73 protein-coding genes (1 of these 73 running past the window's edge) are annotated in these 52,253 nt (G+C 53.9%); 17 read left to right on the top strand and 56 right to left on the bottom strand.

What is annotated here, in order from left to right:
- The 10 genes from dnaB (JFT66_RS21265) to JFT66_RS21220 all read right to left on the bottom strand — a co-directional run.
- Positions 1 to 1,128, bottom strand: the 5' portion of a protein-coding gene (gene dnaB / locus JFT66_RS21265; protein ID WP_198860082.1) for a replicative DNA helicase. Its footprint begins 270 nt before the window's first position; only the first 1,128 of its 1,398 coding nucleotides appear in the window; the start codon lies at positions 1,126 to 1,128; its stop codon lies beyond the left edge, outside the window.
- 74 nt (positions 1,129 to 1,202) lie between these two features.
- Positions 1,203 to 2,738 (bottom strand): replicative DNA helicase, encoded by a 1,536-nt coding sequence (dnaB, locus tag JFT66_RS21260; RefSeq protein ID WP_198860081.1) that lies wholly within the window; start codon positions 2,736 to 2,738, stop codon positions 1,203 to 1,205.
- A gap of 141 nt (positions 2,739 to 2,879) precedes the next feature.
- Positions 2,880 to 3,251 carry a hypothetical protein gene (locus JFT66_RS21255; protein WP_198860080.1) on the bottom strand — a complete coding sequence of 124 codons (372 nt, stop codon included), beginning with the start codon at positions 3,249 to 3,251 and terminating at the stop codon, positions 2,880 to 2,882.
- Positions 3,252 to 3,276: 25 nt separating this feature from the next.
- Complete coding sequence (locus JFT66_RS21250; RefSeq protein ID WP_198860079.1) at positions 3,277 to 4,254, bottom strand: hypothetical protein; 978 nt, start codon at positions 4,252 to 4,254, stop codon at positions 3,277 to 3,279.
- Between the two features lies 1 nt (position 4,255).
- Positions 4,256 to 5,362: a toxic anion resistance protein gene (locus tag JFT66_RS21245; protein WP_198860078.1), complete on the bottom strand. Its 1,107-nt coding sequence runs from the start codon at positions 5,360 to 5,362 to the stop codon at positions 4,256 to 4,258.
- 10 nt (positions 5,363 to 5,372) lie between these two features.
- Positions 5,373 to 6,200: a toxic anion resistance protein gene (locus JFT66_RS21240; protein WP_198860077.1), complete on the bottom strand. Its 828-nt coding sequence runs from the start codon at positions 6,198 to 6,200 to the stop codon at positions 5,373 to 5,375.
- Positions 6,201 to 6,702: 502 nt separating this feature from the next.
- Positions 6,703 to 6,903 (bottom strand): hypothetical protein, encoded by a 201-nt coding sequence (locus tag JFT66_RS21235; protein ID WP_198860076.1) that lies wholly within the window; start codon positions 6,901 to 6,903, stop codon positions 6,703 to 6,705.
- 105 nt (positions 6,904 to 7,008) lie between these two features.
- Positions 7,009 to 7,290, bottom strand: coding sequence for a hypothetical protein (locus JFT66_RS21230; RefSeq protein ID WP_198860075.1), 282 nt, complete (start codon positions 7,288 to 7,290; stop codon positions 7,009 to 7,011).
- 664 nt (positions 7,291 to 7,954) lie between these two features.
- On the bottom strand, positions 7,955 to 8,515 hold the full coding sequence (locus tag JFT66_RS21225; RefSeq protein ID WP_198860074.1) for a hypothetical protein: 561 nt from the start codon (positions 8,513 to 8,515) through the stop codon (positions 7,955 to 7,957).
- A gap of 117 nt (positions 8,516 to 8,632) precedes the next feature.
- Complete coding sequence (locus tag JFT66_RS21220; RefSeq protein ID WP_198860073.1) at positions 8,633 to 9,262, bottom strand: hypothetical protein; 630 nt, start codon at positions 9,260 to 9,262, stop codon at positions 8,633 to 8,635.
- Between JFT66_RS21220 and JFT66_RS21215 the strand changes: the two genes are divergently transcribed.
- From JFT66_RS21215 to JFT66_RS21205, 3 genes are all read left to right on the top strand, one after another.
- Positions 9,238 to 10,521 (top strand): hypothetical protein, encoded by a 1,284-nt coding sequence (locus JFT66_RS21215; RefSeq protein WP_280089394.1) that lies wholly within the window; start codon positions 9,238 to 9,240, stop codon positions 10,519 to 10,521. The genes JFT66_RS21220 and JFT66_RS21215 overlap by 25 nt on opposite strands.
- Complete coding sequence (locus JFT66_RS21210; RefSeq protein ID WP_046481652.1) at positions 10,500 to 11,276, top strand: hypothetical protein; 777 nt, start codon at positions 10,500 to 10,502, stop codon at positions 11,274 to 11,276. Before JFT66_RS21215 ends, JFT66_RS21210 begins: the two co-directional genes overlap by 22 nt.
- Positions 11,277 to 11,373: 97 nt before the next feature.
- Entirely contained in the window at positions 11,374 to 11,586 is a 213-nt protein-coding gene (locus JFT66_RS21205) for a hypothetical protein (RefSeq protein ID WP_198860072.1), read from the top strand.
- A gap of 120 nt (positions 11,587 to 11,706) precedes the next feature.
- On the opposite strand, the gene JFT66_RS21200 is transcribed toward JFT66_RS21205, so the two are convergent.
- The 16 genes from JFT66_RS21200 to JFT66_RS21125 all read right to left on the bottom strand — a co-directional run bounded on the left by JFT66_RS21200 (position 11,707) and on the right by JFT66_RS21125 (position 21,713).
- A complete protein-coding gene (locus JFT66_RS21200; protein WP_198860071.1) occupies positions 11,707 to 12,054 on the bottom strand; it encodes a hypothetical protein in 348 nt (115 codons plus the stop codon).
- Positions 12,051 to 12,233 carry a hypothetical protein gene (locus tag JFT66_RS21195; RefSeq protein ID WP_198860070.1) on the bottom strand — a complete coding sequence of 61 codons (183 nt, stop codon included), beginning with the start codon at positions 12,231 to 12,233 and terminating at the stop codon, positions 12,051 to 12,053. The genes JFT66_RS21200 and JFT66_RS21195 overlap by 4 nt, the downstream gene beginning before the upstream one ends.
- A 186-nt stretch (positions 12,234 to 12,419) precedes the next feature.
- The gene (locus JFT66_RS21190) at positions 12,420 to 12,917 is read right to left on the bottom strand and encodes a hypothetical protein (protein WP_198860069.1); all 498 of its coding nucleotides are present in this window, start codon (positions 12,915 to 12,917) and stop codon (positions 12,420 to 12,422) included.
- 13 nt (positions 12,918 to 12,930) lie between these two features.
- On the bottom strand, positions 12,931 to 13,479 hold the full coding sequence (locus tag JFT66_RS21185) for a hypothetical protein (RefSeq protein ID WP_198860068.1): 549 nt from the start codon (positions 13,477 to 13,479) through the stop codon (positions 12,931 to 12,933).
- A 192-nt stretch (positions 13,480 to 13,671) separates the two neighbouring features.
- Positions 13,672 to 13,914, bottom strand: a complete 243-nt coding sequence (locus JFT66_RS21180) for a hypothetical protein (protein ID WP_198860067.1) — start codon at positions 13,912 to 13,914, stop codon at positions 13,672 to 13,674.
- A gap of 365 nt (positions 13,915 to 14,279) precedes the next feature.
- Positions 14,280 to 14,651 (bottom strand): hypothetical protein, encoded by a 372-nt coding sequence (locus JFT66_RS21175; protein WP_233097164.1) that lies wholly within the window; start codon positions 14,649 to 14,651, stop codon positions 14,280 to 14,282.
- 384 nt (positions 14,652 to 15,035) lie between these two features.
- Complete coding sequence (locus tag JFT66_RS21170) at positions 15,036 to 15,836, bottom strand: phosphoadenosine phosphosulfate reductase domain-containing protein (RefSeq protein ID WP_198860066.1); 801 nt, start codon at positions 15,834 to 15,836, stop codon at positions 15,036 to 15,038.
- A 21-nt stretch (positions 15,837 to 15,857) separates the two neighbouring features.
- Positions 15,858 to 16,145 carry a hypothetical protein gene (locus JFT66_RS21165; protein WP_233097163.1) on the bottom strand — a complete coding sequence of 96 codons (288 nt, stop codon included), beginning with the start codon at positions 16,143 to 16,145 and terminating at the stop codon, positions 15,858 to 15,860.
- A 178-nt stretch (positions 16,146 to 16,323) separates the two neighbouring features.
- Positions 16,324 to 16,812: a hypothetical protein gene (locus tag JFT66_RS21160; protein ID WP_198860065.1), complete on the bottom strand. Its 489-nt coding sequence runs from the start codon at positions 16,810 to 16,812 to the stop codon at positions 16,324 to 16,326.
- A gap of 26 nt (positions 16,813 to 16,838) precedes the next feature.
- Entirely contained in the window at positions 16,839 to 17,393 is a 555-nt protein-coding gene (locus JFT66_RS21155; RefSeq protein ID WP_198860064.1) for a hypothetical protein, read from the bottom strand.
- 176 nt (positions 17,394 to 17,569) lie between these two features.
- On the bottom strand, positions 17,570 to 17,845 hold the full coding sequence (locus JFT66_RS21150; RefSeq protein WP_198860063.1) for an antirestriction protein ArdR: 276 nt from the start codon (positions 17,843 to 17,845) through the stop codon (positions 17,570 to 17,572).
- Positions 17,846 to 17,898: 53 nt separating this feature from the next.
- A complete protein-coding gene (locus JFT66_RS21145) occupies positions 17,899 to 18,363 on the bottom strand; it encodes a hypothetical protein (protein WP_198860062.1) in 465 nt (154 codons plus the stop codon).
- Between the two features lie 241 nt (positions 18,364 to 18,604).
- Complete coding sequence (locus JFT66_RS21140) at positions 18,605 to 19,147, bottom strand: hypothetical protein (RefSeq protein ID WP_198860061.1); 543 nt, start codon at positions 19,145 to 19,147, stop codon at positions 18,605 to 18,607.
- A 102-nt stretch (positions 19,148 to 19,249) separates the two neighbouring features.
- Positions 19,250 to 19,741: a hypothetical protein gene (locus tag JFT66_RS21135; protein WP_198860060.1), complete on the bottom strand. Its 492-nt coding sequence runs from the start codon at positions 19,739 to 19,741 to the stop codon at positions 19,250 to 19,252.
- A gap of 87 nt (positions 19,742 to 19,828) precedes the next feature.
- Positions 19,829 to 20,065, bottom strand: coding sequence for a hypothetical protein (locus tag JFT66_RS21130; protein ID WP_198860059.1), 237 nt, complete (start codon positions 20,063 to 20,065; stop codon positions 19,829 to 19,831).
- A 22-nt stretch (positions 20,066 to 20,087) separates the two neighbouring features.
- Complete coding sequence (locus JFT66_RS21125) at positions 20,088 to 21,713, bottom strand: DNA sulfur modification protein DndB (RefSeq protein WP_198860058.1); 1,626 nt, start codon at positions 21,711 to 21,713, stop codon at positions 20,088 to 20,090.
- Positions 21,714 to 21,920: 207 nt separating this feature from the next.
- Between JFT66_RS21125 and JFT66_RS21120 the strand changes: the two genes are divergently transcribed.
- Positions 21,921 to 22,301, top strand: a complete 381-nt coding sequence (locus JFT66_RS21120; RefSeq protein WP_198860057.1) for a hypothetical protein — start codon at positions 21,921 to 21,923, stop codon at positions 22,299 to 22,301.
- Positions 22,298 to 22,552, top strand: a complete 255-nt coding sequence (locus JFT66_RS21115; RefSeq protein WP_198860056.1) for a hypothetical protein — start codon at positions 22,298 to 22,300, stop codon at positions 22,550 to 22,552. Before JFT66_RS21120 ends, JFT66_RS21115 begins: the two co-directional genes overlap by 4 nt.
- 407 nt (positions 22,553 to 22,959) lie before the next feature.
- On the opposite strand, the gene JFT66_RS21110 is transcribed toward JFT66_RS21115, so the two are convergent.
- From JFT66_RS21110 to JFT66_RS21075, 8 genes are all read right to left on the bottom strand, one after another.
- Entirely contained in the window at positions 22,960 to 23,241 is a 282-nt protein-coding gene (locus JFT66_RS21110; protein ID WP_198860055.1) for a hypothetical protein, read from the bottom strand.
- 10 nt (positions 23,242 to 23,251) lie between these two features.
- Complete coding sequence (locus JFT66_RS21105; protein ID WP_198860054.1) at positions 23,252 to 23,395, bottom strand: hypothetical protein; 144 nt, start codon at positions 23,393 to 23,395, stop codon at positions 23,252 to 23,254.
- 9 nt (positions 23,396 to 23,404) lie between these two features.
- Positions 23,405 to 23,569, bottom strand: coding sequence for a hypothetical protein (locus JFT66_RS21100; protein ID WP_198860053.1), 165 nt, complete (start codon positions 23,567 to 23,569; stop codon positions 23,405 to 23,407).
- Between the two features lie 14 nt (positions 23,570 to 23,583).
- The gene (locus JFT66_RS21095) at positions 23,584 to 23,730 is read right to left on the bottom strand and encodes a hypothetical protein (protein ID WP_198860052.1); all 147 of its coding nucleotides are present in this window, start codon (positions 23,728 to 23,730) and stop codon (positions 23,584 to 23,586) included.
- 44 nt (positions 23,731 to 23,774) lie between these two features.
- Entirely contained in the window at positions 23,775 to 24,161 is a 387-nt protein-coding gene (locus JFT66_RS21090) for a hypothetical protein (RefSeq protein WP_198860051.1), read from the bottom strand.
- 231 nt (positions 24,162 to 24,392) lie between these two features.
- Positions 24,393 to 24,818, bottom strand: coding sequence for a hypothetical protein (locus JFT66_RS21085; RefSeq protein WP_198860050.1), 426 nt, complete (start codon positions 24,816 to 24,818; stop codon positions 24,393 to 24,395).
- Positions 24,819 to 24,981: 163 nt separating this feature from the next.
- Positions 24,982 to 25,176, bottom strand: coding sequence for a hypothetical protein (locus JFT66_RS21080; RefSeq protein ID WP_198860049.1), 195 nt, complete (start codon positions 25,174 to 25,176; stop codon positions 24,982 to 24,984).
- 9 nt (positions 25,177 to 25,185) lie between these two features.
- Positions 25,186 to 25,581, bottom strand: coding sequence for a hypothetical protein (locus JFT66_RS21075; protein WP_198860048.1), 396 nt, complete (start codon positions 25,579 to 25,581; stop codon positions 25,186 to 25,188).
- A gap of 285 nt (positions 25,582 to 25,866) precedes the next feature.
- Here JFT66_RS21075 and JFT66_RS21070 point away from each other — a divergent pair, with 285 nt between their 5' ends.
- From JFT66_RS21070 to JFT66_RS21055, 4 genes are all read left to right on the top strand, one after another.
- Complete coding sequence (locus JFT66_RS21070) at positions 25,867 to 26,250, top strand: glyoxalase superfamily protein (protein WP_198860047.1); 384 nt, start codon at positions 25,867 to 25,869, stop codon at positions 26,248 to 26,250.
- Positions 26,251 to 26,554: 304 nt separating this feature from the next.
- A complete protein-coding gene (locus tag JFT66_RS21065) occupies positions 26,555 to 26,740 on the top strand; it encodes a hypothetical protein (protein WP_198860046.1) in 186 nt (61 codons plus the stop codon).
- An 83-nt stretch (positions 26,741 to 26,823) separates the two neighbouring features.
- On the top strand, positions 26,824 to 27,048 hold the full coding sequence (locus JFT66_RS21060; RefSeq protein WP_198860156.1) for a DUF7706 family protein: 225 nt from the start codon (positions 26,824 to 26,826) through the stop codon (positions 27,046 to 27,048).
- Positions 27,049 to 27,068: 20 nt separating this feature from the next.
- Positions 27,069 to 27,248: a hypothetical protein gene (locus JFT66_RS21055; RefSeq protein ID WP_198860045.1), complete on the top strand. Its 180-nt coding sequence runs from the start codon at positions 27,069 to 27,071 to the stop codon at positions 27,246 to 27,248.
- 614 nt (positions 27,249 to 27,862) lie between these two features.
- Here JFT66_RS21055 and JFT66_RS21050 read toward each other — a convergent pair.
- From JFT66_RS21050 to JFT66_RS21005, 10 genes are all read right to left on the bottom strand, one after another.
- A complete protein-coding gene (locus JFT66_RS21050) occupies positions 27,863 to 28,111 on the bottom strand; it encodes a hypothetical protein (protein ID WP_198860044.1) in 249 nt (82 codons plus the stop codon).
- 534 nt (positions 28,112 to 28,645) lie between these two features.
- The gene (locus JFT66_RS21045) at positions 28,646 to 29,020 is read right to left on the bottom strand and encodes an ASCH domain-containing protein (protein ID WP_198860043.1); all 375 of its coding nucleotides are present in this window, start codon (positions 29,018 to 29,020) and stop codon (positions 28,646 to 28,648) included.
- Positions 29,017 to 29,388, bottom strand: a complete 372-nt coding sequence (locus JFT66_RS21040) for an HNH endonuclease (RefSeq protein ID WP_198860042.1) — start codon at positions 29,386 to 29,388, stop codon at positions 29,017 to 29,019. Before JFT66_RS21040 ends, JFT66_RS21045 begins: the two co-directional genes overlap by 4 nt.
- Positions 29,379 to 30,623 carry a hypothetical protein gene (locus tag JFT66_RS21035; RefSeq protein WP_198860041.1) on the bottom strand — a complete coding sequence of 415 codons (1,245 nt, stop codon included), beginning with the start codon at positions 30,621 to 30,623 and terminating at the stop codon, positions 29,379 to 29,381. Before JFT66_RS21035 ends, JFT66_RS21040 begins: the two co-directional genes overlap by 10 nt.
- Positions 30,620 to 31,939 carry a hypothetical protein gene (locus JFT66_RS21030; protein ID WP_198860040.1) on the bottom strand — a complete coding sequence of 440 codons (1,320 nt, stop codon included), beginning with the start codon at positions 31,937 to 31,939 and terminating at the stop codon, positions 30,620 to 30,622. The genes JFT66_RS21035 and JFT66_RS21030 overlap by 4 nt, the downstream gene beginning before the upstream one ends.
- Positions 31,936 to 32,904: a hypothetical protein gene (locus JFT66_RS21025; protein ID WP_198860039.1), complete on the bottom strand. Its 969-nt coding sequence runs from the start codon at positions 32,902 to 32,904 to the stop codon at positions 31,936 to 31,938. Before JFT66_RS21025 ends, JFT66_RS21030 begins: the two co-directional genes overlap by 4 nt.
- Entirely contained in the window at positions 32,901 to 33,899 is a 999-nt protein-coding gene (locus tag JFT66_RS21020; protein WP_198860038.1) for a hypothetical protein, read from the bottom strand. The genes JFT66_RS21025 and JFT66_RS21020 overlap by 4 nt, the downstream gene beginning before the upstream one ends.
- Positions 33,896 to 34,105 carry a hypothetical protein gene (locus tag JFT66_RS21015; protein ID WP_198860037.1) on the bottom strand — a complete coding sequence of 70 codons (210 nt, stop codon included), beginning with the start codon at positions 34,103 to 34,105 and terminating at the stop codon, positions 33,896 to 33,898. The genes JFT66_RS21020 and JFT66_RS21015 overlap by 4 nt, the downstream gene beginning before the upstream one ends.
- Positions 34,102 to 34,518, bottom strand: coding sequence for a GntR family transcriptional regulator (locus JFT66_RS21010; RefSeq protein WP_198860036.1), 417 nt, complete (start codon positions 34,516 to 34,518; stop codon positions 34,102 to 34,104). Before JFT66_RS21010 ends, JFT66_RS21015 begins: the two co-directional genes overlap by 4 nt.
- A complete protein-coding gene (locus tag JFT66_RS21005; protein WP_198860035.1) occupies positions 34,511 to 34,888 on the bottom strand; it encodes a hypothetical protein in 378 nt (125 codons plus the stop codon). Before JFT66_RS21005 ends, JFT66_RS21010 begins: the two co-directional genes overlap by 8 nt.
- 226 nt (positions 34,889 to 35,114) lie before the next feature.
- Between JFT66_RS21005 and JFT66_RS30040 the strand changes: the two genes are divergently transcribed.
- On the top strand, positions 35,115 to 35,249 hold the full coding sequence (locus JFT66_RS30040; protein WP_269836394.1) for a hypothetical protein: 135 nt from the start codon (positions 35,115 to 35,117) through the stop codon (positions 35,247 to 35,249).
- A gap of 103 nt (positions 35,250 to 35,352) precedes the next feature.
- Here JFT66_RS30040 and JFT66_RS21000 read toward each other — a convergent pair whose 3' ends face one another.
- From JFT66_RS21000 to JFT66_RS20950, 11 genes are all read right to left on the bottom strand, one after another.
- The gene (locus JFT66_RS21000; protein ID WP_198860034.1) at positions 35,353 to 35,664 is read right to left on the bottom strand and encodes a hypothetical protein; all 312 of its coding nucleotides are present in this window, start codon (positions 35,662 to 35,664) and stop codon (positions 35,353 to 35,355) included.
- 127 nt (positions 35,665 to 35,791) lie between these two features.
- Positions 35,792 to 36,115: a hypothetical protein gene (locus JFT66_RS20995; protein WP_046481602.1), complete on the bottom strand. Its 324-nt coding sequence runs from the start codon at positions 36,113 to 36,115 to the stop codon at positions 35,792 to 35,794.
- A gap of 105 nt (positions 36,116 to 36,220) precedes the next feature.
- The gene (locus JFT66_RS20990; RefSeq protein WP_198860033.1) at positions 36,221 to 36,508 is read right to left on the bottom strand and encodes a hypothetical protein; all 288 of its coding nucleotides are present in this window, start codon (positions 36,506 to 36,508) and stop codon (positions 36,221 to 36,223) included.
- Between the two features lie 316 nt (positions 36,509 to 36,824).
- Positions 36,825 to 37,310: a hypothetical protein gene (locus JFT66_RS20985; protein WP_198860032.1), complete on the bottom strand. Its 486-nt coding sequence runs from the start codon at positions 37,308 to 37,310 to the stop codon at positions 36,825 to 36,827.
- A gap of 141 nt (positions 37,311 to 37,451) precedes the next feature.
- Positions 37,452 to 38,324, bottom strand: a complete 873-nt coding sequence (locus JFT66_RS20980; RefSeq protein ID WP_198860031.1) for a hypothetical protein — start codon at positions 38,322 to 38,324, stop codon at positions 37,452 to 37,454.
- A 97-nt stretch (positions 38,325 to 38,421) separates the two neighbouring features.
- Positions 38,422 to 38,907, bottom strand: coding sequence for a DUF2726 domain-containing protein (locus tag JFT66_RS20975; RefSeq protein WP_046481594.1), 486 nt, complete (start codon positions 38,905 to 38,907; stop codon positions 38,422 to 38,424).
- Positions 38,908 to 39,045: 138 nt separating this feature from the next.
- The gene (locus JFT66_RS20970) at positions 39,046 to 39,726 is read right to left on the bottom strand and encodes a hypothetical protein (protein ID WP_198860030.1); all 681 of its coding nucleotides are present in this window, start codon (positions 39,724 to 39,726) and stop codon (positions 39,046 to 39,048) included.
- On the bottom strand, positions 39,719 to 40,120 hold the full coding sequence (locus JFT66_RS20965) for a hypothetical protein (protein ID WP_198860029.1): 402 nt from the start codon (positions 40,118 to 40,120) through the stop codon (positions 39,719 to 39,721). Before JFT66_RS20965 ends, JFT66_RS20970 begins: the two co-directional genes overlap by 8 nt.
- A gap of 35 nt (positions 40,121 to 40,155) precedes the next feature.
- Positions 40,156 to 42,027, bottom strand: a complete 1,872-nt coding sequence (locus JFT66_RS20960; protein WP_198860028.1) for a UvrD-helicase domain-containing protein — start codon at positions 42,025 to 42,027, stop codon at positions 40,156 to 40,158.
- A gap of 25 nt (positions 42,028 to 42,052) precedes the next feature.
- Entirely contained in the window at positions 42,053 to 42,343 is a 291-nt protein-coding gene (locus tag JFT66_RS20955; RefSeq protein WP_198860027.1) for a hypothetical protein, read from the bottom strand.
- 1,651 nt (positions 42,344 to 43,994) lie between these two features.
- Positions 43,995 to 44,453 carry a hypothetical protein gene (locus tag JFT66_RS20950; RefSeq protein ID WP_198860026.1) on the bottom strand — a complete coding sequence of 153 codons (459 nt, stop codon included), beginning with the start codon at positions 44,451 to 44,453 and terminating at the stop codon, positions 43,995 to 43,997.
- 292 nt (positions 44,454 to 44,745) lie between these two features.
- On the opposite strand from JFT66_RS20950, the gene JFT66_RS20945 reads away from it, so the two are divergent.
- The 5 genes from JFT66_RS20945 (at position 44,746) to JFT66_RS20925 (ending at position 49,475) form a co-directional block, all read left to right on the top strand.
- Positions 44,746 to 45,777: a ParM/StbA family protein gene (locus tag JFT66_RS20945; RefSeq protein WP_198860025.1), complete on the top strand. Its 1,032-nt coding sequence runs from the start codon at positions 44,746 to 44,748 to the stop codon at positions 45,775 to 45,777.
- Entirely contained in the window at positions 45,770 to 46,390 is a 621-nt protein-coding gene (locus JFT66_RS20940; protein ID WP_198860024.1) for a hypothetical protein, read from the top strand. Before JFT66_RS20945 ends, JFT66_RS20940 begins: the two co-directional genes overlap by 8 nt.
- Before the next feature lie 45 nt (positions 46,391 to 46,435).
- Positions 46,436 to 46,963, top strand: a complete 528-nt coding sequence (locus JFT66_RS20935; protein ID WP_198860023.1) for an RDD family protein — start codon at positions 46,436 to 46,438, stop codon at positions 46,961 to 46,963.
- A gap of 915 nt (positions 46,964 to 47,878) precedes the next feature.
- Positions 47,879 to 48,706, top strand: a complete 828-nt coding sequence (locus JFT66_RS20930; protein WP_198860022.1) for a hypothetical protein — start codon at positions 47,879 to 47,881, stop codon at positions 48,704 to 48,706.
- 121 nt (positions 48,707 to 48,827) lie between these two features.
- A complete protein-coding gene (locus JFT66_RS20925; RefSeq protein ID WP_198860021.1) occupies positions 48,828 to 49,475 on the top strand; it encodes a hypothetical protein in 648 nt (215 codons plus the stop codon).
- Between the two features lie 44 nt (positions 49,476 to 49,519).
- On the opposite strand, the gene JFT66_RS20920 is transcribed toward JFT66_RS20925, so the two are convergent.
- Positions 49,520 to 49,969 carry a hypothetical protein gene (locus JFT66_RS20920; protein WP_198860020.1) on the bottom strand — a complete coding sequence of 150 codons (450 nt, stop codon included), beginning with the start codon at positions 49,967 to 49,969 and terminating at the stop codon, positions 49,520 to 49,522.
- Positions 49,970 to 50,118: 149 nt separating this feature from the next.
- Here JFT66_RS20920 and JFT66_RS20915 point away from each other — a divergent pair, with 149 nt between their 5' ends.
- Together JFT66_RS20915 and JFT66_RS20910 are read left to right on the top strand one after the other, a co-directional pair.
- Positions 50,119 to 51,138: a lambda-exonuclease family protein gene (locus JFT66_RS20915; protein ID WP_198860019.1), complete on the top strand. Its 1,020-nt coding sequence runs from the start codon at positions 50,119 to 50,121 to the stop codon at positions 51,136 to 51,138.
- Positions 51,139 to 51,262: 124 nt separating this feature from the next.
- Positions 51,263 to 51,820 carry a hypothetical protein gene (locus tag JFT66_RS20910; RefSeq protein WP_198860018.1) on the top strand — a complete coding sequence of 186 codons (558 nt, stop codon included), beginning with the start codon at positions 51,263 to 51,265 and terminating at the stop codon, positions 51,818 to 51,820.
- Positions 51,821 to 52,253 lie beyond the last annotated feature (433 nt).

Here is a 52,253-nt window from a genome sequence, read left to right as displayed (position 1 = left end):
CAGCTGCGACAGCGCCACCACCGGGCAGTTAAATTCCTTGGCTAAAGCTTTCAGGGATCGCGAGATCTCGGAAATTTCGTTCGTCCGGCTGTCGCCGCTGGAACCAGGGATCTGCATCAATTGCAGGTAGTCGATCATGATCAGGCCGATATCGCCGTGCTCTCGCACCAGACGCCGGGTACGCGCACGCATTTCCGACGGGCTAATGCCAGCAGTATCGTCGATGAACAGTTTGCGATTGTTGAGCAGGTTCACCGCCGAAGTAAGCCGCGGCCAGTCATCGTCTTCCAGCTGGCCGGAACGCACTTTGGTCTGATCGATACGGCCGAGGGACGAGAGCATACGCATGATCAGCGACTCTCCTGGCATCTCGAGGGAGTACACAAGCACAGCTTTCTCGCTACGCAATACGGCGTTTTCCACCAGATTCATTGCGAAGGTGGTTTTACCCATGGACGGCCGCCCGGCGACGATGATCAGGTCGGAGGGTTGTAGTCCGCTGGTCTTCTCATCAAGGTCCGTATAACCGGTGGACAGACCGGTTATGGCGTTGTCGGTGTTAAATAACGTATCGATACGGTCGATTGCCTTGGTCAGCAAATCGTTCACACCTACCGGGCCACCTGTCTTCGGACGCGCTTCGGCGATCTGGAAGATCTGCCGTTCGGCTTCATCGAGGATTTCTTCGGCAGTGCGGCCTTCCGGATTGAAGGCGCTGTCGGCGATTTCGGTGCTGATGCCGATCAATTGACGCAAAGTAGCCCGTTCGCGAACGATCTGCGCATAGGCCTTAATGTTGGCGACCGACGGGGTATTCTTCGCCAGCTCGCCCAAGTAACCGAGGCCACCGACCTGGGAAGTCTGCCCTTCCTTGTCCAGTTGCTCGGCGAGGGTCACGACGTCAATCGGTGAGTTCTGGTCAGCCAGTTTGGCGATCGCACGAAAGATTAGCCGATGGTCATGCCGGTAGAAATCGCCGTCGGATACTTGATCGAGCACTCGCTCCCAAGCGTTGTTGTCCAGCATCAGGCCGCCAAGCACAGCCTGTTCAGCTTCGATGGAGTGCGGGGGCACTTTCAACGCAGCGGTTTGAAGATCGTATTGCTCAGGGTGTGAGATGTCATTCATTAGAAAAACCATCTTGTTGTTCCGACAAAAGCCGGGGGCGCAGGGGATGGGGAACGTGGGACAGCGTGACTGCGCTAGGGAGGACGGCGGGGGCCGCGCCTGCCTGCGGGCTGGCGAGCGACTTCCTTTTTCGTCTTGACGGCTGTAGCGAGCTGCTGAGCGCCAATCCTGCCCAGACGGGGGTTGGGATCAATCCGCTCGACACCCATTTCTTCATCCGTAAAATCATGAGTTCCGGGTTCAAGATTTTCGAAGCGCGTAAAACGGCCAACGAAACCAAGGCGCACAAACCCAACCGGACCTTCGCGCTGTTTGCCAATGATGATTTCGGCTGTGCCCTGAAACTTCGAAGCAGGGTTGTATACCTCGTCCCGATAGGCGAACAGGATAACGTCAGCATCCTGCTCAATCGCTCCGGACTCCCGCAAGTCGGAATTGACGGGCCTTTTATTGGCCCGCTGCTCGACACTTCGGTTCAACTGAGATAATGCAACCACAGGGCAGTCGAACTCTTTGGCGAGCGCCTTCAGTGAGCGCGAAATCTCGGAGATTTCGTTGGTACGGTTCATACCCGACGATCCTGGGATCTGCATCAGTTGCAGATAGTCGACCATAATCAGCCCAATCGCCCCATGAGCGCGTTGCACACGCCGGGTTCGAAAACGCATCTCCGATGGACTCAACCCAGCGGCGTCGTCGATGAAGAACCTGCCCTCTCCGCGTTTGTTGATCAAGTTGGCAGCACGGGTCAGTTTGGACCAGTCGTCGTCAAGAAGTTGCCCTGACCGAACCCGGGTGTGGTCAATGCTACCGATCGAGGACAACATGCGACTGGTCAAGGCTTCGCCCGGCATCTCGAGGGAGTAAACCAGAACAACCTTGTCCGAATGTAAAACGGCACTCTCAACCAGGTTCATGGCAAAGGTCGTTTTGCCCATGGAGGGTCGGCCGGCGACGATGATCAAATCTGCCGGCCGAAGGAAATTGAGCTTTTTATCCAGATCATGAAAGCTGGTGGACAACCCCCCTGCCTCACCACCAGTTTCCTGCAAGCGTTCGATCTTGCTGACCGCTTGGCTCAAAAGCTGATTCAACTCAACCGGGCCACCGGTCTTTGGCCGGTTGCTGGCCACGGACAAGATCAGCTGCTCAGCCTCGTGCACCAGTTCATCTGCTGCTTTACCGTTCGGTTGAAGAGCCTTCTTCCGAATGGTATCGCTGATTCCAACGATGTGACGTAGGCTCGCCCGCTCACTGACAATTCGCGCATACGTGGAAATGTTGGCTACAGAAGGAGTGTTCTGAAAAAGCTCGGAAAGGTATGCGTGACCGCCGGCGCCTTCGAGGTCACCTTCAGTAGACAGCAAATCATTGAGAGTTACGACATCAAAGGCGCGACCATTGTCAGCCAGCTTGCTGATGGCCTTGAAGATCAATCGGTGCTCATCGCGGTAAAAGTCATTTTCCCTTACCAGATCCGAAACCCTACTCCACGCGCTGTTGTCCAGGATCAGCCCACCAATTACTGCCTGTTCAGCTTCGACTGAGCAAGGCAATTCCCGTTCAGAGAGAATTGGCGTATCGGCTGAAACGTGTAGTTGATCGTTCAAGCGCTTGGCCTTACGAGATAGAGGATGCTAATGGGATGGTTAAAAGCAAATGCCCTGCCCGCCAGAATCCTAGCAGGGCGAAAGATTACCATCCAATAGGGTACAAGGCTCACTGATCCTAGGCCGCGGTAACGGGTTCTGCTACTGCCGCTCTGCGTCGAACTTAACGACCAAACGCTTTAACCATTTCGGTCCCTTTGCCGCCGCATCGCGAATTTCAGCTTCTGTCGCGGCAAAAGGTGGGGTTCCCAGGTGCAACGCAATATTTGCCAAACCTATGAAGGCGCCACCAATTACTAATGCTGCAATGGTGACAATACCGGCAAGCCGTGGCCCTCCAATGAACCATGCCGCAGCAATGGCAGCAATACAAAGCCCAATCATGAGCATGTTGAACCTACGAATATATTGCTGATGCGCAATCCAAGCATCCATGATTTCTTCAATCCTTATAGAACATTGGATAAATGTGTGGTTGAGCGTCGAAAGCATCAAAGATAATTTGCTCAGCATCCATCTTTGCTTGGATCAGCGATCATCAGCCAAGTAACACAATACCTAACCGGCCGATACGACGGATGCGGCGCTGTATGGAGAGATGCAACAGCAGCACCGCAATTCCCGGCAACCCGAGAATTAACGTAGCTACGCCGACCCAATGGGAAAGGGAAGTGAACAAATCAGACTTCGCGATCGCAGGATCAACATAGGTTTTTGCGGCGGCGGAGAGTTGCGTGCTACCAGCGGAATGCTCGATGGCGTAGGCAACCTGGTTGTTGGGTGCGAATCCCAAATTGCCCAAAACAATGGCTTTAGCGGCCTCACCAATGACAGGTGATGTCTGCTTTTCATTCTTGATGGCTATCTGTGCTTTCAGATAGGTTGCAGCTTGAGAACTTTCGGTCAGCATCGCCAGCAACGTTGCAGTGTCCTGGTCACTAATGGCTTTTTTGAAGCGTTCCTGGGGACTTTCACCATGATCATTTATCTCAGTCTGGGCCTGATCAGTTTCAAAAGTGCCACCGCCCATGAACGAACCTAGTAGCGTCGTAGATCCCGCTAAAAACACAACCGCAATCACGGGTACAAACGTCTGCTGTACGACAGCGGTTGCTATGGCTATGACGGTGGCCGCGAGCAAAATGAATTTCATAGCAGGACCGTTAAATAATTGATCAACCGCTGTGCTTACATTCGCAATTCCCTCATTCCCGTGTGTAGTTGAAACGACACCTGTTTGGCTGGCGCTGGAAAAGGTGTCAATGAGGAGGCGAGGGACATCAAACTCAGCGATGCCTGCTGAAGGGGCAAAATAATGGGCGATGCCAGAGAGGATGAGGGCAACTATCGAGGAGATGCCCATTGCCGCAATTCCAATTTTACTCAGCCTGCTGAATTTAGCGCTGCGCTCCACCATTCCTGTGAGATCTTTGGCCGTCTGAACCGGCAAATGGTCTTTTACGGCAAGAATGCTTTGGGCAAGGTCGTCGACGAGAGGCATTTTTTTGATATCCATATCAGTGCAAAGCCTCCTGCTGGGTGCTTTTCGTTAGGCTCCGATCCAGGTTGCCCTGCAAGGAAAGAATTCTCTTCTCGGCGTCCTTCCGGATCTGAATACCTTCGCGATGGATCTGAGAGGTATCTTCGAGCGTCTTGATCAGAGTCCCCTGCACTTCTTCAAGCGTGCTCACGTCAATGACGGCTCGTTGGTTCGCCCGGGCGGTATCGACAGAGTTCTGATACAAGAGTTTGGCATTCGACTTGAGGAGGGTATTGGTAGTGTCATCAATATTTCGTGCGAGCTCTACTGCATTGCGCTGTTCATTTAGCGCAAGCGACAACATGAAAGATCTCTTCCAGGCAGGAATTGTCACAGAACGAATTGAGTGAAATTTGTCTATCAGTGCCAAATTGTTTGCTTGCACCATCCTGATAGCTGGCAGCGTTTGATAGGCGTTCTGTTGCGACGCCAAGAGATCACCAACCCGCTTATCGAGGGTGGCAATGAGCGTGGTCAGATCTGACAGTTCCTGAGCTTTTGCCGGCCCTCCGTCGAACCCGTTGCGAAGAGTTTCCGCTTCGGCACGCAACTCGATAAGGCGGAGCTTGCCGGCAGCGATATGCATACCCAACGCACGATGCTCGCTGCGCACTGATACGAAAGTTTCTTCGAGGTTTTTATTCCGCTCAACCATCCCTTCCTGGGTGGTGCTCACTTCCGACACGAGTTTTTCAATGGTTTCACGGGTAGTGTCGAACTGACCCATCACCTTTTTAGAACGGAGGGTGACTTTGTCGATCAATGGGCCGATCAGAGGTAGCTTCGATCGGCGATCCGTGAGTGCATTCATGTTGACCGAGCGAGCCACCGCCAATACTTCGACGAGTTTTTCTCCTGCATTGTCGAGATCTTTATTTCGTACCTGGTTCAGAAGTTCGTCGGCAAAATCACCAGATTGAAGATCAGCATCCCGGCCAAATTCGGCGACGGTCATTGGATCGTCCGACTTGATAGTCAGCGCGAGCGATTGAATCTCGGCGATATCGCCCTCAACCAACCCAAAATCGGAGAGATTTATAGCGACGCCAGTGCTGGCGGCTACAGCATTATTTTCCAGTGTCATTTCTAAATTCCTAGTGTTGGGTGGCGCTAAGGCTTTCAGCGAAGCTATGCATCAACTTGCGGTGGGCCTCGGCGGCGGCATTAACCATCGCAGGGCTCATATGTTTGGTTTGAATCAGGGCAAGGGTGTTCTGACGCCATACCGGAACCAGCACAGTGTCTGTCTCTCCGAAGCGATCAAGCATGCCCAAAGCTTGGGCCCTGCTCAGTTTCATTTGCGTAACACTCAACTGGTGCGAGGTCAGGAGTGTCTCGAGGTTGGCGAGCTTCCGAGCAAAGCGTTCCCGCGGCTTATCGAATGACAAGTCGTCACTCGACACCACACCGGCATCGGGCTGCTCATCAAGATATTCCCTGCCCGCTTGGATGAAGATTCTGAGCTCTTCGACTTCCTGCTCATTACCCGCAATCAATTTATTGATCGACGAGAGTGTGTCTCGAACGCCCTGGGCGTGGCCCTTTGCCTCTTCAATAAGCTGTTCGAGGCCTTTTCGGGCCACTTGGTACTTCACTTGTTTTTCGACCTGGGCACCTGTCAGGCGCTGAAACCAGTTCGGAGCTTTCGCGATTTGCTCCGGCGAAGCGTCCCCCAAGGCGGTGATGATTTCGGCAATCTTTGACGACAAGGCACTCACTGATCCGCTTTCCATCAGATCTGAAAGCTCGTCCATCTTGTCGACGAACTGACGCGTGCTCCCGTATTCGCCGATTTGGGACGTGTTTGCGAACAGATCAGGAAGAACCGTCGCCTTCAGGGAATCGACTGTTACAGCAGCAACCGAGCCCTCAGGCGCTACGCGCTCCACTGGGCGATTTTTAATCAACTCTTCTGAGGCCATTGAACAATCCTGTAGTCATCTGGTTGTCGATTGACGCGTTCCCTGCACCGATCGAAATGAAAGGTTTCGGGTTTTCACAAAATCATAACACGTACGCATATTTTGTGAAGGCCGAGTAATGGCATTTTTTGACTCTCGTAGTATCACGCGAAAATTGGCAGCAGTATTCAACGAACAGGAGGGCGGACTGGTTTTGAGGGTTAGCAGATGGCCGGGTGGGCGGGCAGCGTAACGATCGGGCGATCGGCCAGCGGTCGTTAGTGCTTCTTGGGGTAGGAAACTGTGTCGAGAACGCACGCGACGATGCGAATAGTCCGGCTACTGCTCAGGAGTAGGTCGACTCTTTTTCAAGCTGTAGCCGACCATCTTCAAAACATCACTCGGATCTTGCCATTCTTCGACCATCCGGAATGCGGCGTCCACTAGACCTTCCACGGACTTTGGGACAGTTGCATATGTGGGCAGCGTGCTTGGGTCTTCTTCTTTATGGGACATTAGTGCCTCACTTCAATGAAACTTCGATAGTTTCAGCCCGGCCGCTCAACGTTTGGAAATCACAAAGGCCGATCTGCACCACGCCCGGCCGCTGATGTGCAACGGCCACCGCCACCTGTTCTGTAAAGGCTGAAAGTTCTCTGGGCAACACGTCCCTTCCGGTGGCAGCCCTGATCTTGTCTCTGAAATGCGACAATGCGTTTTCCATGGATGCCTTCTTGTCCGGGACATATCGCCAGGTGGAAGTGGAGGTAGGGCACTTGAAGAGTGCTTGTAGTCTTGCCTGTAGAAGTTGTCGTTCGGCCTCCCCCGCTCAGCTGCGCGATGTCAGAACTGACACAGGGAAGAGCTTGCCAAAAGCCTTCAGAACAAAGATGTTTGCCGCAATACCAACCACCAACCCAAGCACCATGCGAATGAGCATTGTCATATCATACGGACCGTTCAGCTTGTCGCCGGCGGATAGAACATGCGAAATCCCCAGCAACCCGTTGAGCTCGGATGGGTACCCAAACACACAGATTAAAAAAATGCCCCAGAATGCGAGGAGGCCGAGCCATTTTCTTGCTTTTGACATGAACAGAGGAAAAGTCACTTTGTTTCTCCAATGAGGACGAATTGCTTTCGACGACCCGGATGATTGCTGATCAACCGTCAATCGGATTGAAGCTCTACCTGCCACCGGTAATTGTGAGCGCTCCCTGGGTAACGCCAGCCCGAACCTACGATCAACGTGACGCCTTCGCTTGTGTCCTCGTACACACGACACGACAGTTCCGCTACGTCACCACCTGGTTGAGAGATCGCAGTTCCTTTAAAGAGCGACCCCTGCAAGCGTTTGAGAGAAACCGTGTAGCTACAGCCATCTGAGTGCGAGAGGTCGAAAGCAATTTCGCTGCCGTCATTGCGCAAGACGGCAGACGTAATGCTTTCACCGTCATCCAGATCGTAAAACTGCCCTGTTAAAGTCGACTGGTGCCTTTAACGCACCTATGATCTTGAGTTAGTCAGCATAATGACCATTCTGAAATCACATTGCTGTGAGCAGTATGCAGTGTGTAATTTTCATCCTCTGATGCGCTTGGCTCTTCATCGCGTTAAACTTTTCGAACGATGGCCTCCACTCAGCTTACAATGGGGTGAACCACACCCTGTTACGTTTTCATGCGTTTAAAAAAGCTGCATTGGAAAGCGTTCATGCCCATGCACTATGTCAGGGGACAGTCTTGAACGCTTTACCGATGCAGCTTTGATCAACTCTAACGCTCTTGGCAAACGCGCCGATCAGGCGTGAGTTCACCCGCAGTCTTTTTCATGGCGCAGAGCGCAACTTCCACACCGTACTGAAGCGGTAAGCGGACAACCTCCCCATAAGCCAGCTCGTAGTGCTTAGAGATTACCTGGTTAGCTTGCAGTGCCTGCACATCTGAAGGCACCTCTTGCTTGAACCTCTGGCCATTGGCGTCGAAAGAATAGCTTCGACCCACCTGATACTTGAGGTTGATCGTCACAGTTGCATTAGTTGCATTGGTCGAGACGACCTCGGCAAAGCCATCGATCACCCCATACCCAAGTGCACACGCAGTGTTGGAAGCGTTACATGCACGCAGATCCATCGGGGGGAAGGCTAGTGGTGTCCTGCTATCGGTATCTCGAACATCGTAACTCGCGCCGACACCGTGTTTATGCAGGCCGAAATTATCAGGCCCATACGCCGAAACACTGACCACCACCGAATCTCTCGGGGTTGTATTTTCATTTGCACAACCAGCTACTGCGACGAACACCATGGCAGCGGCGAAACGTAAAGCCATTTGCATACTTGCGAATTCCTGATTGATTGGTCGCGCCCACCGGAAGTGCATGCGCTCCAAACAACGACATAGACCCGCTTTCCTGATTGCATCCGAACTGTGTGTATTTTCGTGCCTGGCCAGTCACGTCATGACAATCGCTTGATAGGCGGTATACAAGCCTCCGATCATGATTACCAGGTAAAAAAATAGGTCGATAGTCGCATGGTCTGATTTCAATTCCTGGGAGTAAATGAATGTTGGCATCTTCCTGAATAACGCAGCGAAGACAAGGAACGAGCACTGGAGCGCTAGAAGCTTAAACGCATCCAGAATCCCCCCTTGTGTCGCCATCACCAACCCGGGTATCAAAAGCATCCCGAACGCAACGGCACACAGGGCTTCCCCGAAGTTTGCGGGTACTTTTATCACCTTGAAAGCAAACCACTCTTCTCCCTCGACGTAGATTTTTTTCCGTTGAAATGGATAGAGTACTGCCCAAAGAATCGCGCAAACGGCGAATAGCAGCCCAATGGTTTTGAACGCTAGATGCTCACTGTAAATAGTGGTCAATCCCTTGGAAAGCTCACTGGGTAGCACCACTATGCCGATTGTTAGGGCTAAACCTAGACAGGAGAAAAAATAGATGTTGTCCCGCTGATCCTTGGTCACCAACTTTAATAATTCCCATGCATTGCAGGATTGTTCCCTCAGTGAAAATCCGCCCTTAGACCAATCCTCACGTAGACGTGCAACAAAACCTTTCTTTTTCATGCCTTCCCTCCCTTAGAAAAAATAATCACGGCAAGGCACCAACGACATATCGCCATCCGTTTTTTCCGATTTCGCATTCCGATGATGCGCAAGCTGATCCTGCATCGCAGTGCTCGGCGGCCGGTGCCGGCCAGCAGGCACGACCTTTATGTGTTAACCACATTTTTGACTTGTTAACCATCGTGGTTTACAGTGTAAAAAACAGGTTAACAGAGTGCCGTGATATGCCGGTTTTACGAAACGACATCAGGCTTTACCTCGAGACGACATTGGGTGTAGAGGTACTTCTAAAGCCAGCACCCGATCTGAAGGTCCCCCACTACATCAAGGATACCTACAAACTCGTCAACATGGTTCTTTTGGTGGGTAGCGAAGCCCGGCAATCAAAGTTTTCGCTGGTGCTGCTGCTGCCACTTGATGACGAATACCCGGGCGCAGTGACCCTTGGCAAGCATATTTCTCAGATACAAAAAAGCACGGACAAGGTGGTTGTGTATGCGTGCCCGGCGCTGTCGGCACCAGAGCGGCGCAGCCTGATCAACAGCCACATCAACTTCATCCAGCCTGGCTATCAGCTGTTCATCCCTGAGTTGGCCATGGATCTGCGGGAGAGCGTCCGAACTCGACGCAATGAAGGGGACGTATCCGCCCTTCTCCCCGCGGCACAAGCGATGCTATTGGCACGACTTTATGAGGGATGGGACAGCAACACTGTATTTCCGTCCAACGGGCTTTTGGGAGAATTCAAATACAGCCGCGTGACCTTGGCCAAGGTGATTGATCAGCTGCTCAAGCTGGGCATCGTCCACCCTGCGCAAAGCCTCGGATTCAAAAATTACTATTCGTTCGATGGGCCACCAGCCGATCTTTTCAAAAAAGCCCGTCACTACATGCGCTCTCCCGTGAAACGGAAGGTTGCGATCGATCGGGTGCTTCATGCAGGCAATGGAGTCTTTCTCGCTGGCGAGACTGCGCTAGCCAAATGCACGATGCTTGCTGACCCTTCTCAGCCAGTATTCGGCATGACAAAAAAGCAATTCGATACCATGGTTGAAGAGAAGAAATTCAAGGTGGCCGACTCCGTTGATGAGGCCCGAGCATGGGTGGAGATCTGGGCTTATCGCTGCCTGAAGGAAAGGAAAAACATCGCAGATGAAGCATCACTTCTGCTGAGTTTGGAAGACAACCCGGACGAGCGTGTCCAGCAGGCTTTAGACGATCTTAAGGAGAGTGTTTCATGGCTGAAATCAGAGGCTTAGACGTATTCGGTGCCGCGTTTAGTGCATATCGAGAACAATTCGTTTTAATCGGCGGCGTAGCTTCGTGGTTGACGATGGACGAAGCTGGCCAGCCGTTCAGGGCCACCAAGGATCTCGATATCGTACTGGTCATCGAGGCCCTTAATTCGGAATTTGTAAGTGCCTTCTGGGGGTTCGTACGAGATGGCGGGTACAAACTCCGGCAGATTGGTGACATTGACGGAAAACGGCCGGTGTTCTACCGATTCCAGAATCCGGAAAATGAGGCCTACCCTGCCCAACTTGAGCTGTTCTCGCGTTCGCCCGACGGTATAGACCATCCAGAGGATGCCACGCTTACCCCCATCCCGACTGATGAATCAGTTTCCAGCTTGTCGGCCATTTTGCTTGACGACCCCTACTACTACTTCCTCCTCGGTGGACGTCAAAGCAACGAGCAACTGACCTTCATCGGCGCCGACCGGCTGATTCCGCTCAAAGCCCACGCATGGCTCGACTTATCGGCCCGAAAGGCCGCCGGTGAGCAGGTCGATAGCAGGAACATCAAAAAACACCGTAACGACGCGCTTGTGCTGAGTGGCCAACTGACTGATGACCCTATCGAGTTGCCTGAAAGTATTCAGAACGACATGAGAGCGTTTTTGCAGCGCCTGGCGCAGGAAGAGATCGATCTCAAGTCAATCGGGCTTAAAGGAACTCTTGGGAGCTACATCGAGCGCTTGGAGTTGAACTTCGGCTTGCAACCAACTCAATAGACCCTCTCATTGAGAGATCACACGCCCTGTCAGATGCTCGACAGGGACAATCAAACCAGGATCCCTATGGCTCCTGATTACTGAAGAAGGAAAAAGCATGACCAGCAAAACTGAACTCAGCAATCGCGACCACGACAACATGGACGCTTTCCTTGGGCACGTGCTCGAAGCTTTCAAGACAGGTGAAATCACCAAGGAACGCGCTGTCGGGAGCTTGGCACATGTCATGACGGCTCTCGAAAAAGGCAATTACGATGAGGCCCGGTCGTGGTTTCAACAAGGCCGTAAGCATCTGGCTGATGCTCACTAAAAGCTCCTCTTTCGGCCTCCAGCCCGCGATCCGCGGGCTTTTCCGTTATATACCCCGCAGAAAAAACCCCAGACCTGAGTCTGGGGTTGATATTGCGTTTACAAATTGAGCGAAGCGCTGTTATTCATGCCCGATGCAGTAGCCATGGTCCAGCGTAGGCCAGCCCCTTTTGGTGAAAATGCCGCATACATCAATGTAACCTCCTGCACTGTTTTGCCATCGAACAGAGTAAATCCGCTCACTGGCTGGCAGATCGGCATCCATCGTGTAGACGGTGAGTTTCCATCCATCTACCGCTTTGGCGAAACCGGCGTCATCGAGTCGTTGAAGTGCATAACGAGCCAAGCGAAAGGCCAAGCCCTGAGTGATGATCTTGTCCGTGATATTCAGGTGATCAGGAAGCTTTTGCCCGACCATATTGAAGCGGGAACTACCTCGCTGGTAGACCTCAGTGGCATCAATATTCATACACCCTCCCGGACGGCTGCGTGTTCCGATTCCATCATGCGTTTGAAGTCTGTTGCTTTTTTCTTCGACGGGAAATGATAGATAACCGGATCTTCGGCTGGATCGGCATGGGTGTCTTCGATAAGCCAAGGTTTTGTAGAGCTTGGACTTGGCCGAAGCTGAAAGCGTTCTTTTTGCATGGTCGCATCTCCTCGAGAGTTAACTTCGTAAGAGAGAGATGCGCCACACAGGCGCGGAAGCCCTAACCAAACCGTAAAGCTCCAAACATTAAAAGTGCGCTCCTATTTTCGCACACGTTGGAGTGCTTGCGCCGCCTGGTCATTGATCAATGGGAATGGAAGACATCGGAGGTTCGCCGATAAAGCTCAGCTTGAACGTGTTGGGACTAATTCAGCGCACCAGGTGCAAATTTGCTGACCATCTTTTACTTCGAACCGATGGGCATCATCTCTGAACCCAATAGAGTGGTTTTCGTCGATAGCGCATCTACCTACGGTCTTGTACCGGTCCCAAAAACCCGCGATTTCGACCAGCGAGGGCGACAAACCGGCAAGGCACACCCGGGTCGCGCTGGTACCGTTACAGAGCACCGCCATCAGCAGCACGCCAGAAAAGTCAGTGTCGCCGGCGGAGACGGGGTAAGGCTGACCGAGGAACAGTGTTCCAGCACCATAGATTCTGGCCAACTTACCGCCGGCCTCCAAGCGGTAAACGCTGTCGCCTTCTCGGCCGTGGCTCCGCATCCAGCGATGCAGGTTGGCGGAAAGAGCCGGTGAGCGCCTTGGGGATATGGCGCTCAAAAGTTCGGCAATACCGGCGGGAACTGAGATTTTGCAGCCGTTGCGATTTTTCGTTGAGGCCATGATTGATCCCCTGTTACCAGAATGGTGTCATTGGTACGGACTCCCGCAAGTCCAGCTCAGCCTCATGTTCGGAGTGAAACTTTCGGTACGAATCGATGTTCACTTCGCAAAAGAGCTCCAACGCTTCAGGAGACAAGCGAGGACTGTAGATTTGTGATGGCTCTTGGTCATCGTCGATGAACTGCTGGGTTCCATCTTCGAACACGTGTAACCAGGCTACAGTCAGGAGTGCTTCCACCTCGGTGGTATACGGCCAGTCCCGGCTACCGCTCGGGTCAAAGGTGAGAGTTTGAAACAACTCTGCCCCCCTCCTGCGTTGCACCACAGGATTTCCAACTCCCGGAACTGATACCGCCACTGTTTTGCCGTCCGGGAACACTTCAAAATCAGCACCACAACCACCACAGGACTCAGGCCTCAATGGCATGTTGTCTTCCCGCACCACAGCGATTTGGGTGGTAACGGTGCCAGCACAGTTCGGACATTCGACATCCATAGTCGGTCCAGCCGGCCATGTAATCTCAGGACTGGAAACCTTCGACATTTCGGAAATACTGTTCATGGCGGCCTCGTGGATTTCGCGGGAACGGAAATCGTCACCCTCTACGCCCTCGGCCCAGCTATGGCTGGGCTTGAGAGGTCTTCACGAGCAGTTCTCCGGGCGGCGAAAAAGATTCACAACGCGTACACATACTAGCCATAGAAATAAATTTGATCCAGAACGGTAAAATTCGGCCTAGGCTGTCGCGGCTGCTTAACCCTCCTGACTCTCTACATCAGCTGCAAACCCGATAGAACTGATGAGCAGGCTAAGAACAGCAATGAACATCGCTGCTTTACTGGATGTGCCAAGCCAGGGTGATTGACCCCAGTCGCAGAATTCATCCACTAAGCTGCCAACACCCCCCAGAAGAAACATCAGCACAGCAGCGGAGCCGACGATCATAAAACTCGTCATAGGGTCGTACTTATTTTTCTTTCGTGTTGCTCGCTTCATTAATCACCCGCAAATAATGATTGGATTTACTAATACTGAGCTTTAATTCAACTGTTTTACATAACGGCTGGCCGGTTCATCGGCTAATTCACTGCTGGATGTTAATGGTCCATAACGCCAGCCATTTGGATCAGTGTTGCCAGACGATGCATTTCGTCGGCAAGGTTCAGTGCTGCTGCGACACGCTCATCCCAAAGTGCGTCTGTACCTTGACCATCAGGGACTAGACGCCAAGCGCAGTTCGCGTTTTGGCTACGTACAAGTGCTTCCTGAGCACGCGCATCAAGTACAAGGGAGTCCAAAGGTATTTCTGTACTTCGCATAGATCATTTCCTTGGTTTTTTTCAATCCCACTGAACACTACGTTAGTGACCGTGTGCCCCGTAATAACGGAGAAAATCATAAATTTCTGGCGAGTAGTTCACTCCAAAAAACCGTGCCACCGTCTGGTAACCTTCACTGTCTGAAATCCCGGAGTTTGGATACTCAGATTCAATCCTGGAGAGCGCTGGAAAAATCTTTTCACCAATTTGCCCCCAGGTTGTGAGGGCGCCACCCTTCGCAAATTCGAGAGCGGCCACCAGTACAGCGTTCAACCTGTTAACCAGGAGCTCTTTCGTCGCACTGTCGTCTATCAGCAATTGCCAGTCATCAGCGGTCGGCAGAGCTAGTGTATCCCTCAACGCAGCCTGTTTCTCACTCAGCGTCATGATGATTTGGATCGCGTTGCTGCTCATGTGAAACTCCAAGGTTGTACGGCCAGTAGGCCTTGCAGAACGTCAAAAACCGGCGCTGGCCAGTTTTAGCTATTTGGCTCAATGGGAGGCTGAGCCGTAGTCGACGGCGCCGCTGGGCGCAGAACATCCAAAAACCCATTGATGAAATACCATGAAGCGCCTGTGGCACTTATCCAGCCGAGCAACCTTACTCATTCGGTACTGCTTGCACAGGCGAGGCCAAGACCGGACACCATAAGAACAAACCGCCATGCAATTTCTTTATTACTCATACCCATAATCCCTTCTACCTTCTTGAACGCAATAACGGTGCAAATTTCTGTAAATCCTACTGAAAGCTGTTGCTGTCGTACTACAGCATCCAGATATGCAGTTGGGGACTAGTTATGCAACCAACTCAATGAGCGGGATCCGGTTCATGTGCATGGTGTAGCCCGTACGTTGTTCCAGGTCGACGTACTGCTCAAAAAGCTCCGGACGCTCAACACGTCCATTTCTGAGGTCGCCCTTGGAAGCCATGATACAGAACACGCAACTTAAACGATCGTTGCCCAAAGCATAGGCGTAGTGAGGTTTCTGACCGGCCAGTGCAATGGAGTCGAACACTTCAGTCGAGCTCATGTCATGAACCGGCAGCCATTCGAACCAGGTGTGAACCGAGTTGCTGATTGCCATGCGGCTGAATACGCTGCGCTTGGCCCGGCCCGGTGACTCCTGGGCACGTAACCCCAAGCAATTTACGATGGTCTTGAAGCCGTTGGCCTTGGCGTAGCGCCGAACTTCGCGCTGGATCGGACCGCGCTTTAGGTCACTCGTGCATTGGCGGGTTGAGGCGGATGGCCAACTAGGAACTTCAGGACGTGTCTGAAACCGCCGCTCCACCATTTCCAGCAGAGTCTTTGCGGCGGTGGCCACGATGAACGGAAGGCCTGCCTCGGCCGCCTGATCGCGAGCCAACTCCATAGCGCCAGGCCATTCCATCGCCCCAAGCGAGGCATGAACAACAACCAGTTGGGAAGCTGGGACACGATCCAGCAGGCGGATCAGCTGAACCTGGCTATCTTTCCCGCCTGAATGATTTGCTACAAACAGGGCACCGTCGGCGATTAACCGGTCGATATCACCTTGCCACGAGGGGCGGTTTGCTGCTTCATTGCCGAACAACATCGAAAGCTGTGCACTCATGACCTTTTCCCAAGCGTGTGATTACGCGGGTACTATAGGTGCGTTTAACGCACCTGTCAAAGCCAACTTTGCACCGCTCCGCTTGATAACTGGGCCCCAGTTTTCAAGCTTGTAAATAGGGCCTGTTTTGCTGATCTGTACCCCTGCCTGCTCGCCAGCCTGGATAATCAGATTGGAGACTGTCTTCTTATCGAGTCCGGTTTTGGCCACGAGTTTTACCAGCGTCGCCTCGGGCATGGATTCGAGTGCAGCCAGGACAGAGAGCATGCGCCGCAGGTCGCCTTTTGGATAACTCACAACATCGGTCATTAAATTTCTCGTTGGTGCCATTAATGCACCTATTTTAAACAGGGGCCGTGAACCCTCGTCACGCTACACAGCGATCACAGGGCTCGCAAAAAGAACATGGTCGGAACAATGCATTGTCCCCGGGTACCGCGGCCTGTACTCCAGCCACGATCAAACGCCGGCTCAAGGGTGAAGCGCGTCACATAAACAATGGCTGGAACGGTATCCAATCTCTCACGTTCACACCCGCCATGAGTTCTAGAACCGATTCGGATACCGGTTCGAATTGATAGCGTTCCTTTGTAAGGTATTCAAACCTTCCGGCCGGGATAAATACACCGTGCTGCGCCTCAGGCCCCATCCACATTCGAGCCCTGAAGTCCACGACGAAGCTGAAGCCCAACTCAATCCAGCAGTGAGTCACCGCAACGTTTTCCTCATAGCTCACGGAGGGATCAGTCATGCGCTTAGAATCCGCCAGCACTCCTACGGCAACAACATGTTCAATCCCATTCTTGCGCAGCAAATGGGCAACCACGCGGGTCATACCGTCGCACTCGACTTTTGCAACGTCGGCGAGGGGTTCAAGCCATTCTTGAAGCTGAACAACATCAAATGGGAGGCTTTCGTCGTCCAACACTTGATCCCTTTTTCCAGTTGTATGAGTGCGAAAGGTCACGGTGGCCATTTCGGGCGGCATTGCAGACCGAAAGCCTATTTGAACTCATCGTCAAAAAGCAGAAACTCGCGACCGCCTTCAGTATGTAGTTGAGCAGCAGCATCATTCGGATTCATTGCAGCTCGAATGCTGGTGAGCACTGAGCGACCAATCATTTCGAGCGCAGCCTTATCTTGTTCTCCGGGATCCTGCATCTGGCACTCAGAAACGTGATAGGCAAATTCACCTGTTGCTGCGCCCTCAGCTGACAACTCAACAAGGGTTGGCCACTCTTTACATAGAGGGTTGCCACAGCTAACGCATTCCTCTGGGCCACCTCGGCCAGTCGAAATCAGGTACAGACCGGTGTCGCCCTCCTGGTCAACGCGCACGACCTCGTCCTCTCTCCGACGCTTGCACGACAAGGAGTGCAACATCCTTTCGGAAACATCGGCGACCAGTTTCGAGACCTCATCGGGCAACATGCTGACCAACGCATACTGAAGTGCCAATTCCAAAAGTGACTTCGGATTGAAAATCTTAGTGTCCGATGAGAAAGCGCCCTCGGCGATCACCCGACCTTCGAACTTTGTGAAAATTTGATTATTCATCTGCCGGGTTCCCGATGAAGTCGTGAGCCGTTAAAGGTTTTTGGTCTTGATCCGTGAGGTGACTTCCTAAACCAGACACATTGTAGGTGCGTTAAAAGCACCATGTCAAAGCCATTTTGGCACCACGCGTACTCCTCGGATGGTAGTGATTCGCGACCATTTTCCTCAGATGGCCGTTATCGGGCCTCCTCGGGGTTGACGTCGGAATTGGCAGGATCAGTTGCAACCCAGCATTTGGCACCATTGTCATCATCGCCACCTTCGGCAATGTAAATGTGACCGTCCTCGTCTATTGCATAGACACCAGGGCGCTCATGGCATGCGTCACGCAACGAATTCTTCCAGCCGTAAACCGAGCCGTCCCAGATGAGGACGACGCCGCCACTGTGTTCCTGGTTGCAAGTTCGCCACCGGGCAGCAGTTGCACGAAGTGTGTCGGTACGATGGCTCATCTGTTGGGTATCCTTTCTGGTCTGTGCCTGCGCTGCGCTGGTCGTGGAAGCTCTCACTTTTGAGATTTGCTGTGCACCAATTGAAAACGCGATCGTTTTTCTCCCGCGAAATCTTCGTTCAAAAGATCGGTGCTCGCGTTCTCCAAAACCCAGCAGACCTGACCATCATAGAGCAGCCCCACAGTGCGCTCGGACGCTAACTCGACTGCCCACGTATCGACGTAGTCGTGAATCTCTTGCCGACGCTGTTGGTAGAGGTCGCGACGCCGATCCTCCAGGTGATTGAATGGATCTGCTGCCCAAACGACCGTGAGCATTCCATCATCACGAATAGCCTGATCGTTCATTTGAATCAGCGAGGCCCAGAGATTGCCTACTGGAACCCTACAAAAAGTGATGACACCATTCCAAACAATGTCCTCGTAAGCCGGATTGCAACCAATCAGATTCAAAAAAGCTTTCTCGTAGTCATCATCGGAAATCGGCTCCGGAGTGATGACGAGCAGATATATCGACATATGCCTGTACCTAAAATTTGAGCTGAAACAAAAGTGTAATTGTGTTGCGGCCAAGTCAGACGATAGTGGGTGAGAACAAGTTTATGTTGGCTGTGAGCCACTCACGCAGGCCACACGGCGCCGACCTGGCAATCGCGCAGTACTCCCAGTGATCCCTCCAACAACAAACCCTCCCATGGATCGAGGCCATGGGCGGCGACCATGGCACGCAGACCTATCAGCGTCTCGGCGATCAAACAATTCAACCAGTAAAACAGAACAGGATACGCACCTGATCCGGGCTACCCAGTCGGGTCAATAGATCGAGGTTCCCAAAGTACCGATCGCCCAGGGCGTCCCTGAGCGTTTCTGTCTTTTGGGGATTCTCCATCGATGTGATTCGCGCATCGTAATCGACTGCCAATAACTCGCCGGCGGTGAGCCACGAAAAGCCGTATGCCTCGTCACAATTTCGATTGGCGACCTTTTGAGCAACTGTTTTGAACTCGTCCTCTGCCCTGCCTGGGTAGAGCCAACCGTGAGCCCCCCACCCCCCGAGGATCTCCTCCAATGCAGCATCGGACGCATTCTCGGGCAAACCACGATTTGGTGCGATCGGCACGACGCCGTGATCTTGAGTGCGGACATCCGCGAACAGCGAGAACATGATGTACTGCTGCCAGTTGAATGCCTTCTGCGTGAGTTTGGGGGATTCATCCTGATCATTGGGGAATACTTCTTGCTCGCTTTCTCGCCAACCATCGGGGCCAAGTATCTCGACAACTGTTGAAATGTAAGTGCCCATTTGGCCCTCTTGATCTGATCGAGCGCGAAAACCGCGCCACTCTACTGCCGCTGCCCAGCTTGGCTGGGCGTTAATGTACCGCTGAGGTTATCCTCGAGTATCTCAGTCGAGACCGCGCAGAGGTAGACCAAAATCATCGCGTAGAACCCGTAACTGCTCTTTGTCCATTTCGTCCAAGTCTGAGCAGTCGGCTTCGGCTAAGCCTTGGCGGCGAAGAAGTGCCGCGGCATCTTCAACCTGAACGATGAACCGGGCCAGGTCGGCAGCGGCGTACAAAATGCCTTGCTGTAGTTGGGTCGGTTTACGGGGGCGCCGGGGCCTCAAAACGGTAGCAGTTTTCGGCGATGCTTTCGTCTTTGCTGGATCTGCGGAACCTACTCTCGTCCAGACCAACTTTTCTCCCGTAATTCGAGCGGCACCCATGCGTGCGCCGCGCTCGGTACGGTAGTAACGTGGAAGCTCGTCGTAGTCACGCCCCCCCATCGAATGGAAGTTACATTCTAGGCAAAAGAGTGGGGGATCCCCATTGTCGTCCCGGTTGATCCAGAGCTCCTTTCCTCTGGTGTCTTTCGTTTCGAGTACAACAGTTTCCATCGATGCTTCCTCTCACTCGATCGGCTATGTAGCCCCGGGCTGTCCGCAGCAGTGATTGCAGCTTGCTGTCTTGCGATATGGCAGGGGTCATTCAACAAATTCAATGTCGCCGGCATTGACGGCGCTGATGATCGGCTTCATACCACAGCAGCTACAGGCATCGACCATCAGAGACGACCCCTTTGGACTTTGAAGCTGAATCACAGCCAGAGAACCAGCCGGAATGATACCCCAGCCGTTGATCAAATCTCGCAGGGTGCGAACGCGCTTCCCTGCGTAGTCCCGCTTCAGTTTGGGGTGTGGAATTACTTTGAGATCTGCCATGTTGATTGTCCGCTATTCGTGGTTACTGAGCGCTAGCAGCTAAGCTTTCGACGCGTGCGTTCACTTCTGCCAGATCGGCAGGGAGGGGAACACCGGTCACCTGGAGAAGTTTCGCCGCGGTCGATTTAGTGCCATCCGTCGTTTTCTGCATCTTGCCCAGCACGACGCAGCGGTTCTCCCACATGCGTTCGCCCTTCCCGGTCTGGATCTCTTTCAAACGCGCCATAACCTCCCAATTGGCAAAGCCCGGATCGTAGACCTTGGCATTTCGGTCGAACGTCAGTAAGCGATTACCGGTGAATAACGCTTCTCGGCCGAACATCCCCAGCGCCTCTAAAAATACGGCGTGACCGATGATCATCATTTCCCGCACGTCGAACGCCGGAATACTTCCGCTGACCATATGCGCCCACTGCGGCAAGTGCTGGGCGCACTCCTCAAAGAAGCGCTTAACCATTTCCACAACACTGGCCAATCGCGCCGGCTCCTGCTGGCCGATAGTCTTCTCGCTGACACCAGTGAGCAGAGTCACGAATTTTTTGAACGCGACCAAGCTCCAGAGCTTGTACGAGCGTTGACCAGGTGTAGCATTCTCAAAATCGATCCGCTTCTTGATATCAGGCATGGCCTTGAGGATTTCTTGAATCCAAGCGTTGTACGGGTTCCGATGGTCGTAAAGTGCATTCAGCGCTGACGATGGCTTGACGGCTTTGCTATTGATGTCTGCAAAAATTTGCTGAGATCGACGAAGCCCTTGGTCAAAATGGATTTGAACCGGGGCTGTCTCGTTTTGTAGAGATGGGTCTGATTTGAGCGCCAGCTCGATAGCGAAACGCCGGTGCTGGCCATCGTTAATGAGCATCATGGCGCTCATGGGGATGTGCAAGGTCCCAAGCTGTTTTCCCCCATCCATAGGTTCGAAAGCCATGGCCGTATCAACGCTTGCGGTCAGGGACGGCAAAACGTAGTCGTGACGATTGGCGAGGATGTAGTCGCTGATATCCTCCGCCCTTTTCTTGTTCAGATTGCGCTGAGCCCGCAACTCAGCCGGTACCGACTCCTCGTCAAAAACAAAAAGCTTGGCCAGGATCGGATAGGGAACTTGAGCGAGGTAATACTCCTCCCCCGATTGAATGCCTCGAACAGCCGGAACGGCGAAGCAAGGTTCACTTCGGATCTCGTCGACTGTCTTCTGCGCAACATAAGCGCGGGCATTTTTTTGAGCTTGGGCTTGCCGGGACGCTATAGCGTCCTGATGGTTCTTTCGAACGATTGGTTCGTATTGGGCGCGAAGCTCCTCGATACTCAGGCCGAGATCTTGCAGGTAATAGCCTGCGTCATCGGCCATTCGTGCAGGAATACCAGTCAGTTCGAGAGCAAGAATTGCTTCCATGAGACGCATGCAAAGGTTTTCACGCTGATCGGCCTCATGCTTCTCAACAAGACCTACCGCAATATCACCCTTTCGGTACGGTGTATCGGATTCAACCGAAACAAACTGACCCTTGCCGGATGACAGTCTGCGGATGTTGAGCTTTGCAGCCTTTTCCTTTGCTGTGTGGGAGGCGGTGTGAGTGGAGACGATCTCGCCCCGCTCAACCGCTTTGTCCAAGAAGCAAGATTCGGAAGCAACGACGTAATAATTCATGAGCAATCCCACCAAGTGATTTATGGGTGCATCATAGGTGCGTTTAACGCACCTGTCAAAGACGAAGTTGGCGCTTCTCAATTGGCATCACACGTCCGGCCGGCTAACGCTTCATTCCAGGACAAATCCCTCCAATGGGGGCTGACACACAGTCCTTATTGCCGCCTGAGTTGCATATCAGAGAACCACGCAAACAGAGGCATCACCATGCAAATGACAGAGCAATACACTGCGTTGAAAAGGCAACTTGCGGCTTTACTCGCCAACGCCGGCTGTAAAACCCCATGCGAGTTTGATATCGCGTACACGATCGCTGTTTCGTCGAAGGACTACGACACAGAGGTGGGTGTCAAAACCGCCCAGATCTCTCTAATTCCAACGTCTGAGGGCGATTTCAAAGCAGTGGGCAATTACCAGAGCGAAGGAGGCAATGTACTGAGTACCACCTGGCTCACGATCGGCAAATCCTGGACACCTGAACAAGTGGAAAAAGGAGCGGTGGATTTTGCCGCTCGCGTCGATCGGGAGGTGGACATGTCGTATGCCCGCAAACTCTTCCTTGGGCGAAAAACGGAGACAGCATCATGAGCCTTGTAGCCAACGCAAAAAATGTCGAAGGACTTGAGTTTGTCCTGGTCACGTCTGATCATGGCTTTCAAGACTACGACATCAAAGGGCACAGTGTGCTGCGCAGAGCATGCATACCGCATGACATCAAAAAAGGTGAGAACTTCAATCTGTACCATGGCGAGAGCAGCAAATCAGGAGTGAAGTGGACAGGCGACTTGGCAGATTCTCTTCACAAATGGTTCTCCTCAGAAAACACACAGCAGCCTTGAGCGTTGTGAACTTCGAAAAACGTTTGATCGAGGCCGCCCACCTGGGCGGCCTTTTTTATCAGGGATTCGCGCCTCCCGCATTTTTGGTGTTCCGGGTGCACCGCCCACTCAGGGCAGAGGAGCTTTGGATTTGTGAAGACCTGAGGGCCTGTCGAAACCGATCCGCTTGGACGATCAACGCAACTGTGCGCGAGCGATCATTTTCGAACCCCGCCACATTGGTCGGCATCTTTATGGCCAAAGTGTCGACGACAGATCCTCTGCGGGCGCCCACAGGATGCTCCGGGCACTTCCACGGTTGCCGCCACGGTGTTGCGATGCAGGTCGCGCAATGCGTGTCAGTGGCCGTTAAGTCGCGATCCTTTGAGCGGCCCACCAGTACACACTTGAGACCATTGACAAGACCGTCATAGCTCGCTGGCAGGTACATGGCGCCGTAGGTGCTGGCTGCTGTGATTTTGCGCAAGCTCATCAGACCGTTCTCTTCTTGCTCGCTTTAAATCCGGGCTGATAGCCATCCCATAGGACGCTAACACAACCCAAGGCATCAGCAGCAGTCCTGTGGTCGTAACCCAATCCTGATAACAAATGCCGTACCAGGCCAACCCCACTGAACAGAGAATGGCAATAAAGAAGGCAGTGACCATCGCGCCTTCAGGTTTTTTAATCTGAACGCAAAAGACTTCCATGTAATCTTTCTTAACCTTTGAAGTCAGGGTCGATGACCCAAGTTTTACCTTTACTGGCCACGGCAACAGGTCGATCGCGAAGCGCATAAACCGCGTGCTCAGTCGTGATTTTTCCTGTCAGGTAGTGGCGAGCAACGCTGAGCATGTAACGCATGGGTTATTCCTAAGCGTCGGGCTGATCCGATTTGCGGCGATTCGCTACGTCACGATCCACGAAATACTCAGCGCTGTCGCGATGAGTGAAAGTCGCAACCTCAACGCCCTCCCAACTGACAACAATGGCGCCTGGAGTCCCTTCGGGTTTTTTCTGTTCGATGGCATACGTCATGAGTATTTCCGTGATCAGTTGGCTTTCCAGCCGAATTCGGTTTGACGCCAGGTATAGCCGAGCTTCCGGCCAAGGCGCAGGTAATGCGCAGCGCCCTCACGAGTAAGCCAAGCTGCGTGGCCATCTGCATCAATCAAGCGAGAATTGTTTCGTGTGTTCATCGCATTTTTCCTTGCCACCCGGGCGAAACGGGGGGAGGTTAAATTTAGGCGCTTTTGGCAACTCGCCGGGTTGGTCTTTGCGCGTCCCAGTAACCAGCGTCAAAAGACGCCTGAAGCTCCGAGTCGCGGTGGTTTTTGCCGTGAGTAGGAGCATACACAGCTGCGCCATTACCGCAAACCTGGCGATTTTCTGGCTCGTCGCGATAAGCGCAGTAGCCGTCGACCCACGCTTTTGCATCCTTGCGACGGGCCATGTCAACCGTACCGCTGCGTGTATTGTTTCCCGCCGTGTAGCCACCTGTGACCTGTTTGCCTTCGGCATCGAACACATACCAGCAAGCCACGTTATTGTGCCCAGCGTGAGAACCCCAGCAGTAAATACGCCAGATGTAAGCAGGGGTATTAACGATGCGAAAGCCTTTGTAGGTCATAGCTTTGTTCCGTGTCAGTTGGAGTCAGGCACAAAGCCGTCGCCGTTGCAGGTTATGCAAGCCGGTTCGCGGCGCCAAGGTGCGCGACCGTCGCAGGTCGGGCAACTATGAAACGGCGAGCCGTCTACCCATGTGCGCAGTACCTGGGCGAGCTTATGTTGGTCGCTTGCTTCGGCCTGCACATAAAGCCGCTTCCGTGGATTCAGTAGCGTTTGCCGAAGCCGGTCCGATTTACGCCGGGCGGCTGCATCCTGTTTTATCCAGCAGCGTCGGCACGTCTGCGATGTAGCAGTCCGGTTCGGACTCTTGCATCCCTAAACGAATCGCGAACGCCCTTGACTCATCGTTGACCGATTCGATTTCAATGTACTCATGCCCGAGCCGTGGAGCGCTTCGCGCAAGATGCGCGACTAGGGCTGTACCATGCCCTGCTCGCCGCTCGCTGAATGAAACCCTTGCAATGACCAATTTCACGCACCCACCAGGCGCATTTTGAATTCGGATATACAGATCAGTCCATGACGACTTGACTCTAACAGTCACGTAATTTTGTTTGATTTTCAGATTCTGAGCTGCATCCCCAAATCGTGTGAAGTAGAAGCTCTTCACTTCCTCAGCCAAGAACAAAACGGCTCTTCGCCTATACACGCTGTCCATAAACTCACCTGTGATTGGTAGGGCTTAAACGCGCTGCTGTGCGGGCTTTCTGTTCCAGCTCCATGCAGCGCCTAACTTCACGACGAGTAGCGGTGCGTTGAGCCCATTTTGATTGCAGGCGTTTCAGCGTGCTTTGCTCTTTTGCGGTCATGGCTTTACCTCTTTATTTCAGAACTTCGCCGGTCAGGTCAAAATACTTGCTCGACAAGACCGACAATTCAGCTCGCAGCCCAGCAACATCGTCGTCGCTGAACTTATTGCCGTAGCCTGCTGCCACAACCCGGTCACTCAAGGTTGCATGCTCGCCTGCGAGCCGATCCGCTTCGGCCATCTGTTCCTGGTTCAGAACGCGGGTCATGGCAATTACCTAGGCCGCCGCAGCGGCTCGACCTTCTGGGTGCGTCCATTCGCGGACATGGCCATACAGCGCCGGTTCATCAATATCAACACCAGTCGGGTTCAGTTGTATGTCTTGTTGCTCGGCATGTTCCAGCAGCTCTGCGAGCAGTTGCGCACGACGAGCATTATCTTGCTCAAGGGTATGCATCTGCATGGTCTGGTTTTCGACCAACGAGGCTTGCTCTACCAGCGTTCGAACTACAGCCGGGATTTCCGCAACGTCCTCGCCTGCGCCCATATCAGTCAGATTGCGTACGTTGTTCAATACCTCTGCTGCCAGATTGACGGCGGCGCGGTAATCATCACCGAGCACCGAACTATCACCCAACGCGTGCAGCTTCCAAAGTGCGCTCTGAATGTCCATCTCGCTTTCCCACTTAAGTTTGTTCAGCAAAGTCTAGGTGCGTTTAAGGCACCTGTCAAAGACATTGTTTCACTCTCTTATGGTGACTTCCTGCGTATTTTCCGTGATCTTTTGACTTGATAATCACAGGTGGCTGAAATAGCCTTGGAGCAAGGCCACTTGCTGCCTGCCCCCTCCGCCGAATTGGCATGGTGAAAGTAAGGTTCAATCCTAATGGTGATTCTCACCGGCAGGTCGCAACGGAGGGACGACACGCAATGCGAGCCGGTATTTAGAGAACACATCATGACTACGATTGAAACGCTCAAATCGCAAGCCAAGCGCCTGCGCACTCACCTTTCGGCAAACAACATCCCCCTGAGTCATAGCCAAACCCTTGAAGCTGTAGCGGTGATGCACGGTCATCGGGATTGGAATACGGTATCAGCTGCTATGAGCAAGGTGCCCGCCCTTCAGCAAGAACGTGAACCGCTGATGGTGTACGTCACGCCAGACACATCGGCTGCCAAGCTGAGAGGCGATGTTGAAAATCTTCTGCGCAGGGCGCCCATGGTGCTTCGTTTCCGGTTGGACACAGGGATCGCTTTTGAGCAAGCCCGCTTTGCTCGATCCGTTGCAACCGAAGTTGAGCATGCGGGTGTCAAGGTCGAGTTCGATTCTCCCCTGTAACGTCTCCCTTTAAATTTCCGTGAACACTAGGTAGGGCCTGCTGATACCCTTGTCAGGAAGCCCCCGGCCGGATTCTCTCCAGATCCAGTACGATTACCGTGCAATCCTGACAGAGAGCCCGGTATGAACACTCCCCTCGTTACCTTCGCTTCGCCCTTGACAACGCCAACACTTACTCAGAGTTGCATCCGTCACCCTCAAAAACTGGGGACCAATACCCAAGAGGGCAGGCGCAAAAATGCTTTTGACAGGTGCGTTTGACGCACCTATCATTGACCCATAGAAAACAATATGGGGAACCGCTATGAATCATTACCAGCAGTTGATCGCAGACGAAATTCTCTCTGTACAAGGCCAGAAAGAATACTGCCTGAGGGTCATGTTTGTCGGTGGCTTGGAAAGCTGGCAATCCAAGGAGTACAGCGGACTGATCGAACAGTACGACCAGAAGCTGATCGAGCTGAACAACCGCCTGCCACTCGCGGGTTAAAGGAATACGCGGCGGATCTGTCGCCTAGGTACACCACAAGCACAGTCCTAAAGAAGCACAGCAACTGCAAAGGAGTTTCGAACATGAGCCAATCCAAAGTCGTCACCATCACCGTTGAGAACGACGGCCAACAAGCCGACGCCCAACTGAGCCATGAGGAAGCAATGGCCCTGGCCCAGTTGGTAAAGCGCCTGACGTGGAGCGATATGCGTGGCTGCGCTGTAGATGATGCCGAGACTTACGCCATCCGCGATGCAGTTGGCAAGTTGCAGGATGCCTTGGGACGTGCGGGTTACGCCCCTCGCTGATTCATACGGGAAAACGGACCATGGCAGCTAAAACCAAAATCATTCAACCGGGCGGACTCAACAAGCGGTTGATCGGCACGATAAAGGCCGCAGTGAAAAGTTCGGCGATGGCCCACACCTGCGAATGGCTAGTCATCGAGGGATACGCATCCGATGCTGCGCAAGCTCGCGAGCTGGTCAGCTCCGCTCTCAACGCCTAGGAGATCACTCAGTTGCGCCCTAAGCCCCGCCATTGCGGGGCTGTGTCAGTAGAGGCACGCGGGATCGGCCTTAGTGCATGGGGAGTAAAACCAGTATGGGAAGTAATGAAAACTTGGAATCTCGCGAGAGCCGTATCGAGAAGCTTGAAAGTGTGCACCGAATTTCGCTACTCGGAATTGTGGTTTTTGTGGCTCTTACAGTGGTCGGCATTGTATTTGCCGGTGATCTTTCAGTCAGTCGAATAGCCGTTGGAATCATCGGGGTCACGTTTGTAATGGCATTCGCAGTTCAACGGCAGAGAGTTGGATCGCTATTAAAGGCGGTACACCATGAGCCATCTGAGCGCAGATAGACCGGAAAAGAGCATGAAAATTTTCGGCGTACAGCTTCACACACCGGGTTTAGCAGACCTTCACATGACGGTCATTATCCTTTTGTCCGCAGTCGTTTGTAGTGGTCTCGCCATGCGCTTCTTGGGTTGGGATATTGCCCAGGTAAGCGCGATTCTTTTCGGCAGCACGGCGGCTGCTATCGCAACCGCTTGTGGTGTGGATGAGGGTGTAGGCGTTGTCCCAGGAGATGGGTCACACCGACCATTACGAGGTGGGTCTCGTTATTCAGACCCATGCAGATAGCAGGGTTCTGTAGCCGCAGCGAGATGAGCACGCAGAGTCCCGGCCGGCGTGCCGTCCTCCTCGAGCATTTCGGTGTCGAGCAAAATATCGCTCGTCAACTCGATATCCTCGATACCTACCTCATCGGTTAATCCGCAAAAGCGACGCAGGAAGTCGAGTGCTTTTTCCGGACTGTAGTGGGCAACAATATCGTCGCCCAACTGGTAGGCCTTCAGTTCTTGGTGCATGTTTAGGTTCCTCGATTGAATTACTGATCAGTCGCCGCCAGGTTCACGAAGGGCGAAGTGTCCGCGGATGACTCTGCCTGACGCCAATGCGTCGACTTGAGTCGCCCGTGAAACGCACCGCACAGGCACCTCTTACCGTTCGGTAGAGACCATACATACGCTTTCACGACCTCGAAGCAGAATGGGCACTCCAACCCGATGCTGGTTCGGCCATTCTCCGGGGTTCGCCAAACCTCCGCCCACTGCCGAGACTCAACCTGGCGTGCGTTCTTGTCCACTGAGGCGACGCGAACATCTGCGGTGGTCGGTCCCGGTTCGGGCATACGGGGTTGAGGCCGTAAGCCGCGGCTTTCCCCCATAGCACCCTCGGCCTCTGTTGCCGCATGAACAAATGAAACCCTGGCAGGAGTCTCCGCCGGCGCCTGCTGAGCACAATCCCAATGGGCTTGGCGAATGCCGTGGAAGGCCTGCCCCTCAATCATTGGATCATCACAGATGGAGCAGAGGCGACGCTCCTCCTGCAATTCGTCTATCTCAGTCATGAGCGGTTGGTACCTCGAAGAATCCGAGTCGACCTTTAAGCGGCACAAATGGAAGGGGTTGCGGATCGCGTAGCAAAAAAGCCTTTGGCCCCATGAACCAGGGTGAGTCGCTGTGATCGAGGACGTCTACCAATTCAACCGAACCAATCACACCGCCCCGGTCCAGTTCACCAAACGCAGGGATCTCAATCGCTCCGCAAGCACAAGACCACGCCTTGGCCTCTTCGTATTCGCGACGGGTCATTCCTTTTGCCGCATGCACCAGAAAGCGGCCGCGGTAGTGAGACCTCCAACTGCGGTTTTCGACGTTCTTCCCAGCGTGCACAATGAGCCAAGCCCAAGGCTGCCGAATAGTCAGGGCTTTCATTCTCGCCCGGCCTGGCATTTCTCAAAGTAAAAGACGACCGGAGCCGCCGTCTCCACGACCAACCCAAAGGCTTTTGCCATTCGATATATGCCGTGATACTCATTGAGGCTATTCACGTGCCCTGCAAGCCAATTGCGCCAGCCTTCAAGCTCCTGCCGCCCTTTACTTCGATTACACGGGGCGCAGGCGGGCATCATGTTGTCGAGGCGATGGTTTTCTGGCCTCTCGGTGGGCTTATCGACTTGTCGGATGATCGGCTCAAGGTGATCCTCGTGCCATCTGTTACCCACAAGCACAACGCCACAATAGGCGCAGTGGCCACCATATTTCAGCCGTAGTTGCTCGCGTTCCGTTTTCTTCAGGCGCATGGTTCAACACCTTCAGTTCCATGCTCGGTGCGCTCATACAGTGAAAGAACTCGGCGCAGAGCGCGGATACATGTCTCCTCGGCCGTATGACACACCGCGCAATGCGGGCAGTGCGTTTGACCACTCGTATTGGTAAGTACTGCCGCCGTTCCGGGTACTGCTTTGGGTAACAGGTACCGGGCGTAATACAGACGGTGAAAAATGGCGCAGATTGGGTCCGAATGCTCATCGCCACCCTGTTCATCAACTCCGTCAATACTGCCGGAGTGCATGCTGGCAAGACGGTAGCAGCCCTCTACGACAGCGATATATTTGGCCAACGCAGTACTGCGCGTCTCTGTCAGTGTTGAAAGTGCTGCCCGGAATTGTTCGATGTAATCCGCTTCGGAGGATCCCCAGCAATTCACCAGACAAACGTCATCAGGCTCGCAACCTTCGTCCTCGGGTTCGTCGCTCGGCTCGCCGGGGACCATGAAAAACTCACGCTCGATCGCATGCAGGAGGTTGGCGAACCGGATGATGTTGGTGAAGTTCACCAGCAGCACAGATACCGGCTGGCTGTAGGAAAGGCCGATCAAGTCGTACACCTTGCGAAGTGAAGCTGTATCTTCGTGGCACACCGGCGGTTTGCGGTACAGCGGACCTTGATCTGTAATTGCACGAACAACATCTGCCGCCGACCAATTCAGGTTCAGCATGCTCTGTAGAGAGAGATCCACCGGTGACCCTTGGTGTTGGATTAAGTCCGGTGCAGCGCCTACCGGCGGGTCCCACACCTCGCCCCCCTTGTAGGTGTAGCCGGCGGCTTCCAATGTTTTAATCGCCGCCAAGGCCGAAGCTCGGGATTCGAGTGTATAAACCGGCGTTTTGGCGCACATGCGGTCGGTATTGTGTGCAGCCTGCTCGGAAGTGAAAACGCTCCGGCCGCCGCCGCATGCGGCATAGTCCGCGATCCAGGCGAATGGTTCGATCCCAGCAGCGTCACCCGTGGCTGGGGTATGGAAGGCATCACTGGCTGCACCGTTGATTGCCTCAACCACCGCCAGGCCTGCATCAGTGAATTCGTAACGTTTGAACCCAATAGACCGGATTAGCCCGACACGCGCCAGCGACTTCATCCGATCAGCAGGGACGTCGTAGCCCTGATCATCCTCGGTGGTTTCGTGGAACCGCAATACGTCCCTGCGCTGTTGCTCGGTCAGCACCAGCGGTACTTCAATCATTTGTTCAGTCATACCGCGCTCCCTTCAGTGTCAGTCTCTGCAACTCGCTCAAAATCGTGGCCGTACTGGTGGCAGTTGCAATCAACCACGTTCGTTTCGCCAACCGATTCACATTGGCATAGCTGCGCAACAAGCTTTTCGTACAAAGTGGCTTCCATACCTTCGGCGACTTCGGCACGTGACAGACTGACGCTGCGCCGCTCGGTAGTGGATGGGTGTTTGTATGTGAAGGTCAGCGCCTCCCCTCGCAGGCGATCAAGCTTTGCAAAACGTGCGGCTTGGAGTTCGGCGCTACCTGGGCTCAGAGACAGCCCCCCTACCGCCTTGCTGTAAATGAACTTGATCTGATCCCACGAAATCGTGTGACTCTGGCTGTACTGGCCTTCACCGCCGCAAATCTCGCAGTGTTCGTTCTGGTCATCAAGCTCGGCACATTCGTGGCATTCTTTGGTTACCGTCACCTTGAATTCCCCAAGTAGTAGCGCTTTCGCTCCATTCTCGGCGGTCAGACTTCTCGGCATGATGCAGTAGCCATCAGGGAGCGCCGCCTGAACGTGCAGAATCGGGAGCCATCCAACCGGGACGCCTTTGCCCTCCACAAAATGGTCATGCGACCAGCACCAGCCAGCGAACTGCCAACGATCTTCCCCGTCATTGTCAAAGTTGTTCGCGCCGATGGTAGGGGCTTGATCCGCATCCTCTGTCGAGTGTTCTTCGAACTCAACCAGCAAGCGCACCATGGTTCCGTCACGCGGCGCAGAGGTCATGTCGCGCCACTCATCAACCGGATGCCCGCGTCCATGTTCCAGCTCTTCGATGCGTGCCTGTAGCTGATTGATGGTTGATTGCTGACTGTGCGCGTTGACTTGCAGCAGCGAGCGCATGGCGTCCATCACCCATTTATGCGGGAACCAGTTGTGAGGGTCGCTACTGGCAGCCGCCATGTACGCATGCTGCTCATCGCACCGCTGCGCAGCGCCACGGCAAATGGCGAGTAACTGAGTCTGGCCGGTGTCACTGAGCGGCGAGGCTAGCTCTTGCGACTCCATTGGTGCATCAAGTAGAGCGCGCAGCTTTTCCCATGCCTCTTTCGATGCGTCGGTACTGCATCCGTAAGTCAGGACAAGCTCAAGATCTTCCCGCAACACGTCGGAAATCGTTGGGTGATTGGTCATGGCTCGGTATTCGTTGAAACGCCGTTGCGCTTCGTCGTCGCCACTCAAGCACCCGCAACGATGTGGGTGTGCCGTGTAATCGATATGGCACAGACGGTCAGGATAGGGCTTTGGCTCGCCGCTGGTTTTCACTGTCGCCGGGGCTGCTTTCATAGGTGTGTCTCCGCTTCCAGAGTGGATGGAAGCGATTTCAGCCAACCACGCAGCTGCTGGTACTCCCCGTTTCGATAGCTGCCGAATGCTTGGATGAATGGCTTCGTGTGGTTGTGGCCATCGATGGCCAGAAAGGCGATACAGCCTTGCTCTGTAAAACAGGCAGTTACGAACACATCGACATCCTTCATCGCGTAGCGCTCCCAGCCCTTCACATCTCGTCCGCCGGCGTGGATCGCCTCCAAGCGTCGAGCGGTACGGTCGTCAGCAGTGGTGCCGCTGTCGGGGTCGTACCACTCAATGCGGTCGTGGTCGTGTGTATCGAGGGTGACCATTGCTCGCTTTTCCATCACAGCGAAAAGCGGTTGATCCCATTGCCGGTTATCTTGGGAGTTGATCAGTAGGCCAATCTCGACAGGCATTGCCAGCTGGGCGCGCAAGGCGTCAAGCTCATCTCGATAGCGCAAGCCTTCCTGATGCTTCGCCTGGGCAGACTCCGCATTGATGTTCATGTAACGCTTGGTGCGTTCCAGCTCAGTGGTGGCCGCATCAATAAACGCGATGACGTCACCGTCTCCAGCAGTTAGGTGCGTGAACTGGCTCTGCTCGTAGTGAGCCCAGTCGGTCGAATTATCCTCTCGTGTGGCGCCCTTACAGGCATAGACGGTTGCTTCACCACCACCGGACTGGGCTACATGCAAAACTCCACCGCATACGCGACACGGAGGAACAGGTGTTGGGGTATACCGCTGCCGAAGGCTGGCTACAAACTCCGGCGCCAGCTCAGCTACTGGATCACTTCCCAGCCCTTCCTGGCCCTTCAGCAGAGCGCGGATCTCGTCAGCCGCGATCATGTGGCGCTGGATAGCAGCACCATTTGCCAGAGTTTCCAGATCAGTTGTGATGGCGCGTAAAGCGGTGGTTAGGGTTTCTCGCGACAGGTATCCGCTAACGGGGTTATTCATGGCGTTCCCTTGCTGAGCTGAATAGGTGCATTGCATGGGCAGCGCATTTCTTCCTGCACGATCGACATGCAGAAGCCAGCGCCGTGACACTCGTTGCAGGGGCTGGTGGTGGACTGGGGATTGTTCAGCGCCTCAATGACTGCCTGCACAACCCCTACACCGTTGTCGCCGGTTGAGTCCGCGGAGAATCCGGCCAATGCGTAATGAACACCGGGCTTGTTTGCGATGCGCTGGAAGTCTTCCCACTTAAACCCGCTGGAGGTATTCGACAGGGCGTCCGCCATGGCAGCAGCTGCGAACTCTGCAATGGGGAGTGTCACCGGCACATTTCGGGCGGCGATTGTTTCCATGTCGGCTAGCAGTCGGTAATGACGGGCTTGAAGATCAGCCAGCGCGGTTTCGACCTCACTCACGACAGGCGCCACCGTCTGATCGCCAACCTGCGCCAGAGAGTCGATGGCCTGACGCCAGGTGCCGAATGCCTGCCCGTCGAGCTGATCATCGTCCGCCGGCGGGATAAACCACTTGGCCACGTTGTCGTCAAAGTACGGCACCAGCGCGAACTCTTGCATGTGAAGGCGCTCGTACAGATCCACCCGGGCGGTATCGATCAAGCCAATTGCCTTGATGTCCACGCCAGCGGCGTCCGGGTTGTTGATGTAAAGGCTGGCCAGCAGATGCCAGTCGGACGTTTTAGCGTCCTGGCCATCCATCAGGCGCCACGCATCACGAATCAGCTCGTCAGCCAGATGCAGACGGCCCAGCAACTCATCGTTGTAGCGGGAGACTTCAGTGGTGTTTTTGTAAACCTGCTCGGCAAGTTGGGCATTCAGGCTTTCGAGGTACTGTGCCAGCGTGCAGGCGAAGTCACCGGCGAGCCGATCTTTGATGTACTGGCGGAAGTCGTGCCGCTTTAGCACGGTCCTGAACAGGCTGTCGATATAACCGCGTCCGCCATCGGGCGTGTTCAGGTTGAATTCGGGCGTCTGGCTCATAGGTGCAATCTCTGCTTGATGTCCGTGTACTGGTCGGCGCTGAGCTTGTAGTGGTGCATAGCGTCACGCAGCAGGGTTTGTGCAGCGTCGACATGCGCGGCGGTCTTGCCTTTTGAAAGGCTTTCTACTGTCTGCTCAAGATGGACACGACTGGTGAAGGTGATTCCGTGCGCCTTCCACGGGAATTTCTGTTGACCGGTGCTCATTGGTCACCACCTTGGCCTGCCTGATAGGCGGCGAGGAAGTCGGCGACAACTGGCGCCAACGCATCATTCGGGCGGTCAAGGCGAGGCAGGCACTTTTCCAGCAGACGCAATGCTTTGCCCAGTTCAGCCTGAGTCTTGGTCTGACCTGAATCATCGTTGAGTGAGCTGGCCACCACTTGAGGCGTGTGGTGTGGCTTGCCGTCGATCAGCCCGCGAGCCTGGACGCAGCGTAGTGCTTCACGCACCGGCATGCGGCTGACGTTGTAATGGTCGGCGATAGCCTGCTGACTCAGCTTGGTACCGACTGGCAGCGTCCCGTCGCTGATGACTTGGGCCAGCTGCGCAGCAATAAATAAACCATCGACTGGGCGATCCGGACGCGGCCCCAGCGCTTTCAGCAAGAGTTCACACATAGGTCCCTTCCTTCGATCCGTTGTGCAAGCAGCCCACCTGCCCGTAATGCCCCTCAGAACCGCCCTCGATGGAGTGGGCCTCGCCTGCAATTTCAAATTGGGACTTGGCACCCGAGCAGGACTCGACCTGAGTAGATCTGGACAGAGCTGCGGTATGGCGGACAAGGTCGAGCCACGGGTGATCACTGACCGTGCTTTTTGCTACGCAATCAGATGCGTGGACGAACTTCTCCGCGCCCTTGCTGGCCAGCTGGCCGGACTTGCAGTGACGGCAACGATAGAGATCGCCATCGATCTCCCAGGTACGGTGATGCAGCTCAAGGTATCTATCCATACTGCGTAACGCGCATTGGGCCGTGTCGTTGCTCATGGCTTCCCCTTCTAGGTGTCGAGTTCTGCCACTTGCTGTAGGGCTGACCCGCCGTTTGATTGATTGCGTTCTGCTTACCGGCTTTGCCACGCTTTTCGTCACAGTGCAGTGAGCGTGATGGCGTGCAATCGCAGGAAGCATGCAGCCTGTCGGTATTCGAATAATACATAACACGTAGCTATACGGAAATACCCGTTTCAATAACACCTGACGAAGGATAAGTCCGATGAAACAGCTGAAGATTTCACTGGTCGATCTATGTGCCGATTTCGGCCAGTCGCCGAGTTGTGCCATCGTTAGTCGAGTACTTTCCACTTTCTCAAAGCAAAAAAAAACCGGCCATCAAGGCCGGGGGTTGTGAAGCGTTGATTAGGGTGCTTGATGTCAAAAGCGTTCTTAGAAAGGGTGGTACTCCGAGACACCGGGGTCGTAAGCCGAGGCTTGGTATCGACTTCTTCTGATTGTCAGATGGGGTGCCCGCGGTGCATGAAAACCTTGGCAAGCAGCGGGTGTTGTTGTTCCAACTTTTGAACAACCAGCCGAGCTTTGCGGAACGCCTCATGCAACTTATTCATTTTCTCTAGCCAATCCGGCTTAGGACGTTGCCAGAACCGCCACCCGCGTGGATCATCAAACGTGAAGAGTTCGTCAGCAGCAGCCTTGGCGGCCAAGCGTGCCTCCTGATACACAGAATAAAACTGCCGGCGCTGATCTTCTGGGTAAAGCTCGCGACACAGTTCCAGGTTCGCCATTGCGGCCGTCGCTTCTTCTTTCATACTCACACCTGTATTCGTTGTTACCGTCCCGGGAGCCACTACAGAAAGTGGCACGGAGAGGAAAGTGTTGTTGGAGCCGGCTTGAGAATTCAGCGCTCAGTTACGCCAGCAAATTTTGCGCGGTCGGTCACTCGATGCGATCCAGCCACTCCTGCACTACCGCTGGCACATTTGGATCCTCGTCCGCCATGAGCGCCGCAGCGAGACTGCCGGCGTCAATCTTCTCCAACAGTTCAAGCCAGACACATCCGTCCCAGTCATCCCCTTCCGCCTTGTGCTGCAAAGCGACCGCTTGCGCGGCTTCTCCAGCCATTTCCAAAAGGTTTGCGTAACCCGCGGCGACCACTGACTGGTCACGCTCCTCCTCATTGGCTTCGATATAGCGAATGAGCGCGTGAAACAGCACACCAACATCTTCCAAATCTTGTTGACGGTCATTGTTGTCGATCATGGAGGCATTCCCAGTAAGCGTTGATGCGGGAATTATAGGTGCGTTTAACGCACCTGTTCAAGCCTTATTATCGACAAATTTCATTCAGCAACTCAAGGACCTGCCTTACTCCCAAAACGATTCAATGGGAGGTGTCTCGTCTTCCTGAATGGCTGCTTTATGCTTCTGGTGGTGAGCGCGATACCGCTCAATGTGCTGCTTGCAGAAAACTTCCAGCGCGGCCTCATCGAGCCGAGGCGAATACACCGCCACTGGTTCGCAATCCTGGTCGGCAAACTGGAGGGTTCCATCGGGATGCATCGCCCGACTGATGCCCCCGAGCAAGAGCTCGACCTCGGTGGTGAATGGTAGATCGTCGGCCTGGTCCGGGCGGAAATGGTTTGGCTCATTCATGGGTGTGGCTCCAGTTATGCTGGTGGCTTGACGATCACCACAGATCGTTCATTGATAGATTGGTGAAACATTAGGTATCGCCGGGAAGCCGGCGCTTGAGCGTCTACCAAATGTGCCATCGTTAGTGACAGCACTTTGATATCCCGGAAAGCCTTGGATACAGGGCAGTTGCCTAAATCGAGATGTGCCATCGTTAGTGGTTGATGGTTTGGATGGCACAATTGGTCAAGTTGACGATCAACACTTCAGTCGATTGACTCGCCCTGCTCCCGCCGATCCTTGTGAGGACAGGCTAAGAGTGGGAGCCGGGTACCGGTTACGAACGGTTCAGTCGCAACAGTTGCGCAAGTTTGGAGCGCATCCCGAAACGGGAACGTGGCCACACGTACAATTGCGCCACAAAAAACAGCAGCACCATGAAGTAGAAATTGCCCATGAATGCGGCACCGCCAATGGCCTCGATCAACGAGCCCTCACGGCTAACGAAATGGTCACATTGATCTTTGCGAACAGGTGCAATCGGTTTGTCTGAAAGCTCCGCGTCGACGCAATCAGTCCAACGGTAGGTGCCAGCAACAGTTCCCGCCTGCAAGCTCTGAATTCTTTCGTGACTGGTGACCATGACACTTTCAATGACTTTGGTCGGCGAGTAGTCATTTGCCATTAGCAAGCCGGTGAGCAGTACCCCTGCGGGAACTGCGATCAGTCCTAACCATAACCGATTGAATATCACCGTAATGGCAACGAAACCGTCCAGAAGCCGCCCACTGAAGGACTCGTGCTTAGTGGTAGTTGCAGTCATGCTTTTCCCCTTCTAACGATTAAACACGACGTGCAACCCACGCCGTGGTGCAGCGGTGCCCCGATGATCGGTGCGGTGGTTTAAATCACGGATCCCGACCCGTCCTGATTCCCGAATCAGCGATCTGAACCCAACACTGAATTACAGAAACACTGAAGGTTCGGACTGTTGCGAATTCTCTGCGGCCCGAGTTGGTTTTCGGGCGGGCTTCTTGTCACGTCCCGGATGGCGAAGATCAACGCCATACAACTCACACAAGCTCGCCAACCTTTCACCGTTAAGTAGGCGGTGGGTCTGGCTCAAGCGCAGCAAGATGGCCTTGACCGAACGACGATGAGACTTGGCCAGGGCTGCGACGTCGGCGCAATCCTGATACGCAGACACGAGCCGTTCATCCTCATCTGCCGTCCACTTACTCCCTTGTGCGGTCGCCTCTTGCGCCGGCGGTTCCACCGTTACCGATGCTGGTGCTGGTGCTGGTGCTGGTGCTGGTGGGGGTATCACGGCATCTGGCATCGTTTGCAACTCGGCATCGATGACGGTCGAGAGCATGTGCAGCCAGCGGGTGCGTTCGGTATCACGAGCATGGTGAAAATTCACGCTGCCGATGATCGCCATCGGGCTCACGTTCAAAGCGGTGGCGATCTGCCAGGCGTGGTAGTTGTCGAGCAAGTCTTTGCCAGTGCGCCAGCGCGAGAACTGGGTTGGGCTCACGCCCAGGAACTCAGCCGCGGTTACATCGCCGTGGAAGCCTTTGGCCTGCTTGAGCTGGTCAAGCCAGCCAGCCGCGGACTTGACCAACTTCACGTTCGGGCTAGCGGTGTCGTTGGCGAACGGCGTTGAGCGCTTCGAGCGCTGGGACAACGCGGCGGCGCCAGCGGCGGCGGCCAAACGCAGGTTAGCGGTCAGCTGCACCCGATCATCGTCACACTCACGACCGGTCTCATCGAGCCCGGCGGACAGGTTGACCAGAATGCCGATCGCTCGGTTTGTCAGAGCCTCGTTGCTTGCCATTACTCCTTCCCCCTCGTACAGGTTTCGCCATTGCGCAGAGCCTTGCCATCCGCGGGTAATCGGGGACATGACGCCCCCGGCTCTCTTTGACGCAGAACTACAGTTTCAGGTCCTTGCGGATCTGTGCCGGCGCCGGCATGTCCCGGTACCGGATTACCGATACCCCCACAGCTTTCATGAGATCGTCGCGACGACGATCCTTGGAACGGGCCTTGAAGTTGTTGTGAGTCGAATCATCGACCTCCACCAACGCCACGGGCTTGAGTTTCTTGTCGCACAGCAAGAAGTCGCACCGGTTGTGGGCGACCACATGCCGGGCGTGGTTCTTGTCGGTCAACGCCGTGGCCTTGACCTTGATAAACGCCCCAAACACCACCTGGGGAGCAATAACCAGGTCATCGCGCACCGCCTCTTTGAGCCGCCAGAAAAAGTCCTGCTCGCGCTCGGTCAACAACGGGATGCACTGGTAGTGCTTGGTCGAGTACTTCTTCCGCTTTGCCAGCTTGGAATACACGAAAACTGCCACTACGCACGCGATCACAATGAGTGCGGGGCTGTCCCATACAACGTCTGCAATTGCCATCTTAGCTCCTTTTTTTGATTCTATACACGTACCAATACGTGTTGCCGGGGATTTCTGGCGAATAGCTCGCCTGTGCGGTTGGTCAAGTCGGAATTACTTTTACGGACTCGCTGCTGCTGACGGGTACCGCGGCGCAGGTCAGGACAATGCCTGTTCCTGTTCGATTGGTTGCAGAGGCTGATCCGCCAACGCATACAGCTGGGGTTGCCGCTTGAGCACGGAAGCGATAGAGTCAGCGAATTCCGGCGGCACGTTCGTGCTGCTTCGCAACACCCCATCCAACTCTGCCAAATCGCGCTCGGAACGACTGCCTGCAACTTTGCGTGCCGACTTGACCAACTTCACAAATCGTTCTTGGTAGCTACCAAGCCTCAATGCATGTTCGTGCTGCGCCTGCACCAGGATCTGTTGCAACAGAATCTCGGGGTCAGCTACGGAAGCCACCACGCACGCCCGGGCCAGTGCCAGAATCTCGTTGTTGGGCATCCATTGCGCCTGTTGGGGCACCCGACGGTGACTGTTGATCCGCACCAGCATTGCCTTGCCCCGTGGGGACAAGGTGAACCTCTTCACGGATCGGTGTACTTCGCAACAAGTAAGGGGATTAGTACTTACCACCAAGCCCATGCCCTCAAGCTCCCAGCAAGCGCCCATCGCGAAGATGTGATGTTCGCGGCTGTGAACCCAATTCCTGGAAACCTTCCACAGAGGGTGATCGCCCTCGGTCCAAGTGCCTTCCCGCCCCAGAGACCGCAACATCACGAATTGTGCCTTCGTTAGTGGTTTGCGATCAGCCACAGGATTTAAATTCTCATTCATGCTCCACCTCCAGGTGACCGGTCACCGCCGGCAATTGCTGCGACTCTTGGTCAAGACCCTCCGCAAAGGTGTCAGGGCCAGCGCCTCGCCTTTTCCCCTTCCCGCCCTTCGACTGACTCAACTTGCGATAGGCAATCCCAAGCTTTACCGCCTCGAGGATCTCCACCGACATCCGCTGCTGAACTAATCGCGAGTTACCGATTCGCCAATTGGCTTCCGTGCGATCAGCATCCGACTCCATGGCCCACACGCGCAACACGGTGCGGGCTTCGGCGATGCCGCCGCGAACCTGGCTGAAAATTTCGAACAGCAGCGGGTCAATCGACACTGAAGTCCGTTTCGATTTTCCGCCGACCTCACGCCGGTACACGATGCGTATGAAGTCATCCGCCATGGAAGCCCCCATCACTGATCAGAGAACGGCGCATATCAGGCCGCATCCAGCTGGATGTTGGTGACCAGGCGGCGAGTGACCGCCTCGCATTCGATGAACAGCCCCGCCGACAGACGACCGCAACGGATCATCTTCGCCACCGCGTCCGCGATTTCAGAAACCGGACCGCCGAGTGAGCCCGCCAGCCCGGCCGCGGTCAGCAGGCCTTGTCGCAGAATCGCCAACTCAATGCGGTATTCCAGCTCGTCACCGTCGAACAACAATGCTGCGTCCTGGCCCACCAGCTCGGCCACGTTGGCGAACGCCCCCACGCCATACTCAACGGCGCCGAAGTCACTCTCTGGTTCACCCGCAATTTCCAGAGCAGCCCCCCCGATTTGTTTGGTGCTGTTCGAAACCGCCACAGCCTCGGTACCGACTCGGCCAACGGTCTCGCAGTAGCGGACGATCGCAAGAATCTGCTCATTCAGCTCAATTGCCCACTTCGCCCGGGTCAGTGCCACGTACAGCAAGTGCAGCTCCTGACGCAGTTCAGGGGTATCGAGCTCCAGCGGCAAACCGCCGTCAGTGATCAGGTTGTGGAAATCACTGAGCAGTACCAGCTGCGGGAATTCCAAGCCCTTGGAGCGGTGGGCAGTCAGCAGCGCAACGTCCGCCTCCTCGATCTTGTCGACGCAGGCAGCCTTGATCTGGCTGACCAGCGACGGAATCTGATCGCCGTACTGCTTGGCGACGCTGATGAGGGAGTGGATCTCTTTGTCGTCGGTGTCTTGGGCGTAAGCCTCCAGCTGGGCAAACGAAGCAAAGGCACTGATCAAAGGATCACGTAGCTGAGCACCGGTGTTGGCTCGCAGGTGGTGTACTTCAACCAGCTTGTCGAATGGGTACTCGTCGACGCCGCCCACAAAATGCAGACGCTTTGTGCCAAGCAGGGCGACCGCGCTGGCAAACAACCTGGCGTTGGTACGACCGATGATTGCGTATGGCTGTGTACGGTCGACCTCGAAGCGTGTAGCCAGATCCATCCGCGAAGAACGCACCGGTTCCTGCTCGCCGGCAAACTCGCGAAGCAACATCGTAGCCAGTTGGGCGATCGCAGGGCCAAAGCGGTGGCTTTCCGAGATAGTGACCACCTCATCGAACTGCGCCGCATCGAAAGCGTTGTATGCGCCGCGGAAGCCGAAGATGCTCTGGAAGTCATCACCCGCTAAACGCACCGGGCAGCTCTGACGCAGGATGACAGCGGCGAATACCGGGTTGGTGTCCTGATACTCGTCCAGCAGGATGGCATCGTATCGGTGTTGCAGATCGGGATTGGTCATCGCCCACAGTTTGAGGTAACCATCGTGTGGCATGCGCAGCGACGTGGTGTCGAGGAACAAGGCACGATCAGCCTGGCTCTCCCCGCAACCACGCGACCACTGGCGCAGACGGAGCAAATCCGACCACACCAGCTTGGCCCACTCCACCGCCTTGGGTTTCTCAGCGACGCTGATCATCGCTGGAACATGAGCCGGCAGAATCTCGTTGTCGGCCGACACCATGAAGTTGTGGAGGGTCTCGCGCAGGTGTCGAGCAAAGGCCATCGGAATCCCGTACGCCTTGGCCAGTTGCGAAGGAAACAGGTCGCCCTGTTTACCAGTCTTCTTGAACTGGCCGCCAACCTCCCACGCCAGACCATGGCTGGTCTTGGTGGTGACGTTGCGTGGGAAGCGAGCTGCTGCGTCCTCTTGGTTGGCCTTGCCGAAGGTCACGTACAGAAGTCGCAGATGGGCGTTGCGGCGAGCATGCTCGATCAACAGTGCGGTCTTGCCGGTACCGGCCTTGGCACGAACGAGCAACCGGTGTGCGGTACTCGCCAGAGCAACAGCCTGCTCATTGTTTGGGATGAATGCTACTGCGGCCATTGCCGGCCTCCTAATGGGTTGGGTTTTAGTTGCGATCGTCGTCGTCGCGGCGCCATGGGCTGAACAGGTCATCCCATTCGTCTTGCTGCTTGCTCAACTCAAAGCGTTTGAATTGACCAGTGGAGTGTTTGTCTCGGAACAGGTTGAAGAACAGCACCGCCGGAATGGAACCAGCGACCACAAACAACAGCGAGAGGGCGAAGGCCCAGCCCGGCAGCTGGTGCTTGGCGTAGATGGCGAACGAACCGCACGCCAAAGGCAAAGCAATACAGAACAGCGCCTTCCCTACCCACTTGATCAATCTGTACTTGGCCATTTGCGGCTCCTAGTGCATAACCATTTATGCCTTAACGATACACATAGATTTAGATCGTCGCAAGGCATTTTATAGGTGCGTGTTATAAATTTTCTGCACAACCATTTATGCCTGTCGACCGGCAAAAGCCAATCGCCGTATGGCCAACCATTTATGCCCGAGCGCCCGGGAAAAGCCCAGTCCTCAGCACAACCATTTATGATCTGGCCGAACCACAAAAGCGGATCCGCCGGCGCCGCACTCCCACAGGGATCTTCTTCAAACCTGTAACGGGACACCTGCTGGTGATCCACGAGTGACCGTAGAAGATTGATTGGGTGAAAGCGGGCCACATGGCGCCGCACCCAGCCTACTGATGACGCACGGCACGCCAGCAGCTCAATCAGCCATCGCCGCAAACCGGGAAGCCAAACGCACCTATCAGACAAAAGCTGACTCAGGCCAGACACGGGGCCAAGCCGCAAGTCGGCACCGCTCACCACCGCTCGCAACCGAACCTGCTGCGCACCAGTCAACGCCGACGATCGACCAGCATCAGGCCCGACGCCGGCCAGCGCAGTTTGCGTCACCGCCCGCCACCGCTGGCAGCGCTCCCGACGTGACGCGTCCGACTCCGCGCATCTGCACGGCGCCGTTGCCCTGCCCCGCCGCCGCACCCCGTCACATCCGTCTCAGCCTGCCTGCTTTCTCACCCCGTCAGATCCCACCTGGTGGTCACCACCGAGTAGCCGGTGAATCGCTCAGCATCCGAGCAGGATCCACTCAGCTCACCAGGGCGCTCCGGGGTGACGGAGTTCTATCTGATTCGGCCAAGGCGGCCAGGAGGACACAAATGGTTATGCTCACGCCGGCAGAAAAGCGCGTACGCCGACACCAACAATAGATGCGGTGGAACCAGAGAGAGGAGAAACCCAAACCAGAGCAGGCAGAAGTGCCAGATGCACAAGGCGCGTGTTACTCCCACATGAAGAACAACGCTCGCAGCTCGAGAAGAAGCACCACCAGAGTAGCAAGTGGAAGAACTTCCAGACATGGATCGGCAAGTGGAAAAAGAGAATTAAAGAAGCCGAAGCGACAGACGTGAGAATGGGCGGCAGCTGTACTCCCGAGTGGAATTCCCAGCGCACGCAGAGAGAGTGACAAAAGTGTAATTGCAACAAGTGTTGGCAGAACAACAGGCGGTAGCATAGAGAAGGCGAAATACCGGAGTGAGATGCAGCACACGCAAAAGAGATTGCGGCACAAGTGTTGCGCGTACAACTGCCGGATGAACAATGGCGCAGAAGGAAGAAAAGAAATTGAAGGAATTAAATGGATGGGCGTGAGTTGCGTGCAGCCATTGCAGGGGAATGGCGATCGTATAATCAAACTCAGCCTGCCATCGATCAGCAGAAGTAATTCTCGGCAAACCAGGTCGACCTCGCCTCAGGGAAAGCCTCGGATTAACTTCGCACATTACCGTCAGGATTCTGGTTCGACTCAGCCAAAGCCTCGGATCAACTTCGCATAACACCGTCAGGATTCTGGTTCGACTTCGCCAAAGCCCAGTTCCGACTTGGCCCACTACCGTCAAGCTTCTCGTTCGACTTGGCCAACAAAAAAGCCCCAACACAGTAAAGCGTTGAGGCTTCCGGGTAATTGCAATGGAGCCTTACTCCACTTCCATCTCCCCTTCGAATTGCATTTCAACTCGGTCGAGCATTCCGTTGACCAGGCTTTCAAGTTCATCTAGCTCAGCGGCACGCTTGCTTACGGCAAGTGTTACGCCATGCATCAGATAGCGGATACGGTCATGCATCTGCCCGCGCAACTCAAAGAGTTTAGTGATCCTTTCACATAGGACAATCATGAGCTTGTGATTAGGCTCGAACTCACGGGAGCGCTTGACTCTCTTGGTGAGGCCCAGGTGGCTGACGTTGGTGGAGGTCCATTTCCCCTTGCCTGCCCTGAGCTTCTTGTACACCCGGATGAAGGGCTTGGTCTGGCCTCGGTGAAGGTTGAAATCAATTGCGATTCTGCCGGACTGAAAGGGCTGCATGACGTAGAGCAGCTCGCCCATGCGCACAAGCAGGTTGTCGATGCGAATCAGGTAATCGACGGCTGTGTCCACTGACTCCTTGGCAAGCCTTCGAAGGCCCTCGAAATCATCGATGCTGGGGGGGTTGTGTATAGCCATTGTTTAAGCGTTGCTCGGGGGGTTGTGTATAGCCGCACCAGGGAGGTGCGTTCGGGGCGGATTTTTGATGGATTCTGTCTGTATTGTCAATACGTGTTATGTATCTTAAACTTCCGCCAATGCGCAGTATGAAATGTGTACTTCTTATTTCTCATTGAGCATTTCTCAGTGTGCAATGCGCATTGCGCACCATTACCAAGTCGTTGATCTAATGAGGTTTTTCAAAATGCAAAGTCGTACAGTTGTCGGTCTGGATGTGGGTCGCAGCGCTATCAAAGTGGTTTCTTACGCGAATGGTGTGCGCTTTTCCATCATGTACCCTACCCTGGCGGTTCCTGCCGTAGCTCTGACTGACCCAGCCACAGCGGAGCGAGCGAAAGCGGAGACCGAAATTGTCGATGGCAAATCCTATTTCACTGGTGATACCGCCCGGCTCCAAGGCAACCTCACCACTACCATCGGCTTGAATGATGACTGGACCGATACTCCGGAATATTTGGCGCTGGTTAAGTCCGCCTTCACACGGCTGGACAAAGCTGGTGTTCCGGATCTCGACTCTGCTTTCGTGGTAATTGGCACTCCGTCGAAACTTTACGGAACCCGCCAAGAGCGATTGGTTGAACAAACGAAACGCGTTCTCCCTAAAGATGTTGAAATCAAAGCACTTCCTCAACCGATGGGAGCTTACTGCGATTACGTTCTCGACAAATCTGGCCTGCCGATCAAGGACAAATTGATCGGCACAGGTGGACGCATTAAATCTTACGGTGTGATTGAGGGCGGCCATTTTTCAACTGATTTCCTTTTGATGAAGGAAGGCCAATATATTGAGCGCGGCGCAGACTCCTGCTCGGGAATGAGCACCGCCGCAGAGCAATTACGCCGGCTTCTCGCCAAAAGAAATCTCACCGCAAGCTTGGTTGAATGCGAAGAAGCGTTCCGAACAAAAACTCTATTTCAGTTTGGTGAAGAAATCCCAATTGGGAATGAAGTACTCGAGGCGCAGAGTCATGTAGTTCAAGAAATTATTGCAAAAGGAAATTCGCTGTTCGCTGATGACGCTCGTTCATTGAACGGCATATTGATCGCCGGTGGCAGCGCGGAAGCAATTCATGCCATTACATCCCAAACGTGGAAGCACAGTATTTCGATGGTGAACCCTCGCTGGTCGGTTGCCGATGGTTTTGCACGGTATGCCTTGGGTCAACTTGTTAGAGCTTCTGTTACTGCCAGCCAATCGGTAGCTGCTAATGGCTAAGCTCGTACGTGTTTACGATCCTGACGAAACTGAGCGGAGAATTAATTTAATTCTCAAGGAAGCTGTGTGTCCTGGACTTCTCGAATTCATGTCGGAGCTTTCATATGGCATGGATACCCCTTTAATCAGGGGTGTTTTTTACCAATGGTTCATGAAGCACAGCGAAGAAGGAACTCTTGACGAAGCTTTAAACGAAGTTTTGTCGGGACCTGCTGGCTTGATCTCTCATGGCTCACAAGCGACCCGAGAACAGCCCAACGCAAGGCATCGAAAACGGACGACCAAGCAGAGAACGGCAACGGTAAAAGCTGGCGCTCGCCAGAGCGCACCAAGGCATCAAGCTGCCCCAGCCGTGTCTCATGTGACGGGTGCAATTGAGTCGCCCCCTGATGAACCGGCGCACGTTGAGCGGGATCGGCCCATCGAGATAAGCCAAGCATCAGAGCTTCCTTCTACCCTGCCCCCTGTCGAGGAATCCTCCCCAACACCGACATTGTCCGCGTCGGATCAGCAACCTCTAACCATGGCACAAGAGAATGTTGGAGCTGGCGAACAACAGCCGGATTCGGATCAGGTAGCTCTTCTTCAAACAATGGGCGATATGTTCCCTTAACCTACTCCGCGGCAGTCTCTGTCGCGGAAAACCCAGGTCTACACCATGAAAGTTTTGCTGAACTCCCTGTTCCTCATTCGGAGGCTGTTAGCGTCCACGGTCGACGGGCTGTTAATTTTCGCCTTTACACTCGCCTTCCTCGCTCTTTTCGCATTCATGGCGGCGCACACATTCACGGCTCTTTCTGTTCCAGATGGCATTGAGGCGGTGAAGTGGTACGAGGGCATTGCCTTGAGCATGGCCCCCTACCTCATCATCACCATTCCGATCGTTTGGTTGCTTTACGAAGTGACGCTGAACAAGGTCTGGAACGGAACTACCATTGGTAAATTACTCCTTCGAATCCGGACGATTTCGGCAGAAGGCAACATTACGTTCTGGCAGAGCCTATTCCGCACTACACTCAAAATACTGTCCATGTTCATGTTGCTGAGTATTGAAAACCTCTACGCCCTTGGCTCCGTGTTGGTCTTCTTCATGGCGTTTGCGCTTTTCACCGTGAAAAATCAGCTGGTCTATGATCTGCTGGCATCAACCACAGTCAGAGATCGATCCCGCTCAAATGTAGGCTGACATCTCCCGTGACGCTCCTCTGCCGAACCATTTAAACCGTACAAAAAAACCGGCCATTCGAGGCCGGTTTTTATTTGTTGAAAGGATGGCGGGTACCAAAGGGATGCGATCTCGATTACAGGCCCCTGAAAAGCATCACCTGATGCAAAGTTAACGGATACTCCACTGGAGAAGCCAGTCAGGTCCGAGGTTGCGAAGCCTCCTTTGTAGTCAACACGGTAACGGGTAAGCGCATCACCCACATACCGCCTGATAGTACCGCTCCCTAATGCATCCCTTGTGTCTTGCTTCTGTGTTCTCAACTCGGTGATGCACCGCCAGTTTCGAGATCAGACAATAGTCGTGCATCGGGCTTCTCCCGGTAGCAGACAACACATGTATGGATGAATAGGTCGTAGCGATACTCCCTCAGGTCGTTCACCCTTAAGTGAACAGCGCAAATGACTTTCCCCGGACACCACGTCCTTTACATAGCAGCCAGGTGCAACTGGTGGGGATTTCGCAAGGCTAGCCGAGCCGTGAACGTCGTACTGCTATCGACAGATCCAAAAGGCGTTCAAAGAGGTGAGCCCAGTCTTGGTAATAACGATGGAATTCCATCTACAGAGCCGCGGCTTCTGTGATTACCGAGGCTGGGCTCTTTTGTTTTTCAAAAGACCCAGCTTTTTTTGCTTTTTTCCACCCCTCCCCTTTTTGTATTTGCGCGAGATCATCCCCTCCCCCCTTGAAGTCAGCACAGACAGATGGTTGCAAAAATTAAAACCTCAGGCATGATCGCAATGAGCGTTTGCCAACGCTTGCACGCCCACCAGGGCGAAGGCTGGATCAGGCCATGGCTGAAAATCCTCTTTTTGAAGCATTGCCTTACGGTGATGCGCCTTGTGGGCGTGGTGCTAAATCCGTGTAGGAGATGCTTTGTCTAACGTAAATCGCTTCCCATCCGGCGCAACTCTTGACCAGGTCAAGAAAGACGCCAAAAAGCTCGCCAGGACTCAGAATATTCCGCTCAACCAAGCACAGGATGCAGCTGCGCTGAAGCATGGTCTTGCCCTGCCTTGGAACCGCGTCAACGAGTGGCTAACAAGCCAAAGAGTATCTGCAATCGCCAGCTTCACTCTGCCTCTTGATAGTGGTGAGACCAAGGTCGTCAACTTGACCTGTGAACAGCCCCTCGTAATGATCTGCGGGTGGGTCGGTTGCGGTAAATCGACGACTGCACTTGTTCTAGCTGGTCAGGCAATGGCCAAGTCCAAAGCCAGACTGTTTTTCCTCACATCAAAGCCCGCAGGCTGGCCACCTAAAGTATGGGATACCTTGTGCCAAGATTTCCCAGGTAGGTGCTTTGAAATTGGAAATATTCGCGATTTCAATGTTTTCCATATGTTGGATATCAACCCTACGGCTGGTGACATCTTTATCCTCGACGAACGCTTTCAGGGGGCGAGGGAAGAAAGCCTGCACTGTCTAATTGAGCTTGCTAGGAATTGGAAAGTTGGCCTATTCGTCTGCAAGCAAGGCGCCGCTACCGATATGGAATTGGAGCTCACGAAAGTGCCTTATCCGGATCGTGGCATCCCTTTGATAGTGGAAGGCAAAGGTGGATTTATACGCCATGGTGAACATGCCACTTACACGGCTACCGCATTTGAACAGGGCAAAATCACCGGGGAGCCCGACCATAAATCCTGGAGCGGTCAGTTCACCATAACGGTCTCCAAACAAAGTGGACTTGCAGAAACATGACTGCTGCTCGTCCAGTTAGGCCTAGCCTAATCCAAGCACCGAACCGATTTCAAAATGCCACTAGCGCAGATCAACTGATTACCAGTATTATAGTTACATGTTATTCCATGGAGGCCCCAACATGTTCAAGATGCTGTCCGCTGCCATTCCTGTTTCGCTCATTCTCGCCACTCTAGTCGGCTGCGCAGAGAAGCCAGTTCTTGTCGATAACGGCCCCGTCCGTATCCAGTCCTCGTTGATCAACGCACGGTTGCAGGAGGGTTGGAAAGGTACAGTCAAGGCAGTGGCGACTGACACCCACACTGAAATGGCCGACTTCGTGAACGAATCGCTGAAAAGCGCCAAATATAACGTTGTGCATGGCGATGCAGATCTAACCTATTCGATACGCGAGATCTACGCAGGGCCAGCATCCGAGTACAAGGAGGCCCACACCGGTGCAGGTGCTGCATTGGCGACAGGCGTTTCTGTTGTTTTATCAGTGGCAACCTGCGCAGCGCTGAATTCTTGTTCATCTCCCGGCGTACTCGGCAACGGCGTGGCAATGAACATGAACGAGGCCACCAAAGCAGCCAACAACACAAATGGCCAGTCAGCCGAAAATCTGAAGAAGACCAACCTCGTCATCCATAGCATTTGCCTTGGTGGCCATGGCTGTGCGAGTTCGATCGCTGCCACTTCTGATCCGGCCTTGTCGTTGGATGATCTTCGCAAAGAGAATGCTCAGGTCGGGCTTACCACTTCCATGCGACTGAAAAGTAATTATTGAGAAAAAAAACCCGGCTGTCACGAATGACGGCCGGGCGGGTGGGTTTACGCAGCGATCCAAGCTCGCGATGTAACATTCGCGGCAACAGCACACCGCGTTAACAGAATTCGATCCTCACCAGCATCCTTCCAGAACCCCTCCACACTCAGATAACCATCGCCGAGATCCTGAATCCTCGTTCGCGTTGGTAGCTGGCTATTCAGTCCAGGTATACAAACAGCGTTTTCACCGCGCACGAGAAGCTCCGCGTCGCGAATCGTCCAGATGTCAGCATTGCCCGAATGACTCTTCACAAGCCGGATCTTCCGAGATTTGACTGTGGAAAAAAGTTTACGATCAAATTCTTCTGTCAATGCCAACGCATGCTCTGCCTCCATTCGATGAAGCTGGAAGCCATGTGCGCATAAACGCGTCGTCGCCGGTATTGCAAAGATGCCGATCCTAGCCAAGGCATGTCTCATCTCATCCATTGAATCGGTTTTTGAACTGTTCATTTGTTGCCCTCAGGGTGTTGTCTTGTCTCGGGAGATGCTCAACAGCTTGTGAGAACCTGAAAATCCGTGAGGGCGTTAAACATCTCCACCTATCAAGGAAACCTTCAGGGATATCCCCTGAGGCCCGGTTACATTTGTGGAGAAAAAACATGGCGATGCAAATCGTTACAGGACCAGCTTCAAAGCAAAACACGCCAGAGTGGCTCGCCTGGCGGGCGGATGGGATAGGTGCCAGTGAAGCACCGATAATCACTGGCACGTCCAAGTTCAGAACTGCTTACGAGTTGTTTCGAATGCGTCTTGGGATCGGACCTCCCCCGCCTCCGAATGCATTCTTGGACCGCATTAGAGAGCGAGGACATAGGCTCGAACCTGTAGCACGCGCTGCATATGAAAAGCACACCGGTACCACGGTAACCCCCCTCATCGCAGCAAGCGCTACGCATCCATTCATCAGAGCTTCCTTCGATGGGTACAACGGGTTCGACGCAATACCGGTTGAAATAAAATGCCCTGGCGACACTGCGCACTCCCTTGCTCTCAAGGGGGTGGTACCTCCTGAGTACTATGATCAGCTCCAGCAACAAATGTTTGTCGCTGAAGCCAACTATGCACACTACTACTCCTTTGATGGAGAAAAAGGCGTGCTGCTGAAGGTCTCTCGTAATCAAAAACGGATTGACGAAATTTTGGTTGCGGTACAGGACTTTTGGAACAGGCTTCAAACAGGCAAGTGGGGAACGGATGAATGGGTAGCGGCCGCCGCTGCTTGGCGATCTGCAAACCACCACTTACAGCTTGCTGAGGAACGAGAACAAGCGGCAAGGGCATTGCTGGTGTCTCTGATGCCTCCCGGATTGAAACGACATGAAGGGAGTGGGGTTTCTGTTTCGTTGAGCTCAAGAAAGGGAAATATTGACTGGCGAAGACTTTTTGCCGATCACGGGATATCAATGACTGAGGATCAACTCAATCAATACAGGAAAGGACCATCGGACAGCGTTACCATTCGAGACGTTAATGGCACACCAATGATCAACCGTTCGACCAACACGTTAGCCGCAAACCCTGCGTCGTCAAACCAAATGGTCACAGTACCTGCGTTACCAAAACCATCTGCATTAGATGACCAGGTTGCTCGAGGCGTAGGCCTTGGCTTCGTTTTCTGAAACCCAACCCACCCCCCGCCTATGGGGGGTTTTTTTTGTGGTCACGCCAGGCTGATTGCCTGGTAGGCCTGTAGGTCTCCCTGTAAGTCATCCCCCACTACTAGGATTATCTACAGGAGTCTGTATGCGCAAATTCAAAATCTCGCATAGTCAATTGATTTGCTTTGCTCTAGCTTTGATTGGTTTGACCATAGTCGCATGTAGTGGTCGATCCCACCTTGGAATATTAATTCCAATTAGCATTGGTGTATTCATGCCGTTCTACTCTTTAGCTTATACCGGCTGTTTCACTTACCTTCCCAAAGCAAAGAGTATCGAATCTCCAATTCAAAAAACAGAGAACTCAGCACAATCCACAAGAACTAACAAACCTAGTATGACCGCGAATACCTTTCCTAAAGAATACGATCTCCGCGACATACCTTATCCACCCAAACGAAAGGGTGACAAACCAACATATAGCCTTCCCTGCGGCAATGGGCTTAGTCCTGAGAAACAACCGACAAGGGCACTGCCTCAGCGATGCGCCCTCCTAGGTTCAAAACCGAAGACCCATTCGAACAACCGCAACCCAGAGACCCCAGTCGGAGCAACACTGCCGTTGTTCACCAACGCTGAAACCCCTGCTACACATGACGACTCTGACGAAGTCTTCGTGCAGCACGACAGCATTTTCCTGTGAACTGATCCACAAACCGTCGCCATTTTTTGGCGGCGGTTTTTTTATCGTATATCTTTAATCTGTAGCTTTGGGCATGTAAGTTATATTCGTGTTTTGGTCTGCAAAAAATACGCATACCAAATTTTGCACGCATTAAAGAGTATAAAAACCGTAACATTTCTGGCGTCGCATTATTGACCGCATGTTTAACAGTTACCTATAATTTCAATCGTGGATCCAACCTAACGGAATACGATGGATAATATGGTTACTTATATGTCATATGGCTTTGACAATCACGGCGCAACGGAGATCGGCCTAACTTCCCTAGGGATGGTCTGAAGTAGCCATGTATTTCCCCGGCATACCACCTAGCGCAACTTTTAAACTCGCCAAATGATCAAAAAACAATCAATTCGACGAGTATTTCTTACGTTTTCGCCACCCGGACCCC

The organism is Pseudomonas sp. MF6755, assembly GCF_016405635.1.
In the GTDB taxonomy this organism is placed as follows: Bacteria; Pseudomonadota; Gammaproteobacteria; order Pseudomonadales; family Pseudomonadaceae; genus Aquipseudomonas; species Aquipseudomonas haemolytica.
This window is presented reverse-complemented; position numbering and strand designations above follow the sequence as displayed.

Bases quoted from the DNA above. Each gene is read 5' to 3' on its own strand.
- JFT66_RS21255 (WP_198860080.1), bottom strand. From the start codon at position 3,251: ATGCTGAGCAAATTATCTTTGATGCTTTCGACGCTCAACCACACATTT.
- JFT66_RS21250 (WP_198860079.1), bottom strand. From the start codon at position 4,254: ATGGATATCAAAAAAATGCCTCTCGTCGACGACCTTGCCCAAAGCATT.
- JFT66_RS21245 (WP_198860078.1), bottom strand. From the start codon at position 5,362: ATGACACTGGAAAATAATGCTGTAGCCGCCAGCACTGGCGTCGCTATA.
- JFT66_RS21240 (WP_198860077.1), bottom strand. From the start codon at position 6,200: ATGGCCTCAGAAGAGTTGATTAAAAATCGCCCAGTGGAGCGCGTAGCG.
- JFT66_RS21235 (WP_198860076.1), bottom strand. From the start codon at position 6,903: ATGGAAAACGCATTGTCGCATTTCAGAGACAAGATCAGGGCTGCCACC.
- JFT66_RS21225 (WP_198860074.1), bottom strand. From the start codon at position 8,515: ATGCAAATGGCTTTACGTTTCGCCGCTGCCATGGTGTTCGTCGCAGTA.
- JFT66_RS21220 (WP_198860073.1), bottom strand. From the start codon at position 9,262: ATGAAAAAGAAAGGTTTTGTTGCACGTCTACGTGAGGATTGGTCTAAG.
- JFT66_RS21210 (WP_046481652.1), top strand. From the start codon at position 10,500: ATGGCTGAAATCAGAGGCTTAGACGTATTCGGTGCCGCGTTTAGTGCA.
- JFT66_RS21205 (WP_198860072.1), top strand. From the start codon at position 11,374: ATGACCAGCAAAACTGAACTCAGCAATCGCGACCACGACAACATGGAC.
- JFT66_RS21200 (WP_198860071.1), bottom strand. From the start codon at position 12,054: ATGAATATTGATGCCACTGAGGTCTACCAGCGAGGTAGTTCCCGCTTC.
- JFT66_RS21195 (WP_198860070.1), bottom strand. From the start codon at position 12,233: ATGCAAAAAGAACGCTTTCAGCTTCGGCCAAGTCCAAGCTCTACAAAA.
- JFT66_RS21190 (WP_198860069.1), bottom strand. From the start codon at position 12,917: ATGGCCTCAACGAAAAATCGCAACGGCTGCAAAATCTCAGTTCCCGCC.
- JFT66_RS21185 (WP_198860068.1), bottom strand. From the start codon at position 13,479: ATGAACAGTATTTCCGAAATGTCGAAGGTTTCCAGTCCTGAGATTACA.
- JFT66_RS21180 (WP_198860067.1), bottom strand. From the start codon at position 13,914: ATGAAGCGAGCAACACGAAAGAAAAATAAGTACGACCCTATGACGAGT.
- JFT66_RS21175 (WP_233097164.1), bottom strand. From the start codon at position 14,651: ATGAGCAGCAACGCGATCCAAATCATCATGACGCTGAGTGAGAAACAG.
- JFT66_RS21170 (WP_198860066.1), bottom strand. From the start codon at position 15,836: ATGAGTGCACAGCTTTCGATGTTGTTCGGCAATGAAGCAGCAAACCGC.
- JFT66_RS21165 (WP_233097163.1), bottom strand. From the start codon at position 16,145: ATGACCGATGTTGTGAGTTATCCAAAAGGCGACCTGCGGCGCATGCTC.
- JFT66_RS21160 (WP_198860065.1), bottom strand. From the start codon at position 16,812: ATGGCCACCGTGACCTTTCGCACTCATACAACTGGAAAAAGGGATCAA.
- JFT66_RS21155 (WP_198860064.1), bottom strand. From the start codon at position 17,393: ATGAATAATCAAATTTTCACAAAGTTCGAAGGTCGGGTGATCGCCGAG.
- JFT66_RS21150 (WP_198860063.1), bottom strand. From the start codon at position 17,845: ATGAGCCATCGTACCGACACACTTCGTGCAACTGCTGCCCGGTGGCGA.
- JFT66_RS21145 (WP_198860062.1), bottom strand. From the start codon at position 18,363: ATGTCGATATATCTGCTCGTCATCACTCCGGAGCCGATTTCCGATGAT.
- JFT66_RS21140 (WP_198860061.1), bottom strand. From the start codon at position 19,147: ATGGGCACTTACATTTCAACAGTTGTCGAGATACTTGGCCCCGATGGT.
- JFT66_RS21135 (WP_198860060.1), bottom strand. From the start codon at position 19,741: ATGGAAACTGTTGTACTCGAAACGAAAGACACCAGAGGAAAGGAGCTC.
- JFT66_RS21130 (WP_198860059.1), bottom strand. From the start codon at position 20,065: ATGGCAGATCTCAAAGTAATTCCACACCCCAAACTGAAGCGGGACTAC.
- JFT66_RS21125 (WP_198860058.1), bottom strand. From the start codon at position 21,713: ATGAATTATTACGTCGTTGCTTCCGAATCTTGCTTCTTGGACAAAGCG.
- JFT66_RS21120 (WP_198860057.1), top strand. From the start codon at position 21,921: ATGCAAATGACAGAGCAATACACTGCGTTGAAAAGGCAACTTGCGGCT.
- JFT66_RS21115 (WP_198860056.1), top strand. From the start codon at position 22,298: ATGAGCCTTGTAGCCAACGCAAAAAATGTCGAAGGACTTGAGTTTGTC.
- JFT66_RS21110 (WP_198860055.1), bottom strand. From the start codon at position 23,241: ATGGAAGTCTTTTGCGTTCAGATTAAAAAACCTGAAGGCGCGATGGTC.
- JFT66_RS21105 (WP_198860054.1), bottom strand. From the start codon at position 23,395: ATGCGTTACATGCTCAGCGTTGCTCGCCACTACCTGACAGGAAAAATC.
- JFT66_RS21100 (WP_198860053.1), bottom strand. From the start codon at position 23,569: ATGACGTATGCCATCGAACAGAAAAAACCCGAAGGGACTCCAGGCGCC.
- JFT66_RS21095 (WP_198860052.1), bottom strand. From the start codon at position 23,730: ATGAACACACGAAACAATTCTCGCTTGATTGATGCAGATGGCCACGCA.
- JFT66_RS21090 (WP_198860051.1), bottom strand. From the start codon at position 24,161: ATGACCTACAAAGGCTTTCGCATCGTTAATACCCCTGCTTACATCTGG.
- JFT66_RS21085 (WP_198860050.1), bottom strand. From the start codon at position 24,818: ATGGACAGCGTGTATAGGCGAAGAGCCGTTTTGTTCTTGGCTGAGGAA.
- JFT66_RS21080 (WP_198860049.1), bottom strand. From the start codon at position 25,176: ATGACCCGCGTTCTGAACCAGGAACAGATGGCCGAAGCGGATCGGCTC.
- JFT66_RS21075 (WP_198860048.1), bottom strand. From the start codon at position 25,581: ATGGACATTCAGAGCGCACTTTGGAAGCTGCACGCGTTGGGTGATAGT.
- JFT66_RS21070 (WP_198860047.1), top strand. From the start codon at position 25,867: ATGACTACGATTGAAACGCTCAAATCGCAAGCCAAGCGCCTGCGCACT.
- JFT66_RS21065 (WP_198860046.1), top strand. From the start codon at position 26,555: ATGAATCATTACCAGCAGTTGATCGCAGACGAAATTCTCTCTGTACAA.
- JFT66_RS21060 (WP_198860156.1), top strand. From the start codon at position 26,824: ATGAGCCAATCCAAAGTCGTCACCATCACCGTTGAGAACGACGGCCAA.
- JFT66_RS21055 (WP_198860045.1), top strand. From the start codon at position 27,069: ATGGCAGCTAAAACCAAAATCATTCAACCGGGCGGACTCAACAAGCGG.
- JFT66_RS21050 (WP_198860044.1), bottom strand. From the start codon at position 28,111: ATGCACCAAGAACTGAAGGCCTACCAGTTGGGCGACGATATTGTTGCC.
- JFT66_RS21045 (WP_198860043.1), bottom strand. From the start codon at position 29,020: ATGAAAGCCCTGACTATTCGGCAGCCTTGGGCTTGGCTCATTGTGCAC.
- JFT66_RS21040 (WP_198860042.1), bottom strand. From the start codon at position 29,388: ATGCGCCTGAAGAAAACGGAACGCGAGCAACTACGGCTGAAATATGGT.
- JFT66_RS21035 (WP_198860041.1), bottom strand. From the start codon at position 30,623: ATGACTGAACAAATGATTGAAGTACCGCTGGTGCTGACCGAGCAACAG.
- JFT66_RS21030 (WP_198860040.1), bottom strand. From the start codon at position 31,939: ATGAAAGCAGCCCCGGCGACAGTGAAAACCAGCGGCGAGCCAAAGCCC.
- JFT66_RS21025 (WP_198860039.1), bottom strand. From the start codon at position 32,904: ATGAATAACCCCGTTAGCGGATACCTGTCGCGAGAAACCCTAACCACC.
- JFT66_RS21020 (WP_198860038.1), bottom strand. From the start codon at position 33,899: ATGAGCCAGACGCCCGAATTCAACCTGAACACGCCCGATGGCGGACGC.
- JFT66_RS21015 (WP_198860037.1), bottom strand. From the start codon at position 34,105: ATGAGCACCGGTCAACAGAAATTCCCGTGGAAGGCGCACGGAATCACC.
- JFT66_RS21010 (WP_198860036.1), bottom strand. From the start codon at position 34,518: ATGTGTGAACTCTTGCTGAAAGCGCTGGGGCCGCGTCCGGATCGCCCA.
- JFT66_RS21005 (WP_198860035.1), bottom strand. From the start codon at position 34,888: ATGAGCAACGACACGGCCCAATGCGCGTTACGCAGTATGGATAGATAC.
- JFT66_RS30040 (WP_269836394.1), top strand. From the start codon at position 35,115: ATGAAACAGCTGAAGATTTCACTGGTCGATCTATGTGCCGATTTCGGC.
- JFT66_RS21000 (WP_198860034.1), bottom strand. From the start codon at position 35,664: ATGAAAGAAGAAGCGACGGCCGCAATGGCGAACCTGGAACTGTGTCGC.
- JFT66_RS20995 (WP_046481602.1), bottom strand. From the start codon at position 36,115: ATGATCGACAACAATGACCGTCAACAAGATTTGGAAGATGTTGGTGTG.
- JFT66_RS20990 (WP_198860033.1), bottom strand. From the start codon at position 36,508: ATGAATGAGCCAAACCATTTCCGCCCGGACCAGGCCGACGATCTACCA.
- JFT66_RS20985 (WP_198860032.1), bottom strand. From the start codon at position 37,310: ATGACTGCAACTACCACTAAGCACGAGTCCTTCAGTGGGCGGCTTCTG.
- JFT66_RS20980 (WP_198860031.1), bottom strand. From the start codon at position 38,324: ATGGCAAGCAACGAGGCTCTGACAAACCGAGCGATCGGCATTCTGGTC.
- JFT66_RS20975 (WP_046481594.1), bottom strand. From the start codon at position 38,907: ATGGCAATTGCAGACGTTGTATGGGACAGCCCCGCACTCATTGTGATC.
- JFT66_RS20970 (WP_198860030.1), bottom strand. From the start codon at position 39,726: ATGAATGAGAATTTAAATCCTGTGGCTGATCGCAAACCACTAACGAAG.
- JFT66_RS20965 (WP_198860029.1), bottom strand. From the start codon at position 40,120: ATGGCGGATGACTTCATACGCATCGTGTACCGGCGTGAGGTCGGCGGA.
- JFT66_RS20960 (WP_198860028.1), bottom strand. From the start codon at position 42,027: ATGGCCGCAGTAGCATTCATCCCAAACAATGAGCAGGCTGTTGCTCTG.
- JFT66_RS20955 (WP_198860027.1), bottom strand. From the start codon at position 42,343: ATGGCCAAGTACAGATTGATCAAGTGGGTAGGGAAGGCGCTGTTCTGT.
- JFT66_RS20945 (WP_198860025.1), top strand. From the start codon at position 44,746: ATGCAAAGTCGTACAGTTGTCGGTCTGGATGTGGGTCGCAGCGCTATC.
- JFT66_RS20940 (WP_198860024.1), top strand. From the start codon at position 45,770: ATGGCTAAGCTCGTACGTGTTTACGATCCTGACGAAACTGAGCGGAGA.
- JFT66_RS20935 (WP_198860023.1), top strand. From the start codon at position 46,436: ATGAAAGTTTTGCTGAACTCCCTGTTCCTCATTCGGAGGCTGTTAGCG.
- JFT66_RS20925 (WP_198860021.1), top strand. From the start codon at position 48,828: ATGTTCAAGATGCTGTCCGCTGCCATTCCTGTTTCGCTCATTCTCGCC.
- JFT66_RS20920 (WP_198860020.1), bottom strand. From the start codon at position 49,969: ATGAACAGTTCAAAAACCGATTCAATGGATGAGATGAGACATGCCTTG.
- JFT66_RS20915 (WP_198860019.1), top strand. From the start codon at position 50,119: ATGGCGATGCAAATCGTTACAGGACCAGCTTCAAAGCAAAACACGCCA.
- JFT66_RS20910 (WP_198860018.1), top strand. From the start codon at position 51,263: ATGCGCAAATTCAAAATCTCGCATAGTCAATTGATTTGCTTTGCTCTA.